The 56,504-nt window shown below is 41.4% G+C and carries 63 protein-coding genes, 6 tRNA genes, 1 other RNA gene and 1 other annotated feature (1 of these 71 running past the window's edge); of the genes, 47 read left to right on the forward strand and 23 right to left on the reverse strand.

Annotation, left to right across the window (positions count from 1 at the left end):
• The first annotated feature begins 163 nt into the window (after positions 1–163).
• From cpu_RS02935 to ychF, 3 genes are all read left to right on the forward strand, one after another.
• Entirely contained in the window at positions 164–1,018 is an 855-nt protein-coding gene (locus tag cpu_RS02935) for a mechanosensitive ion channel family protein (protein ID WP_075858507.1), read from the forward strand.
• On the forward strand, positions 1,011–1,211 hold the full coding sequence (locus cpu_RS02940) for a DUF951 domain-containing protein (protein ID WP_011342980.1): 201 nt from the start codon (positions 1,011–1,013) through the stop codon (positions 1,209–1,211). The genes cpu_RS02935 and cpu_RS02940 overlap by 8 nt, the downstream gene beginning before the upstream one ends.
• 68 nt (positions 1,212–1,279) lie before the next feature.
• Positions 1,280–2,368 (forward strand): redox-regulated ATPase YchF, encoded by a 1,089-nt coding sequence (gene ychF / locus cpu_RS02945; protein ID WP_075858508.1) that lies wholly within the window; start codon positions 1,280–1,282, stop codon positions 2,366–2,368.
• Between the two features lie 46 nt (positions 2,369–2,414).
• On the opposite strand, the gene yedF is transcribed toward ychF, so the two are convergent.
• Together yedF and yedE are read right to left on the reverse strand one after the other, a co-directional pair.
• On the reverse strand, positions 2,415–2,648 hold the full coding sequence (gene yedF / locus cpu_RS02950) for a sulfurtransferase-like selenium metabolism protein YedF (protein WP_028051842.1): 234 nt from the start codon (positions 2,646–2,648) through the stop codon (positions 2,415–2,417).
• Between the two features lies 1 nt (position 2,649).
• Complete coding sequence (gene yedE / locus cpu_RS02955; protein ID WP_075858509.1) at positions 2,650–3,861, reverse strand: selenium metabolism membrane protein YedE/FdhT; 1,212 nt, start codon at positions 3,859–3,861, stop codon at positions 2,650–2,652.
• Positions 3,862–4,018: 157 nt separating this feature from the next.
• Here yedE and ku point away from each other — a divergent pair, with 157 nt between their 5' ends.
• The 3 genes from ku to ligD are packed head-to-tail and all read left to right on the forward strand — an operon-like array spanning position 4,019 to position 6,500.
• Positions 4,019–4,804: a non-homologous end joining protein Ku gene (gene ku / locus cpu_RS02960; protein WP_075858510.1), complete on the forward strand. Its 786-nt coding sequence runs from the start codon at positions 4,019–4,021 to the stop codon at positions 4,802–4,804.
• A 3-nt stretch (positions 4,805–4,807) separates the two neighbouring features.
• The gene (locus tag cpu_RS02965) at positions 4,808–5,632 is read left to right on the forward strand and encodes an ATP-dependent DNA ligase (protein WP_075858511.1); all 825 of its coding nucleotides are present in this window, start codon (positions 4,808–4,810) and stop codon (positions 5,630–5,632) included.
• Positions 5,619–6,500 carry a non-homologous end-joining DNA ligase gene (gene ligD, locus cpu_RS02970; protein ID WP_075858512.1) on the forward strand — a complete coding sequence of 294 codons (882 nt, stop codon included), beginning with the start codon at positions 5,619–5,621 and terminating at the stop codon, positions 6,498–6,500. The genes cpu_RS02965 and ligD overlap by 14 nt, the downstream gene beginning before the upstream one ends.
• Positions 6,501–6,502: 2 nt before the next feature.
• Here ligD and cpu_RS02975 read toward each other — a convergent pair whose 3' ends face one another.
• Genes cpu_RS02975 through cpu_RS02990 form a run of 4 tightly spaced genes read right to left on the reverse strand, consistent with a single transcriptional unit; the run spans position 6,503 to position 9,916 of the window.
• Positions 6,503–6,919, reverse strand: coding sequence for a secondary thiamine-phosphate synthase enzyme YjbQ (locus tag cpu_RS02975; protein WP_075858513.1), 417 nt, complete (start codon positions 6,917–6,919; stop codon positions 6,503–6,505).
• 52 nt (positions 6,920–6,971) lie between these two features.
• The gene (locus cpu_RS02980) at positions 6,972–8,363 is read right to left on the reverse strand and encodes an aminopeptidase (RefSeq protein WP_075858514.1); all 1,392 of its coding nucleotides are present in this window, start codon (positions 8,361–8,363) and stop codon (positions 6,972–6,974) included.
• Positions 8,354–8,905: a CvpA family protein gene (locus tag cpu_RS02985; RefSeq protein ID WP_075858515.1), complete on the reverse strand. Its 552-nt coding sequence runs from the start codon at positions 8,903–8,905 to the stop codon at positions 8,354–8,356. The genes cpu_RS02980 and cpu_RS02985 overlap by 10 nt, the downstream gene beginning before the upstream one ends.
• Before the next feature lie 9 nt (positions 8,906–8,914).
• The gene (locus cpu_RS02990) at positions 8,915–9,916 is read right to left on the reverse strand and encodes a YkvI family membrane protein (protein WP_075858516.1); all 1,002 of its coding nucleotides are present in this window, start codon (positions 9,914–9,916) and stop codon (positions 8,915–8,917) included.
• 95 nt (positions 9,917–10,011) lie between these two features.
• Between cpu_RS02990 and yyaC the strand changes: the two genes are divergently transcribed.
• On the forward strand, positions 10,012–10,602 hold the full coding sequence (gene yyaC, locus cpu_RS02995) for a spore protease YyaC (protein ID WP_075858517.1): 591 nt from the start codon (positions 10,012–10,014) through the stop codon (positions 10,600–10,602).
• Here the strand turns inward: yyaC and cpu_RS03000 are convergent.
• The 3 genes from cpu_RS03000 to cpu_RS03010 are packed head-to-tail and all read right to left on the reverse strand — an operon-like array spanning position 10,523 to position 11,940.
• Positions 10,523–10,759, reverse strand: coding sequence for a YkuS family protein (locus cpu_RS03000; RefSeq protein ID WP_075858518.1), 237 nt, complete (start codon positions 10,757–10,759; stop codon positions 10,523–10,525). The two genes, yyaC and cpu_RS03000, sit on opposite strands and share 80 nt — an antisense overlap.
• A gap of 46 nt (positions 10,760–10,805) precedes the next feature.
• A complete protein-coding gene (locus cpu_RS03005; RefSeq protein WP_075858519.1) occupies positions 10,806–11,444 on the reverse strand; it encodes a phosphoribosyltransferase in 639 nt (212 codons plus the stop codon).
• Position 11,445: 1 nt separating this feature from the next.
• Complete coding sequence (locus tag cpu_RS03010; RefSeq protein WP_075858520.1) at positions 11,446–11,940, reverse strand: DUF4446 family protein; 495 nt, start codon at positions 11,938–11,940, stop codon at positions 11,446–11,448.
• 81 nt (positions 11,941–12,021) lie between these two features.
• On the opposite strand from cpu_RS03010, the gene larE reads away from it, so the two are divergent.
• From larE to larC, 3 genes are read left to right on the forward strand one after another with little or no spacing between them, the layout of a single operon-like run.
• The gene (gene larE, locus cpu_RS03015; RefSeq protein WP_075858521.1) at positions 12,022–12,825 is read left to right on the forward strand and encodes an ATP-dependent sacrificial sulfur transferase LarE; all 804 of its coding nucleotides are present in this window, start codon (positions 12,022–12,024) and stop codon (positions 12,823–12,825) included.
• A complete protein-coding gene (gene larB / locus cpu_RS03020) occupies positions 12,826–13,572 on the forward strand; it encodes a nickel pincer cofactor biosynthesis protein LarB (RefSeq protein WP_075858522.1) in 747 nt (248 codons plus the stop codon).
• A gap of 1 nt (position 13,573) precedes the next feature.
• Positions 13,574–14,737, forward strand: a complete 1,164-nt coding sequence (larC, locus tag cpu_RS03025) for a nickel pincer cofactor biosynthesis protein LarC (RefSeq protein ID WP_075858523.1) — start codon at positions 13,574–13,576, stop codon at positions 14,735–14,737.
• A gap of 40 nt (positions 14,738–14,777) precedes the next feature.
• On the opposite strand, the gene cpu_RS03030 is transcribed toward larC, so the two are convergent.
• From cpu_RS03030 to rpmH, 13 genes are all read right to left on the reverse strand, one after another.
• Positions 14,778–15,671 (reverse strand): selenium metabolism-associated LysR family transcriptional regulator, encoded by an 894-nt coding sequence (locus cpu_RS03030; RefSeq protein ID WP_075858524.1) that lies wholly within the window; start codon positions 15,669–15,671, stop codon positions 14,778–14,780.
• 33 nt (positions 15,672–15,704) lie between these two features.
• Positions 15,705–16,736: a YeiH family protein gene (locus cpu_RS03035; protein ID WP_075858525.1), complete on the reverse strand. Its 1,032-nt coding sequence runs from the start codon at positions 16,734–16,736 to the stop codon at positions 15,705–15,707.
• 196 nt (positions 16,737–16,932) lie between these two features.
• Entirely contained in the window at positions 16,933–18,084 is a 1,152-nt protein-coding gene (locus cpu_RS03040) for an aminotransferase class V-fold PLP-dependent enzyme (RefSeq protein WP_075858526.1), read from the reverse strand.
• A 32-nt stretch (positions 18,085–18,116) separates the two neighbouring features.
• Positions 18,117–18,992 carry a ParB/RepB/Spo0J family partition protein gene (locus cpu_RS03045; protein WP_075858527.1) on the reverse strand — a complete coding sequence of 292 codons (876 nt, stop codon included), beginning with the start codon at positions 18,990–18,992 and terminating at the stop codon, positions 18,117–18,119.
• Entirely contained in the window at positions 18,982–19,746 is a 765-nt protein-coding gene (locus cpu_RS03050; protein ID WP_075858528.1) for a ParA family protein, read from the reverse strand. Before cpu_RS03050 ends, cpu_RS03045 begins: the two co-directional genes overlap by 11 nt.
• A gap of 201 nt (positions 19,747–19,947) precedes the next feature.
• The gene (gene rsmG / locus cpu_RS03055) at positions 19,948–20,655 is read right to left on the reverse strand and encodes a 16S rRNA (guanine(527)-N(7))-methyltransferase RsmG (protein ID WP_075858529.1); all 708 of its coding nucleotides are present in this window, start codon (positions 20,653–20,655) and stop codon (positions 19,948–19,950) included.
• Positions 20,639–22,534, reverse strand: coding sequence for a tRNA uridine-5-carboxymethylaminomethyl(34) synthesis enzyme MnmG (gene mnmG / locus cpu_RS03060; RefSeq protein ID WP_075858530.1), 1,896 nt, complete (start codon positions 22,532–22,534; stop codon positions 20,639–20,641). The genes rsmG and mnmG overlap by 17 nt, the downstream gene beginning before the upstream one ends.
• Before the next feature lie 9 nt (positions 22,535–22,543).
• Complete coding sequence (gene mnmE, locus cpu_RS03065) at positions 22,544–23,929, reverse strand: tRNA uridine-5-carboxymethylaminomethyl(34) synthesis GTPase MnmE (protein ID WP_075858531.1); 1,386 nt, start codon at positions 23,927–23,929, stop codon at positions 22,544–22,546.
• A 72-nt stretch (positions 23,930–24,001) separates the two neighbouring features.
• Entirely contained in the window at positions 24,002–24,622 is a 621-nt protein-coding gene (gene jag, locus cpu_RS03070) for an RNA-binding cell elongation regulator Jag/EloR (RefSeq protein WP_075858533.1), read from the reverse strand.
• A gap of 1 nt (position 24,623) precedes the next feature.
• A complete protein-coding gene (locus cpu_RS03075) occupies positions 24,624–25,283 on the reverse strand; it encodes a YidC/Oxa1 family membrane protein insertase (protein WP_075858534.1) in 660 nt (219 codons plus the stop codon).
• A 5-nt stretch (positions 25,284–25,288) separates the two neighbouring features.
• Entirely contained in the window at positions 25,289–25,516 is a 228-nt protein-coding gene (yidD, locus tag cpu_RS03080; protein ID WP_075858536.1) for a membrane protein insertion efficiency factor YidD, read from the reverse strand.
• A 1-nt stretch (position 25,517) separates the two neighbouring features.
• Complete coding sequence (gene rnpA, locus cpu_RS03085; protein WP_075858537.1) at positions 25,518–25,859, reverse strand: ribonuclease P protein component; 342 nt, start codon at positions 25,857–25,859, stop codon at positions 25,518–25,520.
• A gap of 66 nt (positions 25,860–25,925) precedes the next feature.
• Entirely contained in the window at positions 25,926–26,060 is a 135-nt protein-coding gene (rpmH, locus tag cpu_RS03090) for a 50S ribosomal protein L34 (protein WP_011342949.1), read from the reverse strand.
• 449 nt (positions 26,061–26,509) lie between these two features.
• Here rpmH and dnaA point away from each other — a divergent pair, with 449 nt between their 5' ends.
• From dnaA to ffs, 33 genes are all read left to right on the forward strand, one after another.
• Entirely contained in the window at positions 26,510–27,871 is a 1,362-nt protein-coding gene (dnaA, locus tag cpu_RS03095) for a chromosomal replication initiator protein DnaA (RefSeq protein ID WP_075858715.1), read from the forward strand.
• Positions 27,872–28,074: 203 nt separating this feature from the next.
• A complete protein-coding gene (gene dnaN / locus cpu_RS03100) occupies positions 28,075–29,190 on the forward strand; it encodes a DNA polymerase III subunit beta (RefSeq protein ID WP_075858539.1) in 1,116 nt (371 codons plus the stop codon).
• Between the two features lie 8 nt (positions 29,191–29,198).
• Positions 29,199–29,420 (forward strand): RNA-binding S4 domain-containing protein, encoded by a 222-nt coding sequence (locus tag cpu_RS03105; RefSeq protein WP_075858541.1) that lies wholly within the window; start codon positions 29,199–29,201, stop codon positions 29,418–29,420.
• Complete coding sequence (gene recF, locus cpu_RS03110) at positions 29,383–30,483, forward strand: DNA replication/repair protein RecF (RefSeq protein ID WP_077177144.1); 1,101 nt, start codon at positions 29,383–29,385, stop codon at positions 30,481–30,483. Before cpu_RS03105 ends, recF begins: the two co-directional genes overlap by 38 nt.
• A 10-nt stretch (positions 30,484–30,493) precedes the next feature.
• Positions 30,494–30,760, forward strand: coding sequence for an extracellular matrix regulator RemB (gene remB, locus cpu_RS03115; protein ID WP_075858545.1), 267 nt, complete (start codon positions 30,494–30,496; stop codon positions 30,758–30,760).
• Between the two features lie 108 nt (positions 30,761–30,868).
• A complete protein-coding gene (gene gyrB, locus cpu_RS03120; RefSeq protein WP_075858547.1) occupies positions 30,869–32,776 on the forward strand; it encodes a DNA topoisomerase (ATP-hydrolyzing) subunit B in 1,908 nt (635 codons plus the stop codon).
• A gap of 30 nt (positions 32,777–32,806) precedes the next feature.
• On the forward strand, positions 32,807–35,242 hold the full coding sequence (gene gyrA / locus cpu_RS03125; RefSeq protein ID WP_075858549.1) for a DNA gyrase subunit A: 2,436 nt from the start codon (positions 32,807–32,809) through the stop codon (positions 35,240–35,242).
• Positions 35,243–35,306: 64 nt separating this feature from the next.
• Positions 35,307–36,191: a pyridoxal 5'-phosphate synthase lyase subunit PdxS gene (pdxS, locus tag cpu_RS03130; protein WP_075858551.1), complete on the forward strand. Its 885-nt coding sequence runs from the start codon at positions 35,307–35,309 to the stop codon at positions 36,189–36,191.
• A 54-nt stretch (positions 36,192–36,245) separates the two neighbouring features.
• A complete protein-coding gene (gene pdxT, locus cpu_RS03135; protein ID WP_075858553.1) occupies positions 36,246–36,821 on the forward strand; it encodes a pyridoxal 5'-phosphate synthase glutaminase subunit PdxT in 576 nt (191 codons plus the stop codon).
• A 151-nt stretch (positions 36,822–36,972) separates the two neighbouring features.
• Positions 36,973–37,184, forward strand: a binding site (T-box leader).
• A gap of 136 nt (positions 37,185–37,320) precedes the next feature.
• A complete protein-coding gene (locus cpu_RS03145) occupies positions 37,321–38,469 on the forward strand; it encodes a pyridoxal-phosphate-dependent aminotransferase family protein (RefSeq protein ID WP_075858557.1) in 1,149 nt (382 codons plus the stop codon).
• Positions 38,469–40,046: a phosphoglycerate dehydrogenase gene (gene serA / locus cpu_RS03150; protein ID WP_075858559.1), complete on the forward strand. Its 1,578-nt coding sequence runs from the start codon at positions 38,469–38,471 to the stop codon at positions 40,044–40,046. The genes cpu_RS03145 and serA overlap by 1 nt, the downstream gene beginning before the upstream one ends.
• Before the next feature lie 90 nt (positions 40,047–40,136).
• The gene (gene serS / locus cpu_RS03155) at positions 40,137–41,423 is read left to right on the forward strand and encodes a serine--tRNA ligase (RefSeq protein ID WP_075858561.1); all 1,287 of its coding nucleotides are present in this window, start codon (positions 40,137–40,139) and stop codon (positions 41,421–41,423) included.
• Positions 41,423–41,860, forward strand: a complete 438-nt coding sequence (locus tag cpu_RS03160; protein ID WP_075858563.1) for a nucleotidyltransferase domain-containing protein — start codon at positions 41,423–41,425, stop codon at positions 41,858–41,860. The genes serS and cpu_RS03160 overlap by 1 nt, the downstream gene beginning before the upstream one ends.
• Positions 41,850–42,278 carry a type VII toxin-antitoxin system HepT family RNase toxin gene (gene hepT / locus cpu_RS03165; protein ID WP_075858564.1) on the forward strand — a complete coding sequence of 143 codons (429 nt, stop codon included), beginning with the start codon at positions 41,850–41,852 and terminating at the stop codon, positions 42,276–42,278. The genes cpu_RS03160 and hepT overlap by 11 nt, the downstream gene beginning before the upstream one ends.
• 77 nt (positions 42,279–42,355) lie before the next feature.
• Positions 42,356–42,445 (forward strand) — tRNA-Ser (locus cpu_RS03170).
• A 34-nt stretch (positions 42,446–42,479) separates the two neighbouring features.
• Positions 42,480–42,574, forward strand: a tRNA-Ser gene (locus cpu_RS03175).
• Between the two features lie 17 nt (positions 42,575–42,591).
• Positions 42,592–42,668 (forward strand) — tRNA-Arg (locus cpu_RS03180).
• 178 nt (positions 42,669–42,846) lie between these two features.
• Positions 42,847–43,440 carry an adenylyl-sulfate kinase gene (gene cysC, locus cpu_RS03185; protein WP_075858565.1) on the forward strand — a complete coding sequence of 198 codons (594 nt, stop codon included), beginning with the start codon at positions 42,847–42,849 and terminating at the stop codon, positions 43,438–43,440.
• Between the two features lie 48 nt (positions 43,441–43,488).
• Positions 43,489–44,235 carry a sulfite exporter TauE/SafE family protein gene (locus tag cpu_RS03190; RefSeq protein WP_075858566.1) on the forward strand — a complete coding sequence of 249 codons (747 nt, stop codon included), beginning with the start codon at positions 43,489–43,491 and terminating at the stop codon, positions 44,233–44,235.
• Positions 44,236–44,252: 17 nt separating this feature from the next.
• Entirely contained in the window at positions 44,253–45,839 is a 1,587-nt protein-coding gene (locus cpu_RS03195) for an adenylyl-sulfate reductase subunit alpha (RefSeq protein WP_075858567.1), read from the forward strand.
• On the forward strand, positions 45,820–46,089 hold the full coding sequence (locus tag cpu_RS03200) for a 4Fe-4S dicluster domain-containing protein (protein ID WP_075858568.1): 270 nt from the start codon (positions 45,820–45,822) through the stop codon (positions 46,087–46,089). The genes cpu_RS03195 and cpu_RS03200 overlap by 20 nt, the downstream gene beginning before the upstream one ends.
• A gap of 2 nt (positions 46,090–46,091) precedes the next feature.
• Positions 46,092–47,237, forward strand: a complete 1,146-nt coding sequence (sat, locus tag cpu_RS03205; protein WP_075858569.1) for a sulfate adenylyltransferase — start codon at positions 46,092–46,094, stop codon at positions 47,235–47,237.
• Between the two features lie 19 nt (positions 47,238–47,256).
• A complete protein-coding gene (thiS, locus tag cpu_RS03210; protein ID WP_075858571.1) occupies positions 47,257–47,475 on the forward strand; it encodes a sulfur carrier protein ThiS in 219 nt (72 codons plus the stop codon).
• Positions 47,462–48,265 (forward strand): HesA/MoeB/ThiF family protein, encoded by an 804-nt coding sequence (locus tag cpu_RS03215; protein ID WP_075858572.1) that lies wholly within the window; start codon positions 47,462–47,464, stop codon positions 48,263–48,265. Before thiS ends, cpu_RS03215 begins: the two co-directional genes overlap by 14 nt.
• A 1-nt stretch (position 48,266) precedes the next feature.
• Positions 48,267–49,541, forward strand: a complete 1,275-nt coding sequence (locus tag cpu_RS03225; protein WP_077177146.1) for a ferredoxin-like domain-containing protein — start codon at positions 48,267–48,269, stop codon at positions 49,539–49,541.
• Positions 49,528–49,758 carry a sulfurtransferase TusA family protein gene (locus cpu_RS03230; protein ID WP_075858573.1) on the forward strand — a complete coding sequence of 77 codons (231 nt, stop codon included), beginning with the start codon at positions 49,528–49,530 and terminating at the stop codon, positions 49,756–49,758. The genes cpu_RS03225 and cpu_RS03230 overlap by 14 nt, the downstream gene beginning before the upstream one ends.
• A gap of 12 nt (positions 49,759–49,770) precedes the next feature.
• Positions 49,771–50,973, forward strand: a complete 1,203-nt coding sequence (locus cpu_RS03235; protein WP_075858574.1) for an aminotransferase class I/II-fold pyridoxal phosphate-dependent enzyme — start codon at positions 49,771–49,773, stop codon at positions 50,971–50,973.
• 42 nt (positions 50,974–51,015) lie between these two features.
• Positions 51,016–51,092: transfer RNA gene (locus cpu_RS03240), tRNA-Arg, on the forward strand.
• 22 nt (positions 51,093–51,114) lie between these two features.
• Positions 51,115–51,576, forward strand: a complete 462-nt coding sequence (tadA, locus tag cpu_RS03245) for a tRNA adenosine(34) deaminase TadA (RefSeq protein WP_075858576.1) — start codon at positions 51,115–51,117, stop codon at positions 51,574–51,576.
• Positions 51,577–51,627: 51 nt separating this feature from the next.
• A tRNA-Ser gene (locus tag cpu_RS03250) sits at positions 51,628–51,721 on the forward strand.
• Positions 51,722–51,857: 136 nt separating this feature from the next.
• Positions 51,858–52,616, forward strand: coding sequence for a polysaccharide deacetylase family protein (locus cpu_RS03255; protein WP_075858577.1), 759 nt, complete (start codon positions 51,858–51,860; stop codon positions 52,614–52,616).
• Between the two features lie 84 nt (positions 52,617–52,700).
• Positions 52,701–52,794 (forward strand) — tRNA-Ser (locus cpu_RS03260).
• Positions 52,795–52,829: 35 nt separating this feature from the next.
• Positions 52,830–53,093, forward strand: an RNA gene (ffs, locus tag cpu_RS03265) — signal recognition particle sRNA large type.
• Positions 53,094–53,524: 431 nt separating this feature from the next.
• On the opposite strand, the gene cpu_RS03275 is transcribed toward ffs, so the two are convergent.
• Positions 53,525–53,806 carry a DUF503 domain-containing protein gene (locus cpu_RS03275; protein ID WP_075858579.1) on the reverse strand — a complete coding sequence of 94 codons (282 nt, stop codon included), beginning with the start codon at positions 53,804–53,806 and terminating at the stop codon, positions 53,525–53,527.
• Positions 53,807–53,911: 105 nt separating this feature from the next.
• Between cpu_RS03275 and dnaX the strand changes: the two genes are divergently transcribed.
• The 4 genes in view from dnaX to cpu_RS03295 are tightly spaced (at most 41 nt apart) and all read left to right on the forward strand, a layout consistent with a single transcriptional unit that may run on beyond the window.
• A complete protein-coding gene (dnaX, locus tag cpu_RS03280) occupies positions 53,912–55,462 on the forward strand; it encodes a DNA polymerase III subunit gamma/tau (RefSeq protein WP_077177148.1) in 1,551 nt (516 codons plus the stop codon).
• Between the two features lie 3 nt (positions 55,463–55,465).
• Complete coding sequence (locus cpu_RS03285) at positions 55,466–55,795, forward strand: YbaB/EbfC family nucleoid-associated protein (protein WP_075858581.1); 330 nt, start codon at positions 55,466–55,468, stop codon at positions 55,793–55,795.
• Positions 55,796–55,809: 14 nt separating this feature from the next.
• Positions 55,810–56,409, forward strand: coding sequence for a recombination mediator RecR (recR, locus tag cpu_RS03290; protein ID WP_075858583.1), 600 nt, complete (start codon positions 55,810–55,812; stop codon positions 56,407–56,409).
• 41 nt (positions 56,410–56,450) lie between these two features.
• On the forward strand, positions 56,451–56,504 hold the 5' end (the start) of the coding sequence (locus tag cpu_RS03295; protein ID WP_075858584.1) for a pro-sigmaK processing inhibitor BofA family protein. The gene runs 150 nt beyond the window's last position; 54 of the gene's 204 nt are visible here — the first part of the coding sequence; the start codon lies at positions 56,451–56,453; its stop codon lies off the right edge, out of view.

Raw genomic sequence — 56,504 nt, forward strand, 5'->3', positions numbered from 1 at the left:
AAATTATATCATAAATTTAGGGGCTATTGTTATTTTATTCTACATTTTCTATTTTTTATAATACTTTTTTCAGGGGTCTCGAACCGTCCCTTCCGGTACCATTTGTTTTTTTGGAAAAGATTAAATATAATATTGTATTAGATTAATTGCCGGAGGGATACTGATGAATTTTGGCCTTTTAAACTTAAACTGGGATAAAATTCTCGATAAATCCTTAATTCTTTTAATTATTCTGGTAAGCTCGGTGGTACTACTTAAGCTTGGCCACTCCTTTATCAACCGTTTTATTGTTCCCTACGGCAAAAAATTAAGCCTTAAGGAAAACCGGGTTGAAACCCTGCGTACCATCTTAAAAAGTCTCTGGAGTTACTTTATTTACATTACCGCATTTCTTACTATTATTGCTCAGGTCTTTGAAAATACCGGTTTTGCCAAAACCCTTTTAACCGGAGCTGGTATTTTAGGTTTAGCCGTAAGCTTTGGCGCCCAGAGCCTGGTTAAAGATGTGATAAGCGGTTTTTTTATTTTAATGGAAGACCAGTTTGCGGTGGGAGATTACGTTACCATCGGGCAAACCTCCGGCATTGTCGAAGAATTAGGGCTTAGAGTTACCAAACTCCGGGATTTTACCGGTGAGCTTCATATCATCCCCAACGGCAGTATAACAATGGTCACCAACAAAACCCGGGGACCGCAACGGGCTTTAGTGGACGTAGGGGTAGCGTACGAAGAAGATGTGGAAAAGGTAAACCGGGTTTTAGAAAGGGTTTGCCAGCAAATAAAAGAAAAATACGGAGAACTTATCTATGAAGGCCCCAAGGTTTTGGGGATTGTTAATTTCGGACCCTCGGAAATGGTTTTTCGGGTAATTGCCAAGGTAAAGCCCATGGAACAGTGGAATATCGAGTGGGAGCTCAGAAAAGCCATTAAAGAAGCTTTTGATGCCGAAGGTATTGAAATTCCATATCCCCGACGGGTCTACATTACCCGGGAGGAAAGGGAGATGGATAATGGTTGATCCGCGTGAAATTCAAATAGGCGATATAATTAAACTAAAAAAGCCACACCCCTGCGGAAATTACGAGTGGGAAGTGCTAAAAATAGGTATTGATTTTCGCTTAAAATGCACCGGCTGCGGCCATATTATTTTAGTTCCCCGGGAAAAAATTATTAGAAAAATTCGGGCGGTACGCAAAACTACTGGAAGCTAATTTGGAAGTTAGATGTTGGAGATTGGAGATTTGAAAAAATTTAAAAAATTACCGTGAGGAGGAAGTAGATGGAAATTGGAATTGTGGGACTGCCCAATGTGGGAAAGTCTACTTTATTTAATGCGATAACCAAGGCTAAAGCCGAAGCGGCCAATTATCCTTTTTGCACCATTGAACCCAACGTGGGAGTGGTAGAAGTCCCCGACCCCCGGGTGGATAAAATTGCGGAAGTGGTAAAACCCGAGCGGGTGGTGCGGGCCGTTACCCGTTTTGTGGATATTGCCGGTCTTGTTCGTGGAGCAAGCCGGGGAGAGGGCTTGGGCAATAAATTTTTATCCCACATCCGGCAGGTTGACGGTATTGCCCATGTGGTCCGCTGTTTTACCGACCCTAACGTTACCCACGTCGAAGGTTCGGTAGATCCCGCCCGGGATATTGATACCATAAATACCGAGCTTATCTTAGCGGACTTAGAAACCGCCCAAAGGCGTTTAGAGCGGGCGGAAAAAGTTGCCAAAAGCGGGGAAAAGCGGGGCAAAATTGAGGCAGAAATGCTTAAAAGGATAATTGACGGTTTTGACCGGGGTCTTCCGGTACGGGCCCATGAATTTTCCGATGAGGAAAAGGAGATTTTACGGGAAATCGGTTTTATCACCGCCAAGCCCGTAGTTTACGTGGCCAATGTGGGAGAAAAAGATCTTCTCTCGCCGCCCAAAGAAGTCGATATAGTGCGGGAAATTGCTGCAAAGGAAAATGCCGAAGTTGTCGTACTGTCGGCTAAAATCGAAAGCGAAATTCAAGAACTTCCCGAAGATGAACGGGCGTTGTTTTTAGAAGACCTTGGTATTGAAGAGCCGGGGTTAAATAAACTTATTAGAACCGGTTATGCTTTACTTGGCCTGATTACCTTCTTTACTGCCGGGCCCCAGGAGGTTAAAGCCTGGACCATAAAAAGAGGTACCAAAGCTCCTCAGGCCGCCGGCAAAATCCACTCGGACATCGAGCGGGGCTTTATCCGAGCAGAAGTTATTCCCTGGGAAAAATTAATAGAAGTCGGCTCGATGACCGTCGCCCGGGAAAAAGGGTTAATCCGCCTGGAAGGAAAAGATTACGTGGTTCAGGACGGCGATGTTATTTACTTCAGGTTTAACGTTTAAAAGGCCGAAAAGCTAAAAGCTTCTCGGCCTTTTTAATTATCAAATTTTATGGCTTTCTTACCAAAAACCTTAACGTTGGCCCAATTTTTTGCGGAGGTTCAGCCATTTCGTACCCGGCTTTTACCACTTCTTCCGGGACCGATTTAAACGATTGCGGACAATCGGCTAAAATTTCCAAAAGCGCTCCGCTTTCCAGTTCTGCCAGAACCTGCAGGGAATACACCACCGGATAAGGACAGGGTTCCCCCCGTAAATCCAAGACATACCGTTTCTCTTCCATATTACACCCTCCTCACCGGCATGGTCTTATTTTTTATCATTGACCTGCCGCTTGCTTCTCGTAAATCCGCCCATAAGTACAGCCCTAAAAGGAATAATCCAGTCAATATAAAGGCCGGTAAGTAACCAAAATGTTCTATCAAGCTAAACTTCGGAAACGGCTCGGCTAAGTATTTATAAACCCCCTTATCCCACACCAGGAACAAGATTGTTGCCCCAATCACATTACCCAAACCTACAAACCAAAAATGAATCTGGCCTTCCATTGCCCGGTACATCCAGCCGGTCTCACACCCTCCGGCAATAACAATCCCAATACCAAATAAAAGGCCACCAATTAGCGCATTGGGACCGGCCCAGAGAACTTTAGCAGGCGTTCCCTTGGCAATGAAAACAGCAGTTAAAAGCATCTGCACCGCCATTCCCCAGACCAGAGCCTTTAGCGTAGTCGTACGTCCCACCAGCCATAAGTCCCGAAAAGCTGAGGTAAAGCATACCTGTCCCTTTTGGATTAAAAAGCCAAAGGCAAAGCCAAAAACGGTAGCAAGTTTTAAATTATTCGGCATTTCCGGCCGGGACAATAAAATTCCGGCAAAAACAATAAGTCCAAGCCAGCCCAAAAAGGGTTGCATTTGGGTATTTGCCTTTAAATTTTCCGCATTAAATTCCGAAGCTTTGACCAGTTTGGGCTCTCCCCGAAAATAAGGAGAGAGGGTAATTTTTATTCCTATATAGGTACCAAAAATAGTTCCCAGGGTAAAAAACCAGGTATGAAGCGAAAACTGAGGTATTCCGGTAAAAAGGGCCGCTAAATTACACCCCATGGCAAGGCGGGTGCCAAAGCCGGCAATTATACCGCCAATTAAAGCCTGTAGCACCCTTTTAGCGGTAGGGATTCTAAGTTTAAAATTTTGCCCAAAAAGAGCTGCAATCAAGGCTCCCGCAAACATTCCCAGCACCATTACCCCGTCTATCCGGGTTAAAACGGTACCTTTATATTTGATGATTTTTAAATAAGTATAAGGCGATACATCTACGCCCATCCATTTGAGGAAACTTGCTCCCCAGCGGGTAAACTCACCGGTTACCGCCCATACTACGCCAACTGTTCCAAAGTAAAGGCCGCTTAAAATGCCCAGAAGTATGACCGTTGTCTTTTGGTCCCAAAATTCCGCAATTACTTTCTGGTAATAGCTTTTGATAATTTCGCCCATTATCAATTTCCTCCTTTCTTTCCTTCAAGATAATAACATAATGAATATTTATATTTCAAATTAATTTTTGTTAATTTTTTATTCAATATAATTACTATTCGTTATAAGTTTAAAAATTTTTCTTCCCGCCATACTAAATTAAAAAGGAGCGAATTTTATGCGGCCAATCTGGAAGGGTTTTATTGCCTTTGGTCTGGTATCCATTCCGGTAAAACTTTATCCTGCAACCGAATCTAAAAGCATCTCTTTTTCCCTTATTCACCAAAACTGCGGCGGGCCAATTCATTATAAAAAGTTCTGTGCCGTATGCAACCGCGAGGTCAGCCCAGAGGAAATTACCAAAGGATATGAATTTTCTAAAGGACAGTTTGTCACTTTTACCGAAGAAGAGCTTGAAGCTTTACCGAAGTTAAAAGGACGAAAAATTGAAATTTTGGATTTTGTAAATTTAGCCGAAGTGGACCCTATTTACTTGCAAAAAAGCTATTACTTAACACCTTCCGAAGGCGGAGAAAAACCTTATGCCTTGTTAATGCAGGCTTTAAAGGATAGCAAGAAAATTGCCATCGCGAAGATGGTTTTAAGAACCAAAGAAAATATCGCCATGGTGCGGGTCTTTAAAGAACAGGTTTTAACCGTTTCAACTATTTTCTATCCCGACGAAATTCGTAAGTTTGAAATATTGGAGATACCTAAGGAAATCCCGGTGGAGGAACGGGAGCTTTCTATGGCCAAAATGTTAATCGATTCTTTAACTACTCCTTTTACTCCCGAAAAATACAAAGATACCTACCGGGAAGCTTTAATGGAGGTAATTGAAAAGAAAATCCAGCACGAAGCCATTGTCATTCCCGAAGAAAAAGTTCCGGCAAAAGTTATTGATTTAACCGAAGCTCTTCGTTTGTCTTTAGAAAAAATTACCGGAGAAAAAGTTGGTGCATAAGCCTTGTTTAAACCCATGCTTTTAGAAGAAAGGGAAGCTCCCTTTGATGATAGTTCCTGGCTTTTTGAATATAAATGGGATGGTTTTCGCTGCCTTGTTTTTATTGAAAAAGAGGTTAAATTAATTTCCCGAAACGGTAAAAATTTAGCCCTTTCTTTTCCTCAATTGACCGAAGTTAAAACATTTTTTCCGCAAGATACCGTTTTGGACGGAGAAATTATCTGGGGGGAGGGTAAGAAAGGAAGTTTTTCCAAGCTTTTGGGGTTCTCAAAAAAGGAAGAAAATATTTTTTTAGTAATCTTTGATGTTTTAAGATTTTCCGGAAAAAATCTTTTAACTACACCTCTTATTGAGCGCAAAAGCTTTTTAAAAGACCTACCATCGCCTTTTAAAATTGCTCCGTATGTACTTGAAAAGGGAAAAGATTTTTTTAATAAGGCAGCTTTGGAAAATTACGAAGGGATAGTTGCCAAAAAAATTTCTTCTTTTTATTACCCGGGAAAACGTACCGCCCTCTGGCTTAAAATAAAAAATTTTACCAAAGAAAATTTTCTTTTAACAAAAGTTTTCATAAAACAGGGTAAGGTGGAAAGCTTAATGGTTTTTGACCAGAAGACTAATAACAGCTATAAAATCCCCTTTTGGGGACAAAACGACCTTTTAAATTTACTTACCCCCATAGTTAAAGAAAAAAACCCAGGAGAAATTACCCTTTATCCTCTTTTAGAAGTTAGTATCCAGTATCTTGAAAAAACCCCCGGGGGACTTCGCCATCCCAAAATTGTGGGGTTTTCTCCCGCCAATGGAGGTAACAATGGATTTAAGTAAAATCATTTCCAATCCCGATAAACTTTTTTATCCTGCGGATCTAATTTTTAAAAAGGATGTTATTGCTTACTACTACTTAATGGCTGACCACATCCTTCCCTATATCAGTAACCGCCCCTTTGTGATGAACCGCTTTCCTGACGGAATTGCCGGAAAAAGCTTTTACCAAAAAGAAATTCCCGCCTATGCTCCTAATTTTTTAAATAAAGTAGCTATTTGGCACGAAAAAGAAAAGAAATGGGTAAACTATCCCTCTGTAGCAAATAAAGAGGCCCTTTTATGGCTTGTAAATCAGGGCGTAATCGAGCTTCACTGCTGGCTTTCAGAAGTACCCCGGATAGAAAATCCGGATATTTTGGTTTTTGATTTAGATCCCGAACCACCGCTTTCGTTTCAGGATTGCCTTCCTGTGGCCCTTCTTTTCCGGGAGGTCCTTTTAAAACTTGGCCTTGAGGCCTGGCCCAAAACCTCCGGAAAAGAAGGTTTGCACCTTTTTGTCCCCATAGAACCAAAGTACGGTTTTAAAGATACCACCCGGGCAGCTTTCAATCTTTGCCGGTTAATTTTTAAAGCTTATCCCGAAAAGGTAACTTTGGAGCGGGTGATAAAAAAGCGAACAGGCAAAGTATACCTTGACTATCTCCAAAACACCCGGGGACGCACTATGGTTTTTCCTTACAGTCTTCGGCCCCTGCCCAAAGCTCCGGTATCCACCCCTCTTTTATGGGAAGAGGTAGCAAAAGGGGAGATCTCCCCTGCCGAGTTTAATATCAAAACTATCTGGAAGCGGGTAAAAAAATACGGCGACCTATGGAGTAATCTCCACCGCCGCCGCTATGATATTAAGCCGTTATTAGAGCTTATATAGGGTTATTCCCCGATAATTTTCACCAAAACCCTTTTTTTCCGTTTCCCGTCAAACTCCCCGTAAAAAATTTGCTCCCAGGGCCCAAGGTCAAGCTTACCTTCGGTAACCGCTACCACGACTTCCCGGCCCATAATAGTTCTTTTCAAATGGGCATCGGCGTTATCCTCAAAACCGTTATGCCGGTAGCGTTCATAAGGTTTTTCCGGGGCAAGCCCCTCTAACCATACTTCAAAATCGTGGTGCAGTCCCGGTTCATCGTCGTTGATAAAGACCGAGGCGGTAATGTGCATGGCGTTTACCAGGCAGAGGCCTTCTTTAATTCCCGACTCCTTTACGCATTTTTCTACGTCCGGGGTAATGTTGACAAAACCCCGGCGGGTAGGAAGGTTAAACCAGAGTTCTTTTCTATAGCTTTTCAATTTCTATCTAAACCCTCCTTCTTGTTTTTATCTTTTACCGACCACTTAACACCTACGACTTACCACCACTCAAAAATGCTTTATACGCCCGGTAAGCTTCATAAATATCGGCTTTACCGGCTACTTCAAAGGGAGAGTGCATCGATAATAAAGCGACTCCCGCATCCAATACTTCCATCCCGAGATTTGCTAAAAACTGAGCTACGGTACCGCCACCGCCCTGGTCCACTTTGCCCAGTTCCCCGGTTTGCCAGCGAATTCCTTCCTGATTAAATAAATCTATTATCTCCCGCATAAACTCGGCCGATGCTTCGCTGGTACCGTACTTGCCGCCGGAGCCGGTATATTTGGTCAAAACAATGCCGTAATTAATCTGGGCTGCGTTATTTTTTTCTAAAACCCCTTCAAAGGTCGGGTCTACCGCAGCAGTCACATCCGCCGATAGCGCCCGGGCCTTTTCTAACGAAAGCCTAAGCATAAGTTCGTCTTTTTCTCCCTGAGCTACCAAAAGCTTTAAGATAGCATTTTCTAAGAATTTACTTTGCATGCCGGTGTTGCCCATGGAGCCGATTTCTTCTCTATCCATAAATAAAGCTATTGCAGTTTTTACCGGTGCTTCTACTTCCAAAATTGCCTTTAAAGAAGTAAATACGCACACCCGGTCGTCCTGGCCAAAACCGCCAACCATGCTCCGGTCCAAACCCACTTCCCGGGCTGGACCTGCCGGTACCAGTGATAGTTCCGCAGTAATTAAATCTTCTTCAGTTATACCAAAGCGGTCGTGGAGAAGTTTTAGGATATAAGTTTTAATTTTATTTTCCTTGGCCTCCTGGTCCGGAATATTTCCGGTAAGCGCATTTAAATCTTCCCCGGTAATGGCTTCTCTTATTTTTTTCTCCATCTGGTCTTTAGCAAGATGAGGTAGTAAATCGGTAATCGTTAAAACTCCCTCGTTTTCGTCTTCTCCGTATTTTATATCTAAAACTTTTCCGCCTTTCAAAACTACCGTACCCCAAAGAGCTAAAGGCCTTGTTACCCACTGGTATTTTTTAATTCCACCGTAGTAGTGAGTTTTTAACAGAACAAAGCCATCTTTTTCATAGAGAGGCTGCGGTTTTAAATCAAGCCTCGGTACGTCTAAATGAGATGCAACTAAATTAAAACCTTCTCTTAAAGGCTTTTCCCCGATTACCGCTAAAAGCACCGCTTTGTTTTTAAAGAAAAGATAAACTTTATCTCCGGGTTTTAATGTTCTTTCCTCCTTTAAAGCCTCTTCAAGATTCGTAAACCCGCGTTTTTGAGCCTCTTCCACTATGTAACTTGCTACTTTCCGTTCGGTTTTACAACCGCTTAAAAAATCAAGATACTCCCTATTAAACAGGTAGATTGGATTTTGGTCTTTTGTGTTGGAAAAAATATTTTCCCGTTTTAACATTAAATCCATGGCTTAGCCTCCTTTATTCCTGTAAAGGTTGAAATGCCATCTTTAACTAAGGTAAAGAAGTAATTTAAAACCAGAGAATTTTGAACCAAACTTAAAAAGCCTTTAATCTCTCCCCCAAGAGAAGTCTTAATCAAAACCCCTGCCAACGGTATTAAAATAAGAGATAACACCACTAAAAAAATAACCCCTTTCACTCCATTATAAAAAATTCCCAAAAGAGAATCTATAATTCCTAATGGAGTTTTTCTAAGACCCCGTCTTATACTTCCCCCGGCTTTCCAGATTAAGAATGCCGTTACTAAAAATAAAACCCCTTTAAAAAACACCGGTAAGTACTGATTTTTCAGGCTTTGCGGAAGATAGGGTAAAAAAGCAGGAATAACTTTGGGAAACAGCATGTCCCCCCATAAAAATGAAACTATGACCCCACCTGCAAGGGCAGTAATTTTTACCGGAAGTCCCAAAATTCCTTCCCGGCTTCCTTTAAATAATAAAAATAAAAACAATCCCAGCAGTAAATAATCAAGGGTATTGAAGCTCATACTAACCACCTACCATTTTATTCCTATTAATAATTTTAACAAACAATATAAAAATAAAAAACCGGCATAGCCAAAAAGGGGATAAAGATATTTCACCAGGTACTGAAAGGGTATTAAGGCAACTAAAAAACTCAAAAAATATACAAAAAAAAGTAATCTTCGGCTTTTGGGTAGTCGAAGGGCCAAAGCCACTCCATCGGAAACTGCGGTGGTGGCCACTGCAAGCCAAATACAAATTCCAAAGAGCCAATAAGAAACAAAATGCTTTTTACCTGCTAAATACAACAATGGTACCTGATATTTAAGGACCTCGGGATAGTTAGCGGCCAAGGCAAAATAGATTAACCCCGCTAACAACCAAAAAAGTATTGTTCCAAAAATTACTCCTCCGATAATATCAGCAGTTTTCATTTCCCGCCCCAGCGGCACCAAAACCGACCCCAAAAGCAAAATATTATACGAAGCATAGATAATTGCTGCCGATAGCCAGTTTTGCAGCCAATGGTTTTCTGCCGCAACATACTTAAACGCACTTAATTCTTTACAGGAAATTACTATCAAAAAAATCACCAAGAGGGGAGTTAAGATTATGTTTATATAATATAAACCAAGCAGTTGTTTTTGACCCGTTAAGAGAACAATTAAAAGCAAAAAGCCAATACCAAAGAGACCCGGAAGGTTAAAATATTCATGAAAAATTGCCCCGCTGGCGGAAAGCATTACCCCTAAACCTCCAAATAATACCGCGGTAAAAGCGAAATCCGCTAAAAACTGATAACGGGGACTTAAGCTTAACTCAATTAATTCCCGGTAATTTTTTAGTTTTAAATTATGGCTCACCTTTAATGTTCCCCAGGAAAAAAAACTCAATAACCCCCCGGTTAAAACTATTCCCAAAAAACCTTTTTCTCCGTAACGATTAAAAAATAACATGATCTCCTGACCTGATGCAAAACCTGCCCCTACCAAACTACCTATAATAATCATTCCAAGTTTTAACCAAATAACCATCACCCTCCCCGTGTACTACTAAATTTTATGCAAAAACAGTATAATTTTTCCTTTATCTGGATATTATAGTAACAAGACGGAGGGAGGGCAGGAAGTTGAAGTTTTATTTTCAAAACCCTGAAGATAAAAAACTTTTAAAAACAGCAATAAGTCGGGAAATTCTGCGAAAAGCCTTAAATCGACCGGTGGTAATTTTATGTATAGGTACAGATCGTTCCACCGGCGATGCTTTTGGACCTTTAGTGGGAAGCTTTTTAAAAAACGTTCGGATAAATTTTTTTCATGTTTACGGTTGTTTAGAAGAACCGGTTCATGCGGTAAATTTAGAAGAAACTTTAAAAAATATTTATCATCAATATAAAAATCCTTTTCTCATTGCTGTGGACGCTTCCTTGGGGTCATTAAACAGCGTTGGACAAATAATTTTAAAAGACGGTCCGCTAAAACCCGGAGCTGCCTTAAATAAAAAATTACCCCCGGTAGGAGATTTAAGTCTCACCGGGGTGGTTAATATTGGTGGTTTTATGGAATTTATGGTGCTGCAAAATACCCGTCTCTCAACAGTAATGGCTATGGCTCGCTTTTTAAGCGAGGTCTTAATCGAGCTTAATCACCAATTTTCTCCCGCAGAACATTTACAATTTCTTCCGGGGTACGGCCACTGGCGTTTATTACCGGAGCTTTAGTGTCGGTATCTTGCATACCCATAAGGTTATTTTTAACTCCCGAAACCACAAACGCATCCACCCGTTGCTCTTGCCTTGGGTCCACCACTTGATAACCTGATTCTCTAAGTACTTCATATAAGTTACTGAGTCCTTGCTCCACCGCAACCTTTTTCATTAAACTCACCTCCCGGTGAGTTTATTTTTTTCAATTTTTTCTCTGCTTATCCTGAATAATTCTTAGCAAGAAGCGTTAAAACTTCCTCCTTTTCCACCGGCCGGAAATCTTCGTAAAACTGGCCCACAGCGTAAAAATCTTCCGGTACTATTAAGGAAAATACAGCAAAACCATTATTTTTTAATAAATTAATAGCTTCAGTGCTTGCAACCGGAACAACCACTGTAATGGATTTAGCCCCTTGCTTTATTAACGATAAACCCGCGGCTAAGACAGTAAAACCAGTAGCTAAGCCATCATCCACCAAAAGGACATTTTTATTTGTATAGTCGTAATTTATATTGTCTATATTGTATATACTTTGCATTTCTTTAATTTTTCGCTGGGCCTTTTTTATTTGTTTTTCTAAAATTTCTGGTGAAATCCCTAATAATCTTATAAATTCCTCATTTAAGGCTAAGGACCCATCAGCGGTAACTGCCCCCAGAGCTACTTCTTCATTGTGAGGAGCCCCGATTTTTTTGGGCAGGATAAGCTTTAATGGTAGCTTTAGTTTCTTAGCTATTGGTGCTGCTACTACTGCACCCCCTCGGGGGATAGCCGTAACAACGTCTCCAACAATACCTTCATTCCATAATTTGGCAGAACAAACCCGACCTGCATCCTCCCGGTTTTTAAAATACATTTTATCTCCCTTCTTCCATCGCTTTACCGATTGCCTTTTGTTCCTCTTCCGTTAAAGGGTAGATAGACGCACCCTGCTCTACCGGCTTTCCGTATACGAGGCATTGCTCCCGCCCATAGAGACTGGTAATTACTACTCCATTATTGTTGGCATCTAAAAAAGCCACCGAAAAGCTTAATTCCGAACCCAATTCCGGCAAAGCTTTATACCGCACCATTCCTACTTTTTGCACTGCCAATAGAAGCCTTTGGTTTAAATCTTCGGTGTACTTTTTTAAGTTTGTAACTTCACCTTTTAGTAACTCATTATCCCGGGCTAAATCCAGCAAAATATTTTCCAAATTTTGCCCGGAATTTCCTTGAAGTAAATTTTTTAATTCCCGTCTTAGTTTAACCGTTTTTACATATAAGTTAAGCAGCAAAAGAAAAAATATTAAATTTAAACCAAATACGCCTAAAATTACTTCCGGCCGCATTAAAGTTGTAAAATTTAGCATTTTAAATCCCTCCGTAATTCTTGGTTTTTTTTGTCCTGAAAATTTGCTACAATTAATTAAAAACAAAACCGGAGGTGCGGTATGTCGCAGCAAAAGTTAGAAAAGCTTACTTCTATTTTAACCGAAATGAAGTCGGTAGTGGTAGCTTTTTCCGGAGGAGTTGACAGTAGTTTTTTATTAAAAGTTGCCAGAGATGTCTTGGGAGATAAGGTAGTAGCCGCCGTGGGTATTTCTGATACTTATAAGCCCGACGAACTTTTAGAAGCGGAAAATATAGCAAAGATGCTTGGAGTTAAGTTAATAAAAGTTTATACCGATGAATTTTCGGATCCCAACTTCGTCAATAACCCCCCGGACCGGTGTTACTATTGTAAAAAAAGCCTTTTTAGTAAACTTATTGAATTAAAAGAGCAATTAAGTTTTAAATATGTAGCCGATGGGGCAAATTTAGACGATAACAAGGATTATCGTCCCGGCCACCGGGCTATTGAGGAGCTGGGTATTCGTTCCCCCTTAAGGGAAGCTGGGTTTACTAAAGACGAAATCCGGAGTTTTGCCCGGGAAATGGGACTGCCTAATTGGAATAAACCGGCAGAAGCCTGCCTTGCCTCCCGTTTTCCTTACCATACTAAAATTACGAAAGAAAATCTACAAAAAATTTATTTAGGTGAAAAATACTTAAAGGGCTTGGGTTTTAATATTGTGAGGGTTCGTTTTCATGATCCTATTGCCCGAATCGAGTTGTCTCCTGAAGAATTGCTTAAGGCTGTAGAAATGCGCCAGGACATTGTTAAATATTTTCAAGATTTAGGCTTTAATTATACCTGCCTTGATCTTTTGGGTTACCGTACCGGCAGTATGAATGAAATTTTGGAGGAATTTTAAATGGAAAACCTTTATGAAGTATTAAAAAAGGTTGAACTTGGAAAAATTACTGCTGAAAAAGCCTTAAAGGTAATCCAGGGGGAGTTTTTTGAGGACTTAGGTTTTGCCCGGGTTGATTTTCACCGGGAAAAGCGGAAGGAATTTGCCGAAGTAATTTTTGCTCAAAATAAAACGCCGGAGGAAACAGCCCTCATTGCCCAAAAACTTTATGAGCGGCACGGACGCTTTTTAGCTACCAGGGTAAGTTTTGATCACTACGAAGCCATTAAAAGGCTAATCCCAAACACTTTTTACAATGACCGGGCTAAAACCGCCGCCTACTACCTGGAGGGAAAACCTCGGCCCGGTAATCCTCTTATCATCACCGCCGGCACTTCGGATCTTCCGGTAGCTTTGGAAGCAGAAGAAACCCTTAAATTTGCCGGTTTTAAGCCGCAAACTCTTTTTGATGCAGGCGTAGCTGGCATTCACCGTTTATTTGCTAGTATTGACTTACTACGAAAAGCCGATGTTATTATAGCGGTAGCAGGGATGGAAGGGGCGTTGCCTTCGGTAGTGGCCGGTCTTGCCTCCTGTCCGGTTATTGCCGTCCCTACTTCGGTTGGCTACGGTGCCAACTTTCAGGGACTTTCTGCTCTTTTAACGATGTTAAACAGTTGCGCTCCGGGAATCGGAGTAGTTAACATCGATAACGGCTTTGGAGCAGCCGCTTTAGCAATTTCCATTTTAGGTTTAAAGGAGAAGTAAAATGCGGCTATATCTTGATTGTTTTATGGGAATTTCCGGAGATATGATGTTGGGACTTCTTTTGGATTTAGGAGTTAGGGAGGAGGAGTTTCTTAATCTTTTAAATACATTGCCCCTGGAGTTTTCTTTAGACGTTAAAACCGTTCAAAAAAACGGCCTTTCCGGAAAAAAAGTTTCGGTGTTATATCCAAAGCCCCATCAACACCGTCATTTAAACGATATCTATGAAATTATTGAAAAAAGTTCCCTGCCGATTGAGGTAAAGAATAAAAGCAAATACGCTTTTAAACTTTTAGCAGAAGCAGAAGCAAAAATTCACGGTACCACCATGGATAAAGTTCATTTTCATGAAGTAGGGGCGGTCGATGCAATTGTGGATATTTGTGGTAGTATTCTTGGAGTTTATCTTTTAGAGGTAGATACGGTAATCGCCTCACCGTTACCCCTATCCCGGGGGTTTGTAAACTCCGCTCACGGTCCCATCCCCTTGCCGGCACCGGCCACCTTAGAGCTCTTATCCGGTATTCCGGTAGTTCCAGCTCCGGTAGCAGGGGAACTGGTAACTCCTACCGGAGCTGCCCTTTACCGGGTTTTGGTGGCTAAAACGGAAAATGCTCCTTCAGGGACAATCATTAAGACCGGTTACGGTGCCGGAAGCAAGGATTTTATCTATCCTAACATGTTGCGGGGAATTTTATTTACTGAAAACTCGGTAAAAAAAAGTAACCTGGTTCTTTTGGAGACAAATATCGACCATCTTTCGTCTGAAGCTTTAGGGTATAGTTTTAACCGGCTTTTCCGGGAAGGGGCTTTAGACGTTTTTATAACCCCAATTCAAATGAAAAAAAGCCGCCCCGGGGTAATCCTTTCGGTTCTTTGCCCTGAATCCGAGGAGGAAAAGTTTGCTGCAATTATCTTTTCCGAAACGGGAAGTCTGGGGATAAGAAGACAAAAGATAGAGCGCTATGAAGCCGAGAGAGAAATAATTAAGCTAAATACCCGTTACGGTTTACTTCCGGTAAAAATCGGCCGCTTTCGGGGCAAAGTTATTTCCGTCCATCCGGAATTTGATGCCTGTCAAGTAGCCGCTCAAAAATACAATGTTTCTTTCAGGGAAGTTTACGAGGAAGTAATGGCCGTATGGCAGGCAAAATTTGGAGTTTAGCACTTAATAAAAAGGAGCCAGAGCGGCTCCTTTTTTAAGTCTAGGACAGTTGCTCCCGGCAAAATTGCATAAAGGCCTGGATAGCCGGCGAGTAGAATTTGCGGTTATTTAGAACCACATAAAACTCCCGGTACATAGGTAAATTTTCAATGGTAAGTTGCTTAAATATCCCCCATTTAATCTCCCGCTGTATCGTCCACCTGGAAAGGATAGCCGCTCCTAATCCCGCATCTACTGCTCCCTTTATTGCTTCCGTGCTGCCCAGTTCCATTACTATTTTTAGCTCTTGCAGGTTTAAACCAGCCGCCTGCAGTCGCTCTTCTATCACCTTCCGGGTGCCTGAACCGGGTTCCCGCATTATCAGAGGTAATGTTGCTAACTCCTCCCAGGAAATCTGCCCACGTCCAGCAAGAGGATGGTTGGCCGCTACCACTACTACCAGTTCATCCCGAGCTACCGCTTCTACGTGAAGTTCCCCGGCGGTTACCTCTCCCTCTACAAAACCCAGATCTAAAGTAAGATCAGTTACCCGTTCCAGTACCTTTTCGGTATTCATTACTTCCATGGTAATATTTACTTCTGGGTGTTTTCGGTAAAAGGAGCTCAAAAGCGGTGGCAAAACGTGACCCCCAATAGTTAAACTAGCCCCCAAAACCAGCTTTCCTTTAATGATACCAGCAGCCTGGCTAATATCCCGTTGAGCTTTGTCCATTAGGGATAACAGGTGCAGGGTGTACTTATAGAGGATTTCTCCTGCCGGGGTAAGAGTAACCCGTTTAGTGGTCCTGTCAAGAAGCTTGGTCCCATAATATTCTTCTAAAGCCTGGATATGCATACTAATGGCAGGCTGAGAAATATGCAGGAGGCGAGCAGCTTCTGAAAAACTTTTCTTTTCTACTACCACCCGGAAAATTTCCAGCTGATTTCGGTTCAAAAAGGAACCTCCTTTTTGAATTATTTTTAAGGCTTAAGTAATTGAAAATAATATCAGCAATCCCCAGCCAAACAGGGCTAACGCCAGAGAACCGATCACACCCACCAGCAGAGAGCTACCCCCTACCCGCCTGAAAGTTTGTAGCCTCACGTGCAGGCCAAGTCCAGCCATGGCCATCGTCAGGAGAAAAATGCTTACCTGCAGGATAAACTGCTCCATCGCTGGAGTCAGGAGGTTAAAAGTATTTATCAAACTAAAACCGAAGAAACCAAAGACAAACCAGGGAATGGGTAATTGCCTGGGGTGTTGCTGCGAAGACCCTCTCTGTTTTTTGTTAAAAAGATAACCCATAACCATAGCTACAGGAATTAGCAGTGCGACCCTACCTAGCTTTACCAAAATTGCAATTTCGCTGCTAATCTTCCCTCCGGCCATAGAAGCCGCCACTACATGGGCTACTTCATGCAAGGTGGAACCGGTAAGCACCCCGTAAGCATAGGGGCTTAAGGGTAAAAAGGGTTGGAGCAGGGTATAGACAAGGGCACCCAAGGTTCCAAGCAAAGCAACAATACCTACCGATATGGCTGTCTCATTATCATCGGCATGTACCAGGGGCGCTACCGCAGCAATGGCTGCTGCCCCACATACAGCGGTACCCACCCCGAGAAGAGCGGCCAAGCGTTTGTTCAGAGAAAAACGCTTACCAAGCCACCAGAACAGGGCTATCGTAAAAACTATGACCAATGCATCAATTAGAATGATTCGAGGTCCGGAGGCAATTATCATATTGATATCCAGACGGATGCCCATAAGAATAACCCCAAGTTTCAACAGCCTTTTGGCCGCAAAATCGATACCTTCATTGGCTATACGGGGAACTCCTAACACGGCACGCCAGGAAATGCCTAAAAGGATGGCGATTACCATAGTTCCCATAACGGAAAAAAAGGGAAGGCTGGTTAACTGCCTGGCCAGTAGGGTTAAAACTAGGGTTAAAGTTAATCCCCGTACCAAATTAAAAGATTTATTTTTTTTATTTATCAATACTATAGCTTCCTGCGACATACACTACCCCCTCTTAAGATATTTCCCCGGGGAATAACGATTACAGCTATAAGGATATCATATTAATGGCGCCAACAGAAATATTAAGTAACAATGAATTTTATAAGTAAAACTTATAAGTATTAAGTTTCCGCCTTCGATTTTCTGTAAATTAAACTAAAAGAAAATAAAAAAAGAGCCAAAAATTTGGCTCAATTTACAATTCATCTTTTATCTCCTTTACTGCCTCTAAAAATTTCTCAACTTCCTCTTCGGTATTAAAATACGAGAAGCTTGCCCGCACTGCCCCCCGGTCTAAGGTTCCGGCAACTTCATGGGCTTTGGGGGCACAATGAAGTCCAGATCGCGTGGCTATGTCGTAAAGCTTATCTAGCATAAAGCTTACGGTTGCCGCATCGGCCTCGGGAAAATTAAAAGATACAAGCGGCGCCCGATCTTTTACCAGATCCGGACCCAAAATTTCCGCACCTAGCTCCTTTAACCCCTGATAAAGCTTCCGGGTAAGTTTCTTTTCATGCTGAAAAATTTTCTCTACGCCTATCTTGAGGACAAACTCCACCCCCGCTTTTAGTCCAGCAATACCAATCGTATTGAGGGTACCACTTTCGTATTTATCTGGCAAAATTTCCGGCGGTAGTTCTTCTTCCGAATGTCCCCCGGTCCCGCCTTCTTTTAAGGTTCTTACCACCTTTTCCCACTCGGGAGCGATATAGAGGCCGCCCGTTCCCTGGGGGCCGTAAAGACCTTTATGACCGGTAAAAGCCAGCAGAGAAATGTTATAGCTCTGGACATCCACCGGTATCGTTCCCAGGGATTGCGCCGCATCTACTATTAAGGCAATTCCCACTTCCCTGCAGATCTTTCCTACTTCCGCCACCGGCGTAATACATCCCAAAACATTGGAAGCATGGGTTAAAACTACTGCCCGGGTATTTGGTTTTAAAAGTTTCGTTATTTCCCCAGGGTCTATTTCTCCAGAGGGCGACGCTGATAAATAGCTAACTTCAACCCCTTCTCGATTAAGGCGATTTAAAGGCCGTTGAGCTGCATTATGTTCAAAAGGCGAAGCAATGACATGGTCCCCGGTTTTGAGGAGGCCTTTTAGAGCCAGATTTAAGCTTTCAGTAGCATTGGCTGTAAAAATTACCCGGTCTGCGGAAACTCCATTTATTAAGGTGTTTATCGCTTCCCGCGCTTCAAGGATTATTTGGGAAGCTTTTAATGCCCTTTGATGGCTTCCCCTGCCAGGATTCGCCCCTATTTTCTCGGCAAAATAGAGCATTGCCTCAAAAACTTCTGGCGGTTTGGGGTAAGTGGTCGCGCTGTTATCAAAGTAAATCGGGGACATTTATTCCACCTCTTTCTGGTCATTGAACTCTTTCATTCGATGTATAATAAATCTAAAATCCGCTGCAACTCCTCCGGCGAATAATATTCAATGGTTATTTTTCCCCGCCCTTTAGCCGTATTTTTTATTTCTACTTTAGTTGAAAAAAAGGCTTTTAATTTATCCTCTATTTCCTGAATTTCCGGAGATACCTGCCGTTTTGTTTTTATTTTAACCTCCGGTTTATTTTTTATTTTTTTCACCAGTTCTTCAGTGGCCCGCACCGAAAGACCCTCATTTATCACCTTACGGGCAGCTTCACTCATTTTAATTGGATCCTCTAAAGCTAATAGGGCCCGGGCATGACCGTAAGATAATTCGCCTCTCTCCACCATTTCTTGAATTACCAATGGTAAATTTAAAAGGCGCAAAAGATTCGTGACATACGTCCGGGATTTAGCTAAATTTTCCGCTACTTCCTCCTGGGTCAAGTGAAACTCCTCTATGAGCCTTTTGAGAGCTTTAGCCTGTTCTAATGGATTTAAATCTTCCCGCTGGAGGTTTTCCATTAAGGCAACTACGGTTGCTTCTTCATCGTTGAAATCCTTTACCACCGCTGGAATTTGTTTTAACCCCGCTAGCTGGGCTGCCCGCCAGCGCCGTTCCCCTGCTACCAGTTCATATTTATCTCCAGCAATTTTTCGCACAACGATTGGTTGCAAAACTCCATGTTTTTTTATAGACTCCGCAAGCTCCGCTAGCGCTTCCTCGCTAAAAATCGTTCGGGGTTGCTTGGGATTTGGTATTATTTTTTCCACATTTATTTCATATAGTCCTTTTTCTCCTGCTTCGGTCAGGTTACCTAAATTTAGTTTACCTTCGGGTATCAGGGCATCCAGGCCCCGTCCTAAGCCTTTTTTATTTTTCATTTCGTTCCACCACTTCCCTGGCAAGTTCAAGATAAACTTCTGCCCCCCGGCACTTGGGATCATATAAAAAAATGGGTTTGCCATAGCTAGGTGCTTCCGATAAGCGAACATTTCGTGGTACTACCGTTCTAAAGACCAGCCCGCGGAAATAACTTTTCACTTCTTCTACCACTTGAATGGAAAGATTCGTCCGGCCGTCAAACATGGTTAAAACTACCCCTTCAATTTTTAAATCAGGATTTAAACGGGTTTTAACAAGATTGATCGTATTCATTAACTGGGTTACTCCTTCCAGGGCGTAATACTCACACTGGATTGGAATCAACACACTATCGGCCGCTGCCAAGCCATTTAGGGTAATCAGTCCTAGGGAAGGAGGGCTATCGATTAAAATATAATCGTAATTTTTTTTAATCGGTAATAATGCTCTTTTCAATCGCAGCTCACGCTCCGGAAGCATTACCAGTTCTATTTCCGCACCGGCTAAATCTACCGTAGAGGGAATGATCCACAACCCTGGAATTTCTGTTTCTAAAATACCTTCCCCATCATGTCCTTCCACCAGTAAATCATAAATCGTGGTTGGTAATCCTTCTTTGGGAAATCCAAGCCCACTTGTTAAGTTAGCTTGTGGATCCGTATCTACCAGGAGTACTTTTTTACTTTCCAGAGCCAGGGCTGCACCTAAATTTATAGCAGTTGTAGTTTTAGCAACCCCACCTTTTTGGTTGGCAACGGCAATAATCTTTCCCATGTTTTCCTCCTGCAGTAGTAATTGATTAAAATTATTTTAACATAATTTTTTAAAAAAGTGTTACTTTAATGTTTCACGTGAAACATTTTATCCGCCTCCTTTTATTTGCTTAAAAAAATACGGGCAAGGTTAGTTTTCCTAGCCTTGCCCTGCTAATAAGATTCATATTTTCTTTTTTTAATTGTTTCACGTGAAACATTTTTATAAAGGTCGTTTTTCAGGAATTCCGGGACGCCGGGGATATTTTGCTGGTGTCTCCAGGGTTTTTTGATAAATTGCAACAGTTCGTTGTCCGTAATCTTCGGGTAATTCATAGCGGAGTATATCTACAAGTTCTACTCCAAGCTCCCTAGCAGCATTTTGCGCATCAGCTATTTCCTCATCGATAGCCGGTCCCTTTAAAAGGAACATTTCTCCCCCAACCTTTAAAAGAGGTGCGTGAAGTTCAAGCAAAATTCGGGTATTGGCTACCGCCCGGGAGAAGGAATAGTCATAACTACCCCGATAATCTTTATTTTGGCCTAAGTTTTCCGCCCGTTCATTTTTTACCATTACTGACTGAAAACCCAATTCCTTTATTGTTTTTTCTAAAAAAAGACAGCGTTTTTTTAAAGAATCTACCAATGTAATTTCCATTTGAGGAGACATAATCTTTAAAGGAATTCCGGGAAAACCAGCACCGGTCCCTAAATCAATGGCTTTTTTACCGTTTAAATCGCGGTATTTTAAAATGATAATACTGTCTAAAAAATGCTTCACAACTATTTCCTTTTCACCGGAGAGGGCAGTTAAGTTAACTCTTTTATTTTCCTCAAATAATAAATCAGCATATTTTATAAAAAGGTCTATCGTCTGATTATCAGGATTAAAACCATATTCATTAAAGTAACGTTTAATTAGAGTCTTCATCGTTTACCTCTCGCTTTTTACTTTCCAGATAAATTAATAACACGGAAATATCTGCCGGAGTAACACCGGAAACCCGGGAAGCCTGTCCGATATTTTCCGGACGTATAGCATTTAATTTTTGGATGGCTTCAGCCGACAATCCCTTAACCTTACTATAATCAAAATTAGGAGGTAATTTTTTGCCTTCATATTTATTAAACCGTTCTATTTCCCTTAGTTGTTTTTCAATATAGCCTTCGTACTTAACAAGGATTTCAACTTGCTCTTTCACATCCTCGGGGTATTTCCCCTCAATTTCAAAGATCCGTTCTATTGCCGCCATGTTAATTTCCGGACGACGCAAAAATTCTTTTCCGGAAATTCCGTGTTTTGGCAAAGATGTACCGTATTCCTCCATAATTTCTAAGTTTCTTTTATTGGGATTAACCCGATTTTCTTCTAAAAATTCCATTAAATCATTTATTTTTTCTACCCGCTCATTAAATTTCCTCCACCGCTCTTGATCTACTAACCCAAGCTTATAACCCTTTTCCGTAAGCCGAAGGTCAGCATTATCGTGGCGCAAGATTAAACGGTACTCGGCCCTGGAAGTTAATAGCCGATAAGGGTCCGTAACCCCTTTAGTAACCAGGTCGTCTATCAAAACACCAATATAAGCTTCAGACCGTTTTAAAATAAAGGGTTCCTTTTCTTTTACATACAACGCCGCATTAATTCCGGCTATTATTCCCTGACCAGCAGCTTCTTCATAACCGGAAGTACCGTTGATTTGTCCGGCAAAAAAGAGACCTTTAATATGTTTTGCTTCTAAGGTAAGCTTTAATTGAGTTGGATCGATATAATCATACTCAATAGCATAAGCCGGCCGCATGATTTCTACATGCTCAAGTCCGGGTAAAGTCCGTAACATTTTTAATTGCAAATCTTCAGGAAGACTCGTGGACATGCCCTGGACATACATTTCATAGGTATTCAATCCTTCTGGTTCTAGAAAAACTTGATGCCGAGGTTTATCGGAAAAACGCACTACTTTGTCCTCAATCGATGGGCAGTAACGCGGACCAACCCCTTTAATCTCTCCCGAATAAAGAGGAGAGCGGTGTAGGTTCTCTAATATTATTGTGTGAGTTTCCAAGTTAGTATAGGTGAGCCAGCAAGAAACATTGGGTCTTTTTATGCCTTCGGACATATAAGAAAAATAAAGGGGCCGATCATCTCCCGGCTGTTCGATCATCTTGGAAAAATCAACAGTCCTTTTATCGACCCGGGCAGGAGTTCCGGTCTTAAAGCGTCCAAGGGTAAAGCCAAGGTCCAAAAGGCTTTGGGATAACTGACTGGCATAGGGAAAGCCGGCAGGCCCAGAAGGATAATGAACATCGCCAATTATAATACGGGAGCTTAAATAAGTCCCGGAAGTAACAACGACCGCCCGCGAAGTAAAAACTGCCCCGGTGCGGGTGACTACACCCCGGACTCTATCACCTTTAACCAATATTTTTACTGTTTCCGCTTGCTTTAAATAAAGATTATCTTGTCTTTCAATAGTCTTTTTCATCTCTTCCTGATAGCGTTTTTTGTCGGACTGTGCCCGTAAAGTTCGTACAGCCGGCCCTTTTCCGGTATTTAGCATTCGGATTTGAATATAAGTTTTATCGGTATTTATTCCCATTTCACCGCCTAAAGCATCTATTTCTCTTACCACTACCCCTTTGGCCGGTCCACCTACAGCGGGATTACAGGGCATTAAGGCAACGTTATCTAAAGATAACGTTAAAAGCAATGTTTTTAGACCCATCCGAGCCGAAGCAAGCGCTGCTTCCACTCCGGCATGTCCAGCCCCTACAACTATCACGTCATAATTACCTGCCTGATATTCCATAGTTCCCCCCTACTTTCCAACACAAAATTGGGCAAATATCTCATTGATAATCTCTTCCCCCAGCGTATCACCGGTAATCGCTCCTAAATCCTTTAAAGCTTCATTTAAATCAATAGCTACGATATCTACCGACTCACCAGATAAAACAAGTTTTTTAGCAGCATACAGAGAGTGCAAAGCTTTTTCTAAATAATTTTTATGGCGAAGATTAGATATTAAAGCATTCTCCGAAATCCCCTCTTGCTCCGGAATTAATAGCTCATAAAGTTGATCTTCAAGGGTTTCAAGACCAGTTAATTTTTTCGCCGAAAAAGGGACAAATCTTTTAATTCCTGTTTTTTGCAAATATTCTTCTATATTTAGCCCCTTGCTTACCAAATCAATTTTATTTAATACTAATAAACTTTTTTCCTTATTGATTAATCCTAAAATTTTTTTATCGTTTTCATCAAGGCCTAAGCTTACATCGACGACAAACAGGGTTACGTCCGCTTGATTTAAATATTCCCTGGTTTTTTCAACCCCAAGCTTTTCAACCAAATCTTCGGTTTCCCGGATACCGGCAGTATCGACTATTTTTACGGGAATCCCTTTTAAATTTAAATAATCTTCTATAACATCCCGGGTAGTTCCGGGAATATCGGTAACAATTGCTCTTTTTTTTCGCAAAAGGGCATTTAATAAAGAAGATTTTCCCACATTGGGCTTTCCGGCAATAACGGCAGTAATACCTTCTTTAAATATTCTTCCCCGTTCATAAGAAGATAAAAGCTTTTCAATGTCAAGAATTATCTCATCAAGATTTTTACTGGCCGTTTCAGGACTTATCTCATCAAATTCATATTCGGGATAATCTATACTTACCTCAATATGAGCAAGGATGTTGATAATCTTCTGACGAACAGTATTTATTTTTTCCCGAACTTCCCCCGATAGCTGCCGTCCAGCAATTTTTAAACCAGCTTCAGTTTTAGCACGAATAATATCAATTACCGCTTCAGCCTGGGAAAGGTCAATTCGTCCATTTAAAAAAGCTCTTTTGGTAAATTCACCGGGTTCCGCTAAACGCACCCCTTCTTTTAAAATTAGTTCTAAAACCTTTTCCACCGCGACAACTCCACCGTGACAATTAACCTCCACCACATCTTCACCAGTATAACTTTTGGGAGCACGCATAACCGAAACCAGTACTTCATCCACCAGGGTTTCATCAATGGGGTCAATTATTTTACCGTAATGAAGAGTATAGCTTCTTACCGTCGCCAAATCTTTTTCCGTATGGGGTAAAAATATTTTTTTAACAGCTTCTATAGCAAAAGGGCCACTTACTCGTACAATCCCAATACCCCCTTCCCCCAAAGGGGTAGAAATAGCTGCAATAGTATCTTCAATCATAGCAGTCACTCCCATCATTCTTTAAAAATTATACCAAATAATACTGATAAAAAAGGCAGGTAAGATACCTGCCTATCTCTTGGGTGCTATAATAACTTTCCGATTGGGTTCTTCCCCTTCACTGTATGTATAAACTCCTTCATGATTTTGAAGAGCAGTGTGAATGATCCGGCGTTCTTGAGGTGTCATCGGTTCTAAGGCAAAAGGACGACCTTTTTGTTTAACTTTTTCCGCTACTTTTTCTGCAAGTCTAATTAAAGTTTTTTCCCGGCGTTCCCGATAGCCCTGAGCATCTAAAACAATCCTCTGGGGTTGTTCTTCCTTTTTATTAGCAGCTAAATTGGTTAAGAACTGCAAAGCATCTAAAGTTTCTCCCCGGTGTCCAATTAATACCCCTACATCGTTTCCATAAAGATTAATTAAAATATGCTCTTCCCGGGGAAATACTTCAAAACTCACCTTTACTCCCATGGAATTAATAACTTCATCTAAGAACTTCTTTGCTTTTTCAACAACCTTACTTTTAACGGTAAGCTTTACCTTCGCAGGCTTTTGGCCAAAAATTCCCAATATACCTTTAGTAGGCTGCTCTAAAATCTCAATTTCCACATCCGCTCGATTTACTCCTAATTTTTTTATACCAAGATTTATTGCCTCTTCCACAGTTTTGCCGGTAACCTCAATCTCCCGCATCCTACTTGGTACCCCTTTCACCAATCGTATGGGTGCTCTTGTTAACAAAATATTGCTGAATAATATTCATGATATTTAAAACAACCCAGTAAATCCCCAAGCCTGCTGGTAAAGACATGGCAATCCAGCCAATCATTAATGGCATAAAATACAGCATGATCTTTTGATTGGGATCATTATTACTTGAAGCCATACTCATTTTACTCTGGACATAAGTAGTAAGAGCAGCCAGTAACGGTAAAATAAAATACGGGTCTTTGTGGCTTATATTGGCAATCCAGAAAAACTTGGCATGAGCCGGATTTAAATATTTAAACGCATAAAGAGCCCGATATAAAGCAATTAAAATAGGAAATTGAATTAATAACGGAAGGCACCCAGACATCGGGTTTACTCCATGTTCTTTGTAAAGCTCCATTAAAGCCTGCTGCTGTTTTTGCGGGTCATTTTTATATTTATTTTGAATTTCCTGCATTTTCGGCTGTAACTCTTGCATCGCCTTCATTGATTTCATTTGAGCGTGATTTAAAGGATATAAGAGAATCTTTATTAAAATAGTAAGCAAAATAATCGCTAAAGCATAACTTGGTAACCCAATATTTTTAGTAAACAAATATAAATTATTTAACACCCACGTAATAGCATCGATTAAAGGCTGCAAAACATTTACCTCCTTGGCTTTTTCTCCGGTACCGGGTCATAACCTCCGGGACTAAAGGGGTGGCAACGCAAGACTCGTTTTGTCCCAAGATAACTGCCGTATATTACACCGTAACGTTCAATAGCTTCATAAGTATACTGAGAACACGTTGGATAATAACGACAATTATTACCTAGCATAGGTGAAATAAACTTTTGGTAAATCCGGATTAGGATTAAAAAAACCTTCCGCATGTTAAACCGCCCGCTTCATTAATTTAATTATATATAAAAGTTGCTCTAAAATCACAGAAAATTCATCATTTTTAAACGACACCCGCGGTATAATAACATAATCATATCCAGGCAAAAATTCAGGGCAAATTTTTTTTACCGCTTCTTTTAACCTCCGGCGCAAGCGGTTTCTTACTACCGCTTTTCCTATTTTTTTACTTACCGAAAAGCCAAAAGAAGGTGTTTGATCTGCCTCCTCTTTCTTTAAGTAATAAAGAATAAAATAACGGGATGCGAGAGACTTACCGTTTTGGTAAACTTTTCGGTATTGTTGATTTTTGGTTAGAAATTGGCATTTATTCATAACACATCTTTTAAAAGCATTTCCTAAATTAGATTAGCTTATACAGAATAAAGGCCCTGTGGGCCTTTATGCAGTAAGTCTTTTTCTACCTTTAAGCCGCCGTCTTTTAATAACATTCCGCCCTCCAGGGGTTCGCATCCGCTTTAAAAAACCATGAACTCTTTTCCTCCGTCGGTTTTTTGGTTGGTAGGTCCTTTTCATTTTTCCACCTCCTAATCTATATAAAAGAGCCTTTATCCTCCATACATACATATAAATTATAGAAGATGGGATACACCCCGTCAAGAAATTTTTCTCCTCCTTTTTGGGTTATCCACAGATATTTTTCTTCTTAACTTTTTTATAAAATTTTTTTATTGCTTAAAATAAAAAATACCTTATTTTATCCACAAATCCACAAATTTTTTTTCACAGTTTTTTCAGGGTGTGAATAACTTTTTAAATACTTATTGCAGGGTAATTAGTTAATATGCTATTATTTTAGTGAATTAACCGTCTTGTGGATAATTTTTGCTAATAAGATATGCACAATTTGTGGATAAGTTGTGGAAAAACTGTTAAGAGAACGTTTGTAGTAACCAGGTAGGATTTATACTCCTTCCTGGTTTTTAATGACTTATAGACGTTTTGTTTTTGGGAGGGTAATAATGTTGAAAAATCCAGTTGAAGAACTATGGGAACAGGTAATGGAAGCTCTTAAAAATCACGTCAATAAACCAAGCTGGGATATGTGGATCAAAAGCATCAGGCCTTTAGGTTTTCTTGAAAACACCATTTTAGTAGAAGTTCCCAATAAATTTGCTAAAGAGTGGTTAGAAGAACACTACTCCAGCTTAATTAAGCATATTTTAAAATTAATCACCAATGAAGATATTAATTTTAAACTGGTAGTACCCAATGAATCGACACTGGAAGAAAACGAAGCAAAAATAACAAAAAAGAAAAATTCCCCAAAAAAACAAAGTAAGTTTTTCGAAGAGGGAATCTTTTTTACACTAAATCCCAAATATACTTTTGAAACCTTTGTGGTAGGAAACTCCAACCGCTTTGCCCATGCAGCCTGTCTTGCCGTAGCCGAATCTCCTGCTGAGGCGTATAATCCACTTTTTATTTACGGCGGTGTAGGACTTGGCAAAACCCATTTAATGCATGCCATCGGCCATTATATTTTGAAAAATAAACCGGAGATGAAAGTAGCGTACGTTACAACCGAAAAATTTACCAACGATTTAATAAACTCGATAAAAGATGATACTACCGAAGAATTTAGAAATAAGTACCGCAGTATCGATATTTTACTGATAGATGATATTCAATTTTTAGAGAAAAAAGAACGTACCCAGGAAGAGTTTTTCCACACCTTTAATGCTCTGTACGAAGCCAATAAACAAATCGTTATCTCCAGCGACCGGACTCCTAAAGAGCTTTCTACTTTAGAAGATAGGTTAAGGTCGCGGTTTGAATGGGGGCTCATTACCGATATCCAGCCGCCGGACCTGGAAACAAGAATTGCAATTCTTCGTAAAAAAGCTCAACTGGACAACTTAAATGTAAGCGATGATGTCCTAAATTTCATAGCTAACGAAATCGTTTCCAACATCCGAGAGTTAGAAGGTGCTTTAATTCGAGTTGTAGCTTACGCTGGATTGCATGGAGAACCAATAACGGTTGACTTAGCTGCCAAAGCTTTAAAAGATCTTTTACCCTCCAATCATGTAAAACCTATTACTATTCCATTAATTCAGCAAGTGGTAGCTAATTTCTATGGACTTACCGTTGAAGACTTAAAAGCCAAAAAGAGAACCAAATCGGTTGCCTTCCCTCGTCAAGTGGCAATGTATTTATGCCGGGAGCTTACCGAAGCATCGTTACCAAAAATAGGGGAAGAATTCGGAGGTCGCGACCATACCACGGTAATTCATGCTCATGAAAAAATCCAGCACGACCTTCAGGTAGATCCCAACTTAAAAACAGTAATTAAGCAGCTCACAGAACAAATCCACAAGACATAATGAATAACTTTTAACCTAAATTTAAATCTTTTACTATAGTTTTTTTTCTTCCAAAGTTTTTGTGTATAACTTTTTTGATTTTAAACATTTTATTCACAGGTGGATAACTCAATACTTCAGTAAATTTTAATGAGTTATCCACAATATCCCCATCTCTTACTACTATCACGAAGAATTTGAAAGAAATAAAAGGAGGATTAAGAATGAAATTTCAGTGCCCAACAGCTATACTTTCAGAAAATATTTCCCTTGCTCAAAAAGCCGTCTCCATAAAAAGCCCGTTTCCAGTTTTAACCGGAATTTTATTTACCGCCGATGAAACGACAAATACTATTACCCTTGCTTCTACAGATCTGCAAATGTCAATTGAAACCTCGTTTCCGGCGGAAGTGATTGAATCGGGAAGTGCAGTATTATCATCAAAATTTCTTGGGGATATCATCAAAAAGCTTCCCGAAACAAATTTAATGCTGGAATACCTTCCGGCGGAAGGGAAATGTGTGATAAGATACGGTTCTTCCGAACTTGCCGTTGCCACTTATCGACCGGACGAATTTCCAAAAAATGAAGAAATAATTGATGGGGAAAGTTTTTATATTAGTGGTGAAGAATTTTCCACCTACATAAAACAGGTATTATTTGCCACGGGCACTGATGAATCAAGACCTGTATTTACTGGAGTTTTGTTTGAAATAGTAGGACAAGAACTACGGTTAGTAGCCAGTGATACCCACCGTCTGGCCTTTAGAAAAGCTTTTATTAAAAGAGAAGATCCTGGAAAAAATATTAATGTAATTATTCCAAGCCGAACACTACACGAAGCGGTCAGGATTTTTGGCATGAATGAAGAAATTTTAATACGGATAAGTGAAGGGCAAGTAGAATTTAGAGGAAACGGAGTAAAGCTTACCTCTCGCTTAATTGAAGGACAGTTTCCCAACTACCAGCAGGTGATTCCAACTACCTTTAAATCAAATTTATTAATAAACAAAAAATATTTTTTAGATTCCCTAGAAAGGGCCGTGCTGCTTCCCCGAGATAAAGACAAAACTCCGGTAGCAAAATTTTATTTAGAAAAAGAGCGTATGATAATGACAAGTCAATCGGAGTCGGGTTCAATCCGCGAAGAAATACCGATTTCTTTGGATGGAGAAGAGTTCACAGTGGCTTTTAACACCAGGTATCTTATAGATGTTTTACGGGTTTTAGAAAATGAAGAAATATACCTAAGTCTTACCGGTCCTTTAAATCCTGGAGTAGTAAAGCCGGTAGGAGATGAAAACTATCTTTGCCTAGTATTGCCAGTAAGGCCTTCTTAGGTGGGATTATGGAGAAAATCATAATTTATACCGAATATATCGAACTAGACTCCCTTTTAAAGTGGGCAAATATTGCCATGACCGGCGGAGAAGCCAAAGAGATGATTAGAAAAGGTCTTGTCCTGATAAATGGCGTGGTTGAAACCCGGCGCAAGAAAAAGATTTATCCGGGCGATCGGGTGGAAATAGCCGGTGGCCCAGCGCTGGTTGTGGTGGCAGAGGAGCGGTAATGTGTTTGTAAGCCGTCTCCAACTTGTAAATTTTCGTAATTACCAAAACCAGCTTGTTTCCTTTTCTCCTGGAAAAGTTTTAATATACGGGGCCAACGGTCAGGGCAAAACAAATCTTTTAGAAGCCATTTATTACTTAGTTATAGGAAAATCCTTTCGGGGAAAAGACAGTTCGTTAATCCGCTTTGGAGCCGAAAGCTTTTTTTTAGGAGCCAAAATAACAAAAGACGGTCAGAAGATTACCCTTGGTATTGAATACTCGGGGAAAGGTAAAATTTTTACCAAAAATGGCCAGAAACAAAAAGGTTTTAGCTACCTTCTGGGTAGTTTAAAAGGAGTTTTATTTACTCCCGATGAGCCAGTAAATTTTTTTGGTTCTCCGACTAATAGAAGAAAGTCTCTGGATCTTTTTTTAGCTCAGACCAGCAAAACCTATCTTTTAAACCTTATCTATTACAACAAAGTTTTAGCTAACAAAAACGCGCTCTTAAAACAGCCCGGTACTACCGAAAATATTATTGATGCCTGGGATTATAAACTTGCGGAATACGGTGCGGAAATAATCAAGGAACGGGAAAAAAGTTTAAGGGTTTTAAATGAACTTTTAACTGAATTAAATGATGAACTAAAGTTTTTATTGGGGAAAATTACTATTGATTATAAACCTCAAGGGACTTTAGAAAAGGAAAGCTTTTACCGGTTTTTAAAGCAAAGACAAGGGGAAGAAAGGATAAAAAAGTTTGCTTTGTTTGGACCTCACCGGGACGATTTTAGATTTTACCTAAATGACAAAGATTTAAAAGTTTTTGGCTCCCAAGGGCAAAAAAAAGGAGTTCTTCTTTTATTTAAACTTGCCCAGGCCGTCTATATGACTAAAATTTTAGGTGAAAAACCGGTTTTACTTTTAGATGATTTATACAGTGAATTTGATAGCGAAAAAAGAAGAGCTTTAGAAGGTTTTTTCTTAAACTTCAGCGAACAAGTATTAATAACTGCCACTGATCCTGGTGATTTAAAAAATTATGATCAGGCAGTCTTAATTAACGACGGATTAGTACTTTAGGAGGCAGAAAATGTTTTTACATTTGGGAAGCGATGTGGTGGTGCCGGGAAAAGAAGTAATTGGAATTTTTGACTTAGAAACCGTCCCAGAAAAAGTTTCTTTGAAACTTTTAAATAATATTTCCTTTAGATTCCCAATAGAAAAAATTGGTGGAGAGCCTTATAAATCTTTAGTTTTAACTAATAACAAAATTTACCTAACTCCAATTTCATCCCTTACCTTAAAAAAACGGTGGGATAATTTAGAGCTATTTTATGAAGAAGAAGACCACCGGTAATAGTTACCAGGAACTGCAGCACTGCTGCAGTTTTAATTTTTCGAATTAAATACCTTTCAAAATATGGTATAATAAATAAGATGAGGACATTTACGATGGAGGTTTTGTATGGGATTAGAAAAGAATGGGGTTAAATACAGTGCTGAAGAAATCCAAGTCTTAAAAGGCTTAGAAGGCGTAAGAAAACGGCCGGCAATGTACATTGGCAGTACTAACGAAAAGGGTTTACACCACTTAGTTTACGAAGTAGTGGATAATTCTATTGATGAAGCTTTAGCAGGTTACTGTGACCGTATAGAAGTAATCATTCATAAAGATGATAGCATTACTGTTGCGGATAATGGTAGGGGTATTCCTGTGGATATCCACCCGGAAGTGGGTAAGCCCGCGGTAGAGGTAGTATTGACCATGCTTCACGCCGGAGGAAAATTTGGCGGTGGAGGGTATAAAGTTTCCGGAGGATTACACGGCGTCGGGGTATCGGTAGTAAACGCCCTTTCCGAGTGGCTTGAAGTTAGGATAAAGAGAGATGGTAACCTTTATTACCAAAAATTTTCCAGAGGCGAGCCGATTACGGAATTGAAAATTATTGGCAAAAGTAAGTCTACCGGAACAATTATTACTTTTAAACCCGATGCCGAAATCTTTGAAACGGTGGAATTTAACTACGATACGTTAGCGAAAAGGCTTTTGGAACTTTCTTATTTAAATAAAAACGTCAAAATAATTTTAAAAGATGAGAGGATTAATAAAGAAGAAATTTTTGAGCATTCGGGCGGTATAAAGGATTACTTAAAATATTTAAATAAAAATAAAGAGCCTCTTCACAAAATTATCTATTTTGAAAAAGAAAAAGACGAAGTAGTTGTGGAAGTGGCCCTGCAATACTGCAACTCTTTTTCGGAAAATATCCTGTCCTTTACCAACAACATCAACACTACCGAAGGTGGAACCCACGAGATTGGCTTTAAAACAGCCCTTACCCGGGTGATAAACGATTATGCGAAAAAATACAACTTAATTAAAGAAAACAACCTCTCCCTCCAGGGGGAAGACATCAGGGAAGGATTAACGGCGATTATCAGCGTAAAAGTACCGGATCCTCAATTTGAAGGTCAGACAAAAACAAAGCTGGTAAATACGGAAGTTCGCAGCATTGTCGATAGTATTGTTTCCGATTACCTTTCCACTTACCTGGAAGAAAATCCTGCTGTAGGAAAGAAGTTAATTGAAAATGCAGTCCGGGCAGCCCGGGCCCGGGAAGCGGCAAGAAAAGCCCGGGAGCTTGCCCGCAGGAAAACTGCCCTGGAATCCAACACCCTTCCCGGGAAACTCGCCGATTGCTCGGAAAAGGATCCTTCCCTCTGCGAGCTTTATTTGGTAGAGGGGGATTCAGCGGGAGGTTCGGCCAAGCAGGGAAGGGACCGAAGATTTCAGGCCATCTTGCCGCTTAGAGGTAAGATTTTAAATGTCGAAAAATCTCGGCTCGATAAAATCCTGGCTAATGAAGAAATAAGGGCTATGATTACCGCTTTAGGTACTGGGGTTGATAAAGATTTTGATATTGAAAAAGCCCGATACCACCGGTTAATTATCATGACCGATGCCGATGTCGACGGGGCCCATATTAGAACCCTTCTTTTAACCTTTTTTTACCGGTACTTAAGACCGTTAATAGAAAACGGTTACGTTTATATAGCCCAACCTCCCCTTTATAAAGTAAAAAAAGGGAAGTTAGAAAAGTACCTGTACAGTGACGATGAACTGGAAAGGTATTTAAACGAGATAGGCCGGGAAGGCGTTACCATTCAAAGATACAAAGGTCTTGGGGAAATGGACCCCGAACAGCTCTGGGAAACTACTATGAATCCTGAAACCCGGACTATTCTTCAGGTAAAGATGGAAGAAGTGGCTAAGGCCGATGAAATATTTTCAATTTTAATGGGGGATAAAGTAGAACCTCGTAGGGAATTTATAGAAAAAAATGCTAAACTCGTACGAAATCTTGATATTTAACACTTATAATTTATTTTGAGGTGATTTATTTTGTTCAGTATTGGAAAAGTTTTACCGGTGAATTTAGAAGAAGAAATGAAGTCCAGTTACCTTGATTACGCGATGAGCGTTATTGTTGGACGGGCTTTACCTGATGTCCGGGACGGACTTAAGCCTGTTCACCGGCGGATTTTATATGCTATGCATATTTTGGGAATGACTCCTGATAAGCCTCACCGGAAATCGGCCCATATTGTCGGGGAAGTTTTAGGGAAATTTCACCCCCACGGAGACGTGGCGGTTTATGATGCGATGGTGCGGATGGCTCAGGATTTTTCCACCCGCTATCCTTTAATTGATGGTCACGGAAACTTTGGTTCAATTGATGGCGATAGCGCTGCTGCTATGCGTTACACTGAGGCCCGCATGGCAAAAATTACGGTAGAAATGCTCCGGGATATCGACAAGGAAACCGTTGATTTTATGCCTAACTACGATAACTCTACCAAAGAGCCGGTGGTACTGCCGTCAAGGATTCCCAATCTTTTAGTAAACGGTTCTTCGGGAATTGCTGTAGGCATGGCTACCAATATTCCTCCCCACAACTTGCAGGAAGTAATTGACGGGGTTATAAAAATGATTGACAACCCGGAAGTCACTATTGAAGAACTTATAAAAATTATTAAAGGTCCGGATTTTCCGACCGGCGGTAAAATTATGGGCCGGCAGGGAATTCGGCAGGCTTATGCTACCGGTCGCGGCTCGGTGAAGGTGCGAGCGGTGACCACTTTTGAAAAATTAAATGGTGGAAAAACAGCGATCATTGTTACCGAACTTCCCTATCAAGTAAATAAAGCCAAATTAATTGAAAAAATTGCGGACCTCGTCCGGGATAAGAAAATTGAGGGGATTTCGGATTTAAGAGATGAATCGGACAGAAAAGGTATGCGAATTGTTATTGAATTAAAAAGAGACGCTAATCCCCAGATTGTTTTAAACCAGCTGTTTAAACACACCCAGCTTCAAGATACCTTTGGCATTATTATGCTGGCTCTGGTGGACAACCAGCCTCGGATTTTAAATTTAAAGGAGATTCTCTTTTATTACTTAGAACACCAAAAAGATGTAGTTACAAGAAGAACCCGTTATGACTTAAATAAAGCGGAAGAGCGGGCGCATATCTTAGAAGGATTAAAGATAGCTCTTGCCAATTTAGATGAGGTCATTAAGATTATCCGGAGTTCTAAAGATGTAGATACCGCCCGGCAGGGGTTAATGAGCCGGTTTAAACTTACCGAAAAGCAGGCTCAGGCCATTTTGGATATGCGCCTGCAAAGGCTTACGGCTTTAGAACGGGAAAAAATTGACGAAGAATACCGGGAGTTAATTAAGAAAATTGAGTATTTTAACTCTATTTTAGCCGATGAAAGAGTGCTTTTAGGGGTAATTCGCCAGGAGCTTTTAGAAATTAAGGAAAAGTATGGCGATGCCCGGCGGACCAAAATTACCAATGAAGAGTCCATTTTTGACGAAGAAGATTTAATTGCCCAAGAGGATATGGTGATTACTATTACTCACCAGGGATATATAAAGAGGCTTCCGGTGGATACCTACAAAAACCAGCGCCGGGGTGGCCGGGGAGTTACAGCTATGGCTACCAAGGAAGAAGATTTTGTCCGCCACCTTTTTATCGCCTCGACCCACCACTACCTTTTGTTTTTTACCAACAAAGGGAAAGTATATCGCCTAAAAGTGCATGAAATACCCGAGGCCGGAAGACAAGCTAAGGGGACACCGATAATAAACCTCCTCTATGTTGACCAGGAGGAGAGAATAACAGCTATTATTCCGGTAAAAGAGTTTACCGAGGACCATTATCTCTTCATGGTCACTAAAAACGGAATTGTAAAAAAGACCGTTTTATCGGAATACGACAGTTCCCGCCGGGATGGCATTATAGCTTTAACCTTGGAAGAAGGGGATAAGCTTATAGACGTTAAGCTTTCTACGGGCAACGAAGAGTTAATCATAGGTACAAAAAAAGGTATGGCCCTAAGATTTTCTGAAACCGACGTCCGACCCATGGGCCGGACTGCCCGGGGGGTAAAAGGGATATCCTTAACTTCGGGGGATGAGGTAATTGGCCTTGAGGTGGTAGATGAAGAGGCTGAGTTACTAACCGTTACTTCCAAAGGCTTTGGCAAGAAAACACCGTTTGCCGAGTATCGGGTTCAAAGTCGTGGCGGTAAAGGTATAATTAATATGAAAGTTACCGCTAAAAATGGAGAAGTAGTTGGCATTGTCGCGGTTCGACCGGAAGATGAAATTATGGCCGTATCTGGAGAAGGGATAATGATTAGGGTGAAAGCCTCGGAAATTTCTACCCAGGGCAGGGCAACCCAGGGAGTTACTTTAATGAAACTAGCCAAAGACGATAAATTAACAGCAGTGGCCAAGATTGCGGCCCAGGAAGATGAGGAAGAGTAGGTCTTGCAGGAAAAACAAAAATTAAGTTATGATAAAAATTAATACCGTATTAGGAGGAATCAAAATGGGTGAAAAAGGAACATGGGTGGTTAAGAAAGGCCTGGCGGAAATGTTAAAAGGCGGCGTAATTATGGACGTCACCACTCCCGAACAGGCAAAAATTGCGGAAGAAGCTGGAGCTTGTGCGGTGATGGCGTTAGAGCGGGTGCCGGCGGATATTCGGGCGGCAGGAGGAGTAGCCCGGATGGCGGATCCAACAGTTATTTTACGGATAATGGATGCGGTCACCATACCGGTTATGGCGAAAGTGAGAATTGGCCATTTTGTGGAAGCGCAAATTTTAGAAGCCTTAGGGGTTGATTATATTGACGAAAGTGAAGTTTTAACCCCTGCCGATGAACTGTTCCACATCGATAAACATGCTTTTAAAGTACCCTTTGTTTGCGGTGCCAGAAATTTAGGTGAGGCTTTAAGGAGAATTGGTGAAGGAGCCGCCATGATTCGAACCAAAGGTGAGCCGGGCACTGGCAATGTGGTGGAGGCCGTACGCCATATGCGGCAGGTAATGGGGGAAATAAGAAGGCTTCAGAATATGCCAAAGGAAGAACTAATGACAGCCGCTAAAGAAATGGGTGCTCCCTATGACCTGGTGTTATACGTCCATGAACACGGCCGGTTGCCGGTGGTGAATTTTGCTGCCGGAGGTATAGCTACTCCAGCCGATGCCGCGTTAATGATGCAGTTAGGAGCGGACGGAATTTTTGTCGGTTCCGGAATTTTTAAGTCCAAGGACCCGGTGGGCAGAGCCAAGGCTATTGTAGCTGCTACTACTTATTATGATGACCCAAAAGTATTAGCGGAAGTATCTAAAGGTTTAGGCGAAGCTATGCCCGGTATCGACATTAAGACCATTTCCCAAACCGAAAGAATGAGTGAACGGGGCTGGTAACTGCCAGGGACGGTTTCCAGTTAAAGTGCTAAGCGGAAGAGGGTGAATTTACAGATGAAAATCGGAGTACTAGCGATGCAGGGAGCTTTTCGGGAACACCAGCATACTCTTAATAAATTAGGGGTAGAAGCGGTAAAACTAAGACGGGTGGAGGAGCTTTTGGAAGTTGCGGGGGTTATTATCCCCGGAGGAGAGAGTACTACTATTGGAAAGCTTTTAACCGACTTTAAATTAATGGAACCCCTCCGGGAAAAAATCTTAGAGGGCCTTCCGGTGTTTGGGACCTGTGCCGGAATGATTCTCCTTGCCAAAGAAATAGAAAACAGTAACCAGCCAAGACTGGGAACTATGGATATTAAAGTTGCCAGAAACGCTTTTGGCCGGCAAGTGGATAGTTTTGAAGCGGATTTAGAGATACCTGAGGTAGGTCAGGAGCCGGTGCGGGCAGTATTTATTCGGGCACCTTATATTTTAGAGGTAAAACCAAATGTCAAGGTGCTTGCTAAGATTGACGATAAAATTGTTATGGCCCGGCAGGATAACATGTTAGTTTCGGCCTTCCATCCGGAGTTAACCGATGATTTACGCATCCACCGGTATTTTATCGAAAAGGTGTGTAAGGGTTTATAATGTTTTATAAAAAATTTTTTCAGCGCATTTTTATGCGCTTATTTTTTTATCTCACCTCCCACCTCTCACATCTCACATCCCAAATTGTATACATTAAAAACCTCTTGACAAAGTTTTCTACAATCTTATAGATTAATAAGCAAAACATACTTAAAACTCAATGCCGGGGAGCAGTAGCAAGCCTCTTCCCAAAAGAGAGCCGGTGGCTGGTGGAAACCGGTGGGAATGCTTTGTGAATCCGCCCCCAAGAGGTGCCGGCGAAGGAAAGTAGCCGGTAACGGCCGAGCCGTTAACCAAACGAGGTGGGCAGAATTTTTCTGCCAAAAAGGGTGGCACCGCGAAAGTACTCCTTTCGTCCCTTAAGGGATGAAAGGAGTTTTTTGTTTAAAGGTTAACTCCTGGGAAATGAAGGTGGAAAGTTTTTTTAAACATTAACAGTAAATATTTTTCATTAAAGCATAAATTTTAAAAATTTTACATTCTAAAGGGAGGGGTTTTCATGCAAAAGAAATATCTTATGATTCCCGGGCCTACACCTATTCCGCCGGAGGTTACCTTGGCCATGAGCCGGCCGATGATTGGCCACCGGAGCGGTGATTTTGCCAAACTGCACGAGCGGGTGGTGGCAAAGTTAAAACAAGTTTTTAAAACGCAAAACGATATTTATATCTTAACTAATTCCGGTACCGGTGGCATGGAGATGGCGGTTGCCAATATAGTAAATCCGGGAGACGAAGTTTTAGCTCTTTCCACCGGTAATTTTGGTGAAAGGTTTGCCAAGATTGCCAAAGAATATGGAGCAAAAGTTGATTTAGTGGATTTTGGCTGGGGTAGTGCCGTGGACTTGAAAGTGGTGGAAGAGAAGCTTAGGCAGAATCCCAATTATAAGGCGGTTTTGGCGACCCACAATGAAACTTCGACCGGGGTTAAAAACGATATCGCCGGGATTGCAGCTTTAACCAAAAACCACCGGGCGGTTCTTATTGTAGATGCGGTCTCAAGTTTAGGAGGCATGGAGTTTGACACCGACGGCTGGGGGGTAGATGTGGTAGTTACTGGCTCCCAAAAAGCACTTATGCTGCCTCCGGGCTTAGCGTTTATTTCCTTTAGTCAAAAAGCATTAGAGGCAGCTCAGGATAACAAAAACCCGAAATTTTATTTTAGCTTACCGGCGGCTAAGAAAGCTTTGGCGGAATGGAATACCGCTTATACACCGGCAGTATCGCTGTTTTTCGGGCTGGAAGCGGCTCTAGATTTAATCTTAGAGGAAGGTTTAGACAAGGTAATAAAGCGGCATAAACTCTTGGCCCGGGCCTGCCGGGAAGGGGTAAAAGCTTTAGGGCTAAAACTTTTTCCGGCGGAAGAAAATGCCTCCGATACGGTAACAGCGGTAGCCGGGGACAACCGGTATGATCCGGAACAGTTAAGAAAAGTATTAAGGACCAAATACGGTGTTACCTTTGCCGGTGGACAAAAAGACCTGAAAGGTAAGATTTTTAGAATTGGCCATATGGGATACGTTGATAAACTTGATATAATTACAGCTTTAGGTGCTTTAGAGATGGCTCTTTTGGAAATAGGCTATCCGGTAGAACTGGGAGCTGGCGTTAAAAAAGCAATGGAAGTAATTACAGGAGGTGAAGTTTAATGCGAATTTTAGCATCCGATCCGGTATCGGAAAAGGGTTTAAATATTTTGCGGGAAGAAGGATTTATAGTTGAGGAAAAAACGAAACTTTCGGAAGAAGAATTAATTAAAATTATTTCCGAATTTGATGCTTTAATTGTCCGCAGTGAAACCAAAGTAACGGCAAGGATAATTGAAGCGGCGGAAAATTTAAAAATAATAGGTCGTGCCGGAGTAGGGGTGGATAATATTGACCTTGCCGCTGCTTCCAAAAAAGGGATTATTGTGGTAAATTCCCCGGAAGGTAATACAATTGCGGCGGCGGAGCATACCTTTGCCCTGATGATGGCCTTACTAAGAAATATTCCCCAGGCCCACGCTGCCTTAAAAGAAGGCAAATGGCTGAGAAAAGAGTTTACCGGCTATGAGCTGCGGGGTAAAACGGTGGGGATTATAGGCCTTGGGCGAATTGGAACGGCGGTTGCCAAAAGGGTTAAAGCCTTTGAGACTAAAGTAATTGGTTATGATCCTTTTATCTCTGAAGAGCGCGCCCACATGCTTGGTATTACGCTAATGTCTTTAGAAGAACTCTTACAAAAAGCGGATATTGTTACCATGCACCTTCCTTTAAACAATGAAACCAGAAACTTAATTAACCGGGAACGGTTAAAGCTCATGAAAAAGTCAGCGTTTATCATCAATTGCGCCCGGGGAGGGATTATTGATGAAGAAGCGCTGTACGAAGCGCTAAAAACAGGAGAAATTGCCGGAGCAGCTTTAGACGTTTTTAGCAAGGAGCCGCTTACCGAGTCTCCTTTATTTGAATTACCCAACGTTATTGTAACTCCCCACCTGGGAGCTTCTACTAAAGAAGCACAGGTGAACGTAGCTATCGATGTGGCCCGGGAAATTGCCAACGTTTTAAAGGGCGGACTTGCCCAAAATGCCGTTAACTTCCCGGCAATGGATAAAGAAAGCTATCAGCGGCTTATGCCGTTTATAAATCTTGCGGAGAAACTCGGAAACTTTCTGGCCCAGGTTTTATCCGGAGGGATTTTAGCGGCGGAGATAATTTATAGCGGTTCGGCTTTTAAAGAAGAGACTCGGCCCTTAACCTTAGCGGCCTTAAAAGGATTATTAGATCCGCTTTTGATGGAAAGGGTAAATTATGTTAATGCCCCGGTAGTTGCCAAAGAGCGGGGCATTAAAGTCCAGGAAACGGTAGTGGAAAACGGTGCGGATTATACTAACCTTATTACCTTAAAAGTTACCACGGAAAAAGGCGAACGGATTATTGCCGGAACTTTATTTAGAAAAAATGAGCCACGGATTGTCCAAATAGATCAGTACCGGGTTGATATTGTGCCGGAAGGGGATAAACTCTTTATTCCTCATAAAGACCAGCCGCTAATGATCGGTAAAGTTGGCTTAATCTTAGGAGAAAAGGGAATTAATATTGCCGGGATGCAGCTTGGCCGAATAACTCCCGGCGGAGATGCGGTGATGGTTTTATCACTGGATCACCCGGCGGATAATGACAGCATTAATGCTATAGCAGCAGTTCCGGGAATTTATGAAGTAAAGGCTGTAAGTCTTTAAACCGTACTTTTAAAATTTTCAAATGCCGTAAAAAATGTTATAATGAACGTGAAAATTTTACCAACAAAATTGGCAATAGGGGGATTTTTAATGCTGGATATCAAAAGAGTACGGCAAAACCCGGAACTGGTAGTAGAAGCATTAAAAAAACGGGGTTCAACCTTAAGCCTTGATGAATTTTTACGCTTAGATGAAGAGCGAAGAAAACTTTTAGTAGATGTGGAGCAAAAAAAATATAAAAGAAACACGGTTTCGGAAGAAATAGGTAGATTAAAAAAACAGGGGCAGGAAGCCGAGGATTTAATTTTAGAAATGCGGGCTTTATCCGATGAAATTAAAAAGCTGGATGATGAGGTGGCCCGGATTGAGGAAAAATTAAATACAATCCTTCTTACCATTCCCAATATCCCCCACGAATCGGTGCCGGTTGGCAAAGACAGCAGTGAAAATGTGGAGGTGCGACGGTGGGGAGAACCGAGAAAGTTTCCCTTTACTCCGAAAGCCCACTGGGAAATTGGGGAAGAGCTGGATATTTTAGATTTTGCCCGGGGGAGTAAGGTAACCGGAACACGCTTTACCTTTTATAAAGGTTTTGGGGCGATGTTAGAGCGGGCGGTCATTAACTTTATGCTTGATCTCCACACCCGGGAACACGGCTACACCGAAATATTCCCGCCGTTTATTGTCAATGCCGATTCAATGGTGGGTACCGGTCAACTTCCTAAATTTGCTGAAGATATGTTTAAACTCGAGGGGTTAAATTATTATCTTATTCCTACTGCAGAAGTACCGGTAACCAACCTCTATCGGGAAGAAATCTTAGACGGGGATAAGCTTCCCATTTACCATTGCGCTTACAGTGCTTGCTTTCGGGCAGAAGCGGGAGCGGCCGGACGGGATACCCGGGGATTAATTCGTCAGCACCAGTTTAACAAAGTGGAACTGGTTAAATTTGTTAAACCGGAAAACTCGTATGAGGAGCTGGAAAAGCTTACCCGGGATGCTGAAAGGGTCCTGCAGCTTTTAGGACTACCTTACCGGGTGGTAGTGCTTTGCACCGGAGACCTGGGCTTTAGTTCGGCCAAAACTTATGACATAGAAGTATGGCTTCCCAGTTACAATGACTATAAAGAAATATCTTCCTGCAGTAATTTTGAAGATTTTCAGGCCCGGCGGGCTCAAATTCGCTATAAAGAACATCCCAAAGCCAAGCCGGAGTTTGTCCATACCCTAAACGGTTCGGGCCTGGCGGTGGGTCGGACGGTGGCGGCTATTTTGGAAAATTACCAGAATGAAGACGGCTCGGTAACGGTACCGGAAGTTTTACGGCCATATATGGGAGTGGATAGGATTTTAAGAAATAAAGGCGGGGTTTAATGGAAAGATTTTTTCAGCTAAAAAAAGTTTGTCAGAAATACAATATTAGAATATTATATGCCTTTGGTTCAAATTATGATAAAGCAAAAAAAATATTACATGGGGCAAAAGTAGAAGATAATTATTCAGACCTTGATATTGGTGTAGTTTTTTTAAAAGAACTTCCCCGGGGCCGCAGTAGAACCATATTATATTCTGAAATTTATAATGATTTAGAAGATATATTTAATCCTTTTCCTTTAGACCTGGTATTTTTGGAAGAAAACCATTCGGTTTTTCAAAGCCAGGCCATTTTACAAGGGGAAGTTCTTTATTTTGCCGATGAAAAAGAAAAAGAGGAATATGAAGAACGAATCTTAGCCCGGGCATTTGATTTTAAATACCATCTTGATAAATTTTACGAAGAAATGCTGGAGGAACTGCAGGATGGTAAATAAAGTGCTAATAGAAGGAAAGTTAAATTTAATAATCGGATATGTAAATCGGTTAAAGGAACTAAAGTCTCTGCCGCCCAGAGAATTTTTAGAAGATTACCGAAATCCTGCTACAGCAGAAAGCTATATCCGGCGGGCTTTGGAAGCAGTATTTGATATTGGCAGGCATATTTTAGCAAAAAATCGCGGCAAAGATTTAAGTCTAGAGTATAAAGCGATTGCCCGGGGCATGGTGGATTTAGGTATCGCCGATGAAAAACTAGGGCAAAAATTAATACAAATGGCTGGCTACCGAAACCGTATGGTTCACCTGTATTCACTGGTGACCGATGAAGAGCTTTATGATATAATTCAAAATGATTTAGATGATTTACTTAATTTTGTAAAAGCTATCCGGAATTATCTTGATAAATTACAATAATTAACAAAAACCTTACCTTGACACTTTTGTTTAAACTGTGATATATTATTTATGCTATCGGATAAAGCGGCGGACCGGGAGGGGTGTCCGAGCGGTTTAAGGAGCCGGTCTTGAAAACCGGTGACTCGCCCTGCGAGCCGTGGGTTCGAATCCCACCCCCTCCGCCAAGGCGATTTGTATTTAAAAAGTTAAAAAGTTTGCGGAGAGATGGCCGAGTAGGTCGAAGGCGGTCGCCTGCTAAGCGATTGTACAGGCTAAAACCTGTACCGAGGGTTCGAATCCCTCTCTCTCCGCCATTTAATTTCATATAGATGCGCCCGTAGCTCAATTGGATAGAGTAACAGACTACGAATCTGGAGGTTGCAGGTTCGAGTCCTGCCGGGCGCGCCATGTGGTAAATAAAGCCGGGGGAAAATCTCCGGTTTTTTATTTTTTTCGGAACGGGTTTATAACCCGCTTTTATTTTTTTAATTCCATAAAAACCGGTAAAAATACTTGACAATACTACTAAAAGTAATAAAATGAAAGTAAATACATATAAGCATATCGGAAATAGGGGTGATTTATTGTGACCAATAATCTCTTCTGGCACGAAGGTAAAATAACGGCGGAAGATAGAGAAAAATTACTGGGACAAAAAGGGGTAGTGATTTGGCTTACCGGCCTTTCTGGTTCGGGAAAATCAACTATAGCCCGGGAGTTAGAAACGGTATTATACCGGGCTGGTAAACTTTCCTATGTTTTAGATGGTGATAATATCCGCATGGGTTTAAATAAAGACCTGGGCTTTTCCGAAAAAGACCGGCAGGAAAATATTCGGCGGATTGGGGAAGTGGCTAAACTTTTTGTAGATGCTGGCGTTATTGTCATCACTGCTTTTATCTCACCTTTCCGGGCTGACAGGGATAAGGTTCGGTCTTTATTACCGGAGGGGAAATTTATTGAAGTGTTTGTAGACTGTCCACTGGAAGTGTGTGAAGCAAGGGATGTCAAAGGCCTTTATAAAAAAGCCCGGGAAGGGAAAATACCAGAGTTTACCGGGATCACATCTCCTTATGAGCCGCCAGAAAAACCTGAAATTACAGTTAAAACTTCAGAGCAATCCCTAAAGGAATGTGTAGAAATCATTATTACTTACTTAAGAAAAAATTTTTACTTTTAAATATAAGTATTCCGATACGAATTTATAGATATTTAGGAGGAATTTTTCGTGGGAGGCTTTATTTTAGCTGGGTTTATTACCGGTTTAGCTATTGGGCTAACGGGAGTAGGGGGAGGGTCTATCTTAGCACCGCTTTTATTGCTTTTGGGAGTAGCTCCGGGGCAAGTGGTGGGAAATGACCTGGTTTTTGCTTCAATTACCAAGGGAGTAGCTCTTTATCCCTATAAAAAAGAGGGTAAGATCCATATTTTAACTGCTAAAAAGCTTCTTTTAGGCAGTATTCCAGGAGGGGTTATCGGGATATTTTTATTGGAACATTTAAAAAAAACCTCGGCCAGTTCAGCCCTTTTAACCCATGTATTAGCCGGAGTAATTATTGCTGCAAGTATTATTTCTTTATTAAAGGAATTATTAAATTTTAAGGGTAGTTTTTTAAGTTTACCCCAGGAAGACTGGAGGGTGATAGTAATAGGATTTATTGCCGGTGTAATAGTAGGTCTTACATCTATAGGTGCAGGTATTTTAGTGGGTTTATACCTTTATGCTACCGGCCGGTTTGATAGCCGGGAATTAGTTGGTACCGATATTTTTCATGGATTGATACTGGCATTGGTCCTTGGCTTTATGCATTTTAAACTAGGGAATATAAACCCAAAAATTTTAATTTATCTTATTTTAGGCTCTCTTCCGGGGGCTTTAATTGGTGGAAGATTAAATTTTTACCTGTCCCCGAAAACGGTGCGGATAATTTTTCTTTCCCTAACTACTGCCCTTTCGCTAAAAATTCTTATTTAAACGAGGAGGATGGTTTTGTGGCAACGGTAATAATAGGCGGTGGTGTTGCGGGGCTGACCGCTGCCATAAGGCTAAAAGAGCTTTTACCCCAGGAAGAGGTGCTTATTTTAGAACGGGCCCATGTTTTAAGAAGCGGTTGCTTAGCTGCCGGGGTTAATGCTTTAAACAACGTTTTACTCGATGACACTCCGGAAAGTTATGTAAATTTTTTAAAAAAGGAATTTCCCGGTTTAATTGAGGATGAACTACCGTTAAGTTTAGCCAAAAGGTTAAACGAAACGGTGGAGCTTTTAGAAAGCTGGGGGGCAAATATTCCCAAGGACAAAGGCGAGTATTTGCGCCGGGGAAAACGGAGCATTATCGTATACGGGGAAAATTTAAAGGAGGTTATAGCCCAAAAAGCCCTCAAAGCTGGAGTAAAGGTTTTAAATCGAGTGTATGTTTTTGATGTCGAGGCAGAGCAAAATCAAATAGTTGCAGTGCTGGCCTATGACTTAACTTCCCGAAAGTTTTTAAGAATAGCCGGAGATAAATACATCCTGGCAACCGGGGGGGCTACTGGACTTTACCAGGGGGCAAATCCCTATCATCCTGGGAGTACCTGGTATCCCCTATCTAACAGCGGAGTTGGGCATGTACTGGCGGTAAAGGCCGGTGCTTATTTAAAATCATTAGAAATTCGTTTTATTCCTCTAAGAGTTAAAGGAGTGGCCGCTCCAACCGGAACTTTGGCTATGAATGTTAAAGGCAAGCTTGTTAATCAAAAAGGTGAGGAGTTAAAAACAAAATATCAACCGGCCAATACCGCCGAGCGGCTTAAAGCTGTTATAGAGGAAAGGCGGGCCGGGGAAGTTCCGGTTTTTGAGGTTCTGGGAAGTTATCGAGATGAGCTTATACGAGCTTATTTTGATATGCGTCCCGGTGCAGCTTTACTTTTACGGGAAGATAAAGGCGAAAAAATTTACCTGGAAGTAGATGGTTTTGAACCCCTGATTAACGGTGGACATGGGCTTTCAGGAGTCATGGTAGATAAAAACCGGAAAACCGCGGTGGAAAACCTCTGGGCTTGCGGGGATATTGCCGCCGGTTCACCCAAGAAATACGTTACCGGGGCTATGGCTGAAGGATTAATTGCGGCAGAGGATGTAGCGGGGAAAGAAGGTGGAGGTCGACTTGAAATTCAGGAAATTGTCTTTAACCTTACCAGTAACCTTAAAGGTTTGGTTTCTCCGTTATCTTTAAAGTACGGCTTAAACGTAATCATGGAAGAGTATGCCGGCGGTAAGAAAACTAACTACCGGTATACCGGTCGAAGTTTAGAAATTGGCGAAGAAAAGCTTTATTCGTTAAAGGAAAAATTAGGACTTGCAAAAATCACTAATCCTTTTGATGTACTGCAATTTTTTGAAGTAAAAAATCAAATATGGCTGGCGACTTTTCTTATTAAACATATGGCTTTTAGAACTGAAAGCCGTTTGCCCTGTTATCAGGAGCGGGTGGACTACCCCAATAAAGCGCCGGAAGACTATCTTCTTATCTCCCAATTAAAAGAGGGCAGGCCAGTTGTGGAAAGGAGGAAGTTAAATGCCTCCACGCTTTTCTAAGGAGCGGTGTAACGGTTGTCCTAAAGCAAAAGTTGCTCCCTGCGAAGCGATTTGTCCTTTAAACTTACTTTATCGGGATAAGGGTGAAGTATTTATTTATCATGAAGCTTTTTGCTACGACTGTGCGGCTTGCGTCAAAAAGTGCCCTCAAAAAGCTATATCCCTTGCTTTGCATCCTTCGGTAGCCCTGGTTAAGGGAGAGTTAATTTACGATAACGGGTTTAAATTTAAAGATCTGGAGGAGGAGTAGCTATGGTTAATTATCACGGGCGAAAAGAAGTAAGTAATATCTTAACGTCAGAAGAATATGAAGAGCTAAAAGGGCAAAACTTTTTAAAGCTATCGGTTTCAAAAACCGAATATTTTGATTTATTTCTTTTGGGGGTTGGACTTTACGCTCCCTTAGAAGGGTTTATGGATGAAGACGATTATTATTCAACTTTAGAACAGTTTACCTTAAGCTCCGGGTTCTTATGGTCGATTCCCATAGTCTTAAGGGTCAGTGAAGAAGAAGCCCGGCTTTACGACGGCAGAGAAAAAGTTTTACTAACTGCTGCAAACGGTGAGCTTTTAGGTCTTTTGGAAAGCCCCCTGACGTTTAAGTTAAATAAAATTTTAGAAGTGGAAAAAGTATTTAAAACTTCTTCCCCTGAGCATCCGGGGGTGCAAAAAATTCTCGGAGAGGACGAATGGGCAGTTGCCGGCAAGGTTAAAATTTATCCGCCGGCTTTTACCGAGATTGATTTAAATCTCTCTCTTTTCCCCCAGAAAACCCGGGAAATATTTAAAAGCAGGAATTACAAGACGGTAGTTGGCTTTCAAACAAGAAACCCCATCCACCGGGCCCATGAATATTTGCAAAAAATCGCTCTGGAGATTTTTGACGGGCTATTTGTTAATCCCCTCGTTGGTGAAACCAAGGGGGATGATATTCCTGCCGATGTTCGGCTTAAGTGTTATGAAGCTTTACTGAACAACTATTACCCTAAAGACCGGTTTGTCTTTGCTACGTTGCCTGCACCTATGCGTTATGCGGGACCCAGGGAAGCGGTTCACCACGCGATTATCCGGCAAAACTACGGTTGCACCCATTTTATTGTCGGCCGGGACCATGCCGGGGTGGGAAATTTTTACGGTCCCTTTGAAGCGCAGGAGATTTTTGATACTTTTCCAGAAAATGCTTTGGAAATTAAGATTGTAAAATTTGATAACGCTTTTTACTGCTCTAAATGCGGGCAAATGGCTACGAAAAAAACCTGCCCTCACGGTCCGGAACATCATTTAAGCTTAAGCGGTACTAAAGTCCGGGAAATGCTTAGGGAAGGAAAGCCGTTGCCGGAAGAGTTTACCCGTCCGGAGGTAGCGGAAGTTTTACGTCGCTATTATCAAAGTCTTTAAAGGAAAGGAGAGGTAGGCTATGAGGATAGTGGTAAATGGAGCGGAAAAAGAGATTCCCCAAAGCCTTACAATTGCGGAACTTTTAGAGTATTTTCAGGTGGAGATGCCCAATTATGTTTCGGTAGTGTTAAATGGTGAATTTGTAAAGCGTGAAGAGTTTAATAACGTAAAAGTTTCCGAAGGAGACGAAATAGAATGGATGTATTTCATGGGAGGTGGCGGATATGCTTTCGCGTGAACAGCTGTTCCGCTATTCCCGTAATATTCTTTTGCCGGAAGTAGGGGTGAAAGGTCAGGAGAAGCTTTTAAATTCCAAGGTTCTGGTGATAGGTGCCGGAGGACTCGGGGCACCGGTGGCCCTGTATCTGGCAGCGGCCGGGATGGGGACCATCGGTATTGCCGACTATGACGTGGTGGATTTAACCAATCTGCAGCGCCAGATAATTCACTTTACCCGGGATGTGGGGACCGAGAAAGTATTGTCGGCAAAAAGTAAAATTGAAGCCCTAAACCCGGAGGTGCAGGTGATTACCTATAATGAACCGATAACTTCCGCAAATATTTTAAATATTATCGAACAGTATGATTTTATTATCGACGGCACCGATAATTTTCCCGCCAAGTTTTTAATTAACGATGCCTGCGTTAAAGCCAGAAAACCTTTTTCCCACGGCGGAATTTTACGGTTCTGGGGCCAGACGCTGACTTATCGGCCCGATGGGGAAACTCCCTGCTACCGCTGTGCTTTTAAAGAACCACCACCGCCCGGAAGTGTTCCCAGCTGTAAAGAAGCAGGGGTTATTGGAGCGGTAGCTGGAGTTATAGGCTCGCTGCAGGTAACGGAATGTATCAAGTATCTTTTAGGAATGGATACCTTGGCCGGAAATTTATTATTTATTGATTTAAAATCAATGGAATTTAACAAGATTCCATTAAAGAAAAGACAAAGCTGTCTTTGTTCTAAAGACCCCGAACAGATTATTTTGGTAGATTACAGCCAGCCGGTATGCGACTTAAAGGGGGAATAAGATGCTGGTATTTTTTGAATATCAAATCGAAAATATTTTAAAATACTGCCGGGAACAGTATCCCATTGAAGCTTGCGGTTTACTTGGGGGAAAGATTGAAAACGGAGTTAAGATTGTAAAATCGGTTTATTTTGCCAGAAATATTGCCCAGTCGGAAAGCCGTTTTGACATTGAGGCCAAAGAACAGTACGAAATTATCAAAAAAATGCGGGCGAAAAACGAGGTGCTTTTAGGGAATTTCCACAGTCATCCTAAGACTCCGGCAAGACCTTCTACGGAAGACCGGGAGTTGATGTTAGACCCTAATTTAGTTTATGTAATTTTTTCTTTGAAAGACAATCCCCCAACTTTCAAAGGGTTTAAAGTTTTGCAAGGAGAGGTCGGCGAAGAAGAGATTACGGTAAAAAAAGTCGATTATAAAGCTTTAAAAAGCGGCGGCATCATGCGGCAGATGGAAGATGGGTATTTTGCCGTGCGCCTAAAAGTAACCGGCGGTAGTTTAACCTTAGAGCAGCTAAGGGGTTTAGAGGAAGTGGCTTCCCGGTACGGAAACGGTACTCTCCATTTAACCGCCCGGCAGGGGGTTGAGATACCGTATATCCATATTGCCGATTTAGAAGAAGTGATTGAGAAACTTAAAAGCTACGGCTTAGACTTAGGGGCCTGCGGGCCAAGGGTCAGGACGGTTACCGCCTGCCAGGGACGGAGTATTTGCCCAAACGGCTGCATTGAAACCCAGGAATTGGCCCGGGAAATTGCTGCTCGCTATTACGGCCAAACTCTTCCCCATAAATTTAAATTTGGCATTACCGGTTGTGCCAACAACTGTTTAAAGGCCGAGGAAAACGACCTGGGGGTAAAAGGAGTATGCCGGCCAATCTGGATAAAAGAAAATTGTTCCGCTTGCGGGTTGTGTACTAAAATTTGCCCGGTAAGTGCCATAGCTTTAAATCAGCAGCAAATAACTATTGATTATGAGGTGTGTATCGGTTGTGGCGATTGCGTTAAAGCCTGTCCCTTTGAAGCTTATAAAGGAGAATACGGTTACAGTTTAAGCTTTGGCGGAAGCTTTGGCCGGAAAATTAATATTGGGAAAAAATTAATTCCTTTTATAAGTTCAAAAGAAAAAATGTTTGCTATTTTTGATAAAACCCTGGAGTTTTACCGGAAGGAAGGAAAAACAGGCGAACGGTTTTATAAAACTTTGGAAAGGGTAGGTTTTGCTAAATTAGAACAATATTTGAACGAAGGGGAAGGGGAAAATGGAGGTAATTAAAACTATTGATTTAAAGGAGTATGTTTGCCCGATGACTTATGTAATTCTTCAGGCGGAAATTGCAAACTTAAATTCCGGGGATAAAATTGCCGCAATTTTGGCAGGAAAAAATACCTTAGCGGATGTTACGAAAAGCCTTAAAATGGATGGCCATAGGGTAGAGAAGATTGAGGAAGAAGGGGAAGAAATTTATAAAATCGTTATAGCATTGAAATAAGGGGGTGTGGGAGTGCGCGTTGAAACTTTTTTGGTAAGCCGGGCGGTAGAAGGTCCAAGCTTACAGACTGCTTATTTTTATAAAGAGCCGGAAAAGCTTGAACAAATTTTTGGCGGCAAATCCCCCGGCTTTTTTTATAGCCGGGTGGCCAATCCTACGGTCGCGGTTTTAGAAGAAAAGGTTGCCCGGCTCGAGGGGGGAGCTATGGCCACTGCCACTTCCTCGGGAATGGCGGCTATCGCCCTTACCTTTATGGCTTTTGCCCAGCCCGGTGCAGAATTTTTGGTTTGTGCCGGGTTGTTTGGCGGGACTTTAAATTTATTAAAAAACTTAGCTAAAACCTGTGGTATAACCTATAAACTGTTGCCGTCCCCTGACCCCGAATTAATAGAAAAGCATTTAACCCCCAATACTCGCCTGGTATTTGTGGAATCAATTGGCAATCCTACCCTGAAGGTTCCGGACTTTTCGGAATTATCGTCGCTTTTAAAAGAGAAAAAAATTCCTCTGGTGGTGGACAATACTGTAGCCCCTCTTTTGGTGAAACCCCTTTCTTTGGGGGCCAATATTGTTATTCATTCCTTATCGAAGTATATATCCGGGCAGGGTACGGTCATTGGCGGGTGTATTGTCGATGGCGGAAACTTTGAATGGGATGAGCGTTTTCAAAATCTCTTCCCGTTAAAGCGGGAAGCAGGACCCCTTGCCTTTTCGGCATATATCAAAAAAGAATTAGCCTCCGATATGGGGATGTGTCTATCTCCCTTTGCTGCCTGGCAAGTATTAATTGGAAGTGAAACTTTGGCTTTAAGAATGGAACGAATGGTGCAAAACGCCCGGGAGCTATCCGAGTTCCTACAGAGCTTTCAGGAAATAAAAGTTAATTACCCGGGTCTTGGGGAAAGCCCGGAGCAGCAAAATTGTGTTAAATATCTTGCTAGCAAGGGCGGAAATTTAATTGTATTAAGTTTTAAAGATAAAGAGACAGCTTTTAATTTTATAAAAAATCTTAACATAGCGCGGCTTGCTACTAACATCGGCGATGTCCGAACTCTGGTCTGTCATTTAGACTCAACTATTTACCAAAAAACACCTCTTAATGAAAGGCAAATTCTTAATATTACTGACAGCCAGGTAAGGGTTAGCGTGGGAATTGAGAATATTGAAGATTTAAAGGAAGATTTTGCCGAAGCCTTACAAAAATTACTATCTTGACAGGTATTTATCTTTGGCATAAAATAATTTTTGCAAAAAAGTGCGCCCGTAGCTCAGGTGGATAGAGCAGCGGTTTCCTAAACCGCGTGTCGGTGGTTCGAGTCCTCCCGGGCGCACCATGTTATTTTAGGTGATTATACTATGGACCACGAAAAATTTATGGCTGAAGCTTTAAAGGAAGCAGAGAAAGCGGCACTCCAGGGGGAAGTCCCGGTGGGTGCCGTTGTGGTTTTAAAGGGTGAAATCATTGGCCGGGGGTATAATTTGCGGGAAACTTTGGCCGACCCTACGGCCCATGCGGAAATTATTGCCCTAAAAGAAGCTGCCCGGAGTTTAAAAAACTGGCAGTTAAAAGACTGCACGTTATATGTCACCATAGAGCCCTGCCCGATGTGCGCCGGAGCTATTTATCAGGCCCGGATCAAAACCCTGGTATACGGAGCTCCTGACCTAAAAGCGGGAGCGGTAGATACCTTATTTGATTTAGTGCGCAATCCGCGTTTAAACCACCGGGTAGAGGTGATATCCGGGGTACTTGCGGCTGAGGCGAGTAAAATAATAACAGATTTTTTCAGGGAAAAAAGGAACAGAGGAAAATTTTAATTATTGTCCACCAGGTAAAATTATGCTAAAATAACTAAGCATAAAAAGTGCGGAGAGATGGCCGAGTGGTCGAAGGCGCTCGACTCGAAATCGAGTAGGCGGGCCAAAACCCGCCTCGTGGGTTCAAATCCCACTCTCTCCGCCAGTTTTCATTAGTACAAGCTTGGAAGATAATGCCAGCAAACGCAAAAATTCAACTATAAACTGCCGAATCGAGTATGGTAAATTTAAATTAAAATAGCTTACTCGATTTAATTTATTTAAGGAGAAATGGCATTATAATGTTTAATTATCAAAAGAAGCTTTATGTATTGTTGGTGTTTATTTTTTTGGTTTTTAATTTAACCTTTTCTCTTGGAGCTGAAAAAACGGCCGAACCTTCAGCAGTACCAATTTTAATGTATCATATTATTGGTAAGCCTTCCGGTTCATGGCCTGAACTTTATGTACAGCCCGAGGTTTTTTTAAAACAGTTAGACTGGCTAAAAGCTAATGGTTATCATACCGTAAGTTTGAAAGATGTTTACGACTACTGGTATGAAAATAAACCGTTGCCCAGTAAGCCTATTGTCTTAACCTTTGATGATGGCAATATTAGTGCTTATAATATTGTATTGCCAGCCTTAAAAGAGCGGGGAATGAGAGCTACCTTTTTTATCATTACCGGAAGTTTTCAGAAGCCGACGGCTGTAAAACCGGAAATGGTTAAACAATTGTATGCGGCCGGGATGGAAATAGGCTCACATACCGTAAACCATCTGGATTTAACAAAAATTTCGAGGAAGCAACTTGCTTATGAATTAAAGCAGTCAAAATTAACTTTAGAAAAGCTTCTTAATGCACCGGTTGAATTTTTTTGCTATCCTTCTGGAAGAGTAAATACCCAGGTGGAACAGGAAGTTCGCAAGTACTACTTAGGTGCTGTTACAACCAGGTACGGAAAAGCTTCAAAAAGTCAAAATCCTTATTTGTGGAAAAGAATAAGGATAAATGGGAGTGATGGCTTAGCCGGATTTATTACTAAAATCCGTGGTAATTAATCCTGCCCCCTTGTCAGTGGGGTAAAATAATTGTATAATATCATCTGCATGGAATTAAATATTTAATTTTGTGTTCAAGCACGCGGAGAGGTGGCTGAGTGGTTGAAGGCGCTCGCCTGGAGAGCGAGTAGACGGGTCAATCCCTGTCTCGCGGGTTCAAATCCCGCCCTCTCCGCCATTAATTTATAATTTAAAAGGAATTGTTAAAATTTGCCGTGCTAGGCGGGGAGGTAGCGGTGCCCTGTACCCGCAATCCGCTATAGCGGGGCTGAAGGCTGCCCGAGGGTTTACCTTGTGAGGTCTGGCCCTGGCAAGTAGCAATGAGATTTGGGTCTTGCGCAGCGGAGATTCCCGAACCGTGTCAGGTCCGGAAGGAAGCAGCACTAAGGGAAACAACTCCGGGTGCCGCAAGGGTGCCTGAATCGAGTTAACTACCGGGGTAACGCTCGTACGATAAACTCGACGGCAGAGGCACGGCATTAAATTTTTGGGAGGTATCCGGAAAATGGTACCTCCTTTTTAATTTAGGGCTTTAAGGCTATTTTTTTTCCCTAAAAAATATTAAAATATATATAAAATGGTGAGTAGGGTTTAAATGCTATTTTCTAACCCTTCTGGGGGTTTTCCGGTAATAATGTAAATATTCAGGATGGGATAATAATCCATGCTTTAGCGGAGACGGAAGTTAAAACATAAATAAGCTAGAGGTGGAAAAACTTTGCTTTCCCAATATCTTATTTTATGGTCGAGTCCCTGGATTATCCTGGTAAACTTTTTTCTTGCCCTCTACATAGGGTTGGGGATTCGCAATAAAAAAGGTTTCTTAGCAGGTTTAGTTGCAACCACCCTTTTATTTATAACTTTTCCCCTAGGAATAATAGTTTATATCGTTTTTATGCGCCCCAAACTTAAATGAATTCTTTAACCCTTTCAGTAATTAAAACATTACCGTTTTGTTCAATTAAGTTTTCAATTTTGCCGAAAACCTTTTCTAAATCGTCTTTTTTTAAAGAAACTGCGGCTAAAGCCAAAGTTGACCTCTGCCAGAGGTTTTGGTTTCCTACTTCAGCGATGGAAACGTTATAATGGTACTTTATTTTTTCGGTAATGCTTTTTAAGACCATCCGCTTTTCTTTTAGTGATTGGGATTGGGGGATATAAAGCTCTAAAGTAAGTACACCTATAATCATATATTCGTAGCTTTCTCCTTTTTATCTTAATTGGCTTATATATTAATATTATTATATTTTAAAGACGATGGATCTAACCAGATTAAAATTTCCGGGTGAAAGATTATGTATCTTGCGTTGTACCGCAAATGGCGGCCAAAAAACTTTTTCGAGATTGTAGGACAGGAAACCATTGTTAAAATCTTAAAAAATGCTGTAGCTACTTCCCAGGTGGCTCATGCTTACCTTTTCTCCGGTCCCCGGGGAACGGGTAAGACTACAACCGCTAAAGTGCTTGCTAAAGCGGTTAACTGCGAACACCCTATAAACGGAGAGCCGTGTAACGAATGCCCTTCGTGTACTGGGATAAACAACCAAAGCCTTTTAAATGTCTTTGAAATAGACGCAGCTTCCAACCGCGGGATTGATGAAATCCGGGAGCTTCGGGAATCCATTAAACTGGTTCCGGCCCAGGGTAAATATAAAGTATACATCATTGACGAAGTACATATGCTGACTAATGAAGCGTTTAATGCTCTCTTAAAAACCTTAGAAGAGCCGCCGGAGCATGTAATTTTTATTCTAGCGACCACTGAATTTAACAAAGTACCGGTTACCATAGTTTCCCGCTGTCAACGGTTTGATTTTAAAAGAATAAGTACCAATACCATTTGGGAGCATTTAAAGAACATTGCAGAAAAAGAAAAAATACAATACGAGCCGGAAGCCCTGCACTTAATTGCCCAGGCATCCGAAGGGGGGCTTAGGGATGCTTTAAGCTTGATGGATCAGGTACTGGTTTTTAACCCCCAAGTAACCGTTGAAGATACTTTAAAAGTCCTGGGCTTTGTAGGTTGGCAGAAAATTTTACAGCTAATTTCTGCCCTGCGGGAAAATGATACGGCTAAAATTATTAATGAAGTGGCGGAAGTAGTTGACCGAGGACTTGACGTAAAACTTTTTATTCAGCAACTTTTACAGTATGTGCGTTATTTAAATTTAATAAAAGCAGGTTTAAATATCGAAGAGCTTATGCCTGATGTAATTGAAGAATTAAAAGGAGAAGCGGATAAGTGGGACGGTGATAAACTATTTTTCCTGTGGGAAGAAATAGCCCGCCTTGAACGGGAAATACGCCAGGCAAGTTTTCCAAGAATTTGGGCGGAGGTAGGATTATTAAAAGCGGCAAGAAATGCTGGGATGGACTTTGTTACACCAACTCCAGCAAAAGAGGTCCAGACCCCCAGGGTAACAACAATTTCAAAACCGCAACCCGAAGGGAAAAAAGCCAAAGAAGAAAAAAGTATTGCTACTAATGTAGTAAATCTCTCCCAAACCCCGGAGTGGCAAGAAGTGCTATTAAAAACCAGGGAAATTTCTCCGCCTCTAGCCATAAATTTAAGTAAAGGTACTCCCTTTAAAACCAGTGATGGTTTGAAAATAGTTTTTCTAGATGAAGAGCCTTTAAACTGGATTCTTCACTATAAAAAAGGTTCCCAGGTAAAAGCGATTATTAAAGAAGTGTTTAAAGGGTCCTTGGGGGAAGAACTAAAAATTACCTTTAACGTTAAAAGCCTTACTTCAGCGGGTAAGGCCGATGAACCAAAAGCTCTTAGGAAGGCAAAGGAGCTTTTTGGTGAAGATAAAGTGGTTATAATTAACAAAGAGGAGGAATAAAAAATGTTTGGCAACATGGGAAATATGCAAAAAATGTTAAAGCAAGTACAAAAAATGCAGCAGGATATGGCAAAACTTCAGGAAGAACTAAGTGAAAGAACGGTGGAAGCTACTTCTGGTGGTGGCATGGTAAAAGCGGTGGTGAACGGCAAGCAGGAATTAATATCATTAGCCATTAATCCAGAGGCGGTGGATCCGGAAGATGTGGAAATGCTGTCTGATATGATTATGGCTGCAGTTAATGAAGCCTTGAGAAAATCCAAAGAAATGGTTGCCGAAGAAATGGGTAAGATTACCGGAGGACTTAATTTAAATCTTCCTGGATTATTTTAAGGAGGAAGTATAAGTTGTATTTTGCAGAACCGGTGGCCAAATTAATAGAACAGTTATCCAAGCTTCCGGGAATTGGTCCTAAAACTGCCCAAAAGCTTGCCTTGCATCTTTTGGAAACCCCTGAGGAAGAAGCAGAGGCTTTGGCTACTGCTATTTTAACTGCCCGAAAAAATACCAGATATTGTTCTACTTGCTTTAACCTAACCGATACCGACCCCTGTGCTATTTGCCAAAATCCTTCCCGTAACCGGAAGCTTTTAATGGTAGTGGAAGAGCCAAGGGATGTAGCGGTAATAGAGAAGACTGGCAGTTTTAACGGCATATACCATGTGCTGCACGGAGCTCTGTCTCCCATCAAGGGAATAGGGCCAGAAGATTTAAAGGTGAGGGAATTATTAATTAGGCTTTCTAAAGAACCGGTGGATGAAATAATTCTTGCTACTAATCCAACCATTGAAGGTGAAGCGACGGCGATGTATTTGGCTTCGCTATTAAAGCCTTTAAACTTTAAGGTAACAAGGATTGCCCACGGTTTGCCGGTGGGAAGCGACATTGAATATGCGGACGAACTAACCCTTCGAAAAGCCTTAGAAGGCCGAAGAATTTTGGAATAACTTGTCCCTGGTTTGCATAATTATTACCGGAGGGATGTCCGGTGCGGCTACTGGGGATGGTGTTTAGGAAAATATTTTTTTGGATGGTTTTAGGG

It is taken from the genome of Carboxydothermus pertinax, from assembly GCF_001950255.1.
GTDB classification, from domain to species: domain Bacteria; phylum Bacillota; class Z-2901; order Carboxydothermales; family Carboxydothermaceae; genus Carboxydothermus; species Carboxydothermus pertinax.

Coding starts and splice junctions, on each gene's coding strand:
- cpu_RS03050 (WP_075858528.1), bottom strand. CDS start 19,746: ATGGGAAAGATTATTGCCGTTGCCAACCAAAAAGGTGGGGTTGCTAAA.
- larE (WP_075858521.1), top strand. CDS start 12,022: ATGTCGCAGCAAAAGTTAGAAAAGCTTACTTCTATTTTAACCGAAATG.
- serS (WP_075858561.1), top strand. CDS start 40,137: ATGCTGGATATCAAAAGAGTACGGCAAAACCCGGAACTGGTAGTAGAA.
- cpu_RS03005 (WP_075858519.1), bottom strand. CDS start 11,444: ATGTATTTTAAAAACCGGGAGGATGCAGGTCGGGTTTGTTCTGCCAAA.
- sat (WP_075858569.1), top strand. CDS start 46,092: ATGGTTAATTATCACGGGCGAAAAGAAGTAAGTAATATCTTAACGTCA.
- dnaX (WP_077177148.1), top strand. CDS start 53,912: ATGTATCTTGCGTTGTACCGCAAATGGCGGCCAAAAAACTTTTTCGAG.
- serA (WP_075858559.1), top strand. CDS start 38,469: ATGCGAATTTTAGCATCCGATCCGGTATCGGAAAAGGGTTTAAATATT.
- pdxT (WP_075858553.1), top strand. CDS start 36,246: ATGAAAATCGGAGTACTAGCGATGCAGGGAGCTTTTCGGGAACACCAG.
- dnaN (WP_075858539.1), top strand. CDS start 28,075: ATGAAATTTCAGTGCCCAACAGCTATACTTTCAGAAAATATTTCCCTT.
- cpu_RS03040 (WP_075858526.1), bottom strand. CDS start 18,084: ATGTCCCCGATTTACTTTGATAACAGCGCGACCACTTACCCCAAACCG.
- gyrB (WP_075858547.1), top strand. CDS start 30,869: ATGGGATTAGAAAAGAATGGGGTTAAATACAGTGCTGAAGAAATCCAA.
- cpu_RS03010 (WP_075858520.1), bottom strand. CDS start 11,940: ATGCTAAATTTTACAACTTTAATGCGGCCGGAAGTAATTTTAGGCGTA.
- cpu_RS02980 (WP_075858514.1), bottom strand. CDS start 8,363: ATGGATTTAATGTTAAAACGGGAAAATATTTTTTCCAACACAAAAGAC.
- yedE (WP_075858509.1), bottom strand. CDS start 3,861: ATGGGCGAAATTATCAAAAGCTATTACCAGAAAGTAATTGCGGAATTT.
- hepT (WP_075858564.1), top strand. CDS start 41,850: ATGGTAAATAAAGTGCTAATAGAAGGAAAGTTAAATTTAATAATCGGA.
- tadA (WP_075858576.1), top strand. CDS start 51,115: ATGGACCACGAAAAATTTATGGCTGAAGCTTTAAAGGAAGCAGAGAAA.
- cpu_RS03000 (WP_075858518.1), bottom strand. CDS start 10,759: ATGAAAAAGGTTGCGGTGGAGCAAGGACTCAGTAACTTATATGAAGTA.
- ku (WP_075858510.1), top strand. CDS start 4,019: ATGCGGCCAATCTGGAAGGGTTTTATTGCCTTTGGTCTGGTATCCATT.
- cpu_RS03285 (WP_075858581.1), top strand. CDS start 55,466: ATGTTTGGCAACATGGGAAATATGCAAAAAATGTTAAAGCAAGTACAA.
- cpu_RS02985 (WP_075858515.1), bottom strand. CDS start 8,905: ATGAGCTTCAATACCCTTGATTATTTACTGCTGGGATTGTTTTTATTT.
- cpu_RS03230 (WP_075858573.1), top strand. CDS start 49,528: ATGGAGGTAATTAAAACTATTGATTTAAAGGAGTATGTTTGCCCGATG.
- cpu_RS03105 (WP_075858541.1), top strand. CDS start 29,199: ATGGAGAAAATCATAATTTATACCGAATATATCGAACTAGACTCCCTT.
- ychF (WP_075858508.1), top strand. CDS start 1,280: ATGGAAATTGGAATTGTGGGACTGCCCAATGTGGGAAAGTCTACTTTA.
- cpu_RS03035 (WP_075858525.1), bottom strand. CDS start 16,736: ATGTCGCAGGAAGCTATAGTATTGATAAATAAAAAAAATAAATCTTTT.
- cpu_RS03200 (WP_075858568.1), top strand. CDS start 45,820: ATGCCTCCACGCTTTTCTAAGGAGCGGTGTAACGGTTGTCCTAAAGCA.
- remB (WP_075858545.1), top strand. CDS start 30,494: ATGTTTTTACATTTGGGAAGCGATGTGGTGGTGCCGGGAAAAGAAGTA.
- cpu_RS03215 (WP_075858572.1), top strand. CDS start 47,462: ATGCTTTCGCGTGAACAGCTGTTCCGCTATTCCCGTAATATTCTTTTG.
- larC (WP_075858523.1), top strand. CDS start 13,574: ATGCGGCTATATCTTGATTGTTTTATGGGAATTTCCGGAGATATGATG.
- yedF (WP_028051842.1), bottom strand. CDS start 2,648: ATGGAAGAGAAACGGTATGTCTTGGATTTACGGGGGGAACCCTGTCCT.
- cpu_RS03225 (WP_077177146.1), top strand. CDS start 48,267: ATGCTGGTATTTTTTGAATATCAAATCGAAAATATTTTAAAATACTGC.
- ligD (WP_075858512.1), top strand. CDS start 5,619: ATGGATTTAAGTAAAATCATTTCCAATCCCGATAAACTTTTTTATCCT.
- mnmE (WP_075858531.1), bottom strand. CDS start 23,929: ATGATTGAAGATACTATTGCAGCTATTTCTACCCCTTTGGGGGAAGGG.
- rnpA (WP_075858537.1), bottom strand. CDS start 25,859: ATGAATAAATGCCAATTTCTAACCAAAAATCAACAATACCGAAAAGTT.
- jag (WP_075858533.1), bottom strand. CDS start 24,622: ATGCGGGAGATTGAGGTTACCGGCAAAACTGTGGAAGAGGCAATAAAT.
- cpu_RS03275 (WP_075858579.1), bottom strand. CDS start 53,806: ATGATTATAGGTGTACTTACTTTAGAGCTTTATATCCCCCAATCCCAA.
- cpu_RS03145 (WP_075858557.1), top strand. CDS start 37,321: ATGCAAAAGAAATATCTTATGATTCCCGGGCCTACACCTATTCCGCCG.
- rpmH (WP_011342949.1), bottom strand. CDS start 26,060: ATGAAAAGGACCTACCAACCAAAAAACCGACGGAGGAAAAGAGTTCAT.
- yidD (WP_075858536.1), bottom strand. CDS start 25,516: ATGCGGAAGGTTTTTTTAATCCTAATCCGGATTTACCAAAAGTTTATT.
- cpu_RS02990 (WP_075858516.1), bottom strand. CDS start 9,916: ATGGTTATTTGGTTAAAACTTGGAATGATTATTATAGGTAGTTTGGTA.
- pdxS (WP_075858551.1), top strand. CDS start 35,307: ATGGGTGAAAAAGGAACATGGGTGGTTAAGAAAGGCCTGGCGGAAATG.
- cpu_RS03045 (WP_075858527.1), bottom strand. CDS start 18,992: ATGAAAAATAAAAAAGGCTTAGGACGGGGCCTGGATGCCCTGATACCC.
- rsmG (WP_075858529.1), bottom strand. CDS start 20,655: ATGAAGACTCTAATTAAACGTTACTTTAATGAATATGGTTTTAATCCT.
- cpu_RS03255 (WP_075858577.1), top strand. CDS start 51,858: ATGTTTAATTATCAAAAGAAGCTTTATGTATTGTTGGTGTTTATTTTT.
- mnmG (WP_075858530.1), bottom strand. CDS start 22,534: ATGGAATATCAGGCAGGTAATTATGACGTGATAGTTGTAGGGGCTGGA.
- cpu_RS02940 (WP_011342980.1), top strand. CDS start 1,011: ATGGTTGATCCGCGTGAAATTCAAATAGGCGATATAATTAAACTAAAA.
- thiS (WP_075858571.1), top strand. CDS start 47,257: ATGAGGATAGTGGTAAATGGAGCGGAAAAAGAGATTCCCCAAAGCCTT.
- cpu_RS03160 (WP_075858563.1), top strand. CDS start 41,423: ATGGAAAGATTTTTTCAGCTAAAAAAAGTTTGTCAGAAATACAATATT.
- cpu_RS02935 (WP_075858507.1), top strand. CDS start 164: ATGAATTTTGGCCTTTTAAACTTAAACTGGGATAAAATTCTCGATAAA.
- larB (WP_075858522.1), top strand. CDS start 12,826: ATGGAAAACCTTTATGAAGTATTAAAAAAGGTTGAACTTGGAAAAATT.